General features: G+C 71.5%; 56 protein-coding genes (1 of these 56 only partly in view). 38 read left to right on the top strand and 18 right to left on the bottom strand.

The annotated features are described in order from the left end of the window. The 8 genes from ABZ070_RS06115 to ABZ070_RS06080 all read left to right on the top strand — a co-directional run. Nucleotides 1-664, top strand: partial view of a BTAD domain-containing putative transcriptional regulator gene (locus ABZ070_RS06115; RefSeq protein ID WP_356630439.1) — the 3' portion only. It extends 2,282 nt beyond the left edge of the window; only the last 664 of its 2,946 coding nucleotides appear in the window; the start codon falls outside the window, past its left edge; the stop codon is at nt 662-664. A 301-nt stretch (nt 665-965) separates the two neighbouring features. Further along, nucleotides 966-1,166, top strand: a complete 201-nt coding sequence (locus tag ABZ070_RS06110) for a hypothetical protein (RefSeq protein WP_356630437.1) — start codon at nt 966-968, stop codon at nt 1,164-1,166. Nucleotides 1,167-1,435: 269 nt separating this feature from the next. Further along, complete coding sequence (locus ABZ070_RS06105) at nt 1,436-2,878, top strand: ATP-binding protein (RefSeq protein ID WP_356630435.1); 1,443 nt, start codon at nt 1,436-1,438, stop codon at nt 2,876-2,878. Further along, the gene (locus ABZ070_RS06100; protein WP_356630434.1) at nt 2,875-3,297 is read left to right on the top strand and encodes a roadblock/LC7 domain-containing protein; all 423 of its coding nucleotides are present in this window, start codon (nt 2,875-2,877) and stop codon (nt 3,295-3,297) included. The genes ABZ070_RS06105 and ABZ070_RS06100 overlap by 4 nt, the downstream gene beginning before the upstream one ends. Next, a complete protein-coding gene (locus ABZ070_RS06095; RefSeq protein WP_356630432.1) occupies nt 3,294-3,653 on the top strand; it encodes a DUF742 domain-containing protein in 360 nt (119 codons plus the stop codon). The genes ABZ070_RS06100 and ABZ070_RS06095 overlap by 4 nt, the downstream gene beginning before the upstream one ends. A 61-nt stretch (nt 3,654-3,714) precedes the next feature. Next, nucleotides 3,715-4,338: an ATP/GTP-binding protein gene (locus tag ABZ070_RS06090; RefSeq protein WP_356630430.1), complete on the top strand. Its 624-nt coding sequence runs from the start codon at nt 3,715-3,717 to the stop codon at nt 4,336-4,338. Beyond that, on the top strand, nt 4,335-5,576 hold the full coding sequence (locus ABZ070_RS06085; protein WP_356630428.1) for a cytochrome P450: 1,242 nt from the start codon (nt 4,335-4,337) through the stop codon (nt 5,574-5,576). Before ABZ070_RS06090 ends, ABZ070_RS06085 begins: the two co-directional genes overlap by 4 nt. Next, entirely contained in the window at nt 5,573-6,805 is a 1,233-nt protein-coding gene (locus ABZ070_RS06080) for a cytochrome P450 (RefSeq protein ID WP_356630426.1), read from the top strand. The genes ABZ070_RS06085 and ABZ070_RS06080 overlap by 4 nt, the downstream gene beginning before the upstream one ends. Nucleotides 6,806-6,864: 59 nt before the next feature. Here ABZ070_RS06080 and ABZ070_RS06075 read toward each other — a convergent pair whose 3' ends face one another. Continuing rightward, a complete protein-coding gene (locus ABZ070_RS06075; RefSeq protein WP_356630424.1) occupies nt 6,865-8,433 on the bottom strand; it encodes a FadD3 family acyl-CoA ligase in 1,569 nt (522 codons plus the stop codon). Between the two features lie 61 nt (nt 8,434-8,494). Here ABZ070_RS06075 and ABZ070_RS06070 point away from each other — a divergent pair, with 61 nt between their 5' ends. From ABZ070_RS06070 to ABZ070_RS06060, 3 genes are read left to right on the top strand one after another with little or no spacing between them, the layout of a single operon-like run. After that, nucleotides 8,495-9,643, top strand: coding sequence for a lipid-transfer protein (locus ABZ070_RS06070; protein WP_356630422.1), 1,149 nt, complete (start codon nt 8,495-8,497; stop codon nt 9,641-9,643). Between the two features lie 8 nt (nt 9,644-9,651). Continuing rightward, the gene (locus ABZ070_RS06065) at nt 9,652-10,107 is read left to right on the top strand and encodes an OB-fold domain-containing protein (RefSeq protein ID WP_356630420.1); all 456 of its coding nucleotides are present in this window, start codon (nt 9,652-9,654) and stop codon (nt 10,105-10,107) included. Further along, nucleotides 10,104-10,880, top strand: a complete 777-nt coding sequence (locus ABZ070_RS06060) for an enoyl-CoA hydratase/isomerase family protein (protein ID WP_356630418.1) — start codon at nt 10,104-10,106, stop codon at nt 10,878-10,880. Before ABZ070_RS06065 ends, ABZ070_RS06060 begins: the two co-directional genes overlap by 4 nt. A 36-nt stretch (nt 10,881-10,916) precedes the next feature. Here the strand turns inward: ABZ070_RS06060 and ABZ070_RS06055 are convergent, their stop codons facing one another. Continuing rightward, nucleotides 10,917-11,402: a hypothetical protein gene (locus ABZ070_RS06055; protein ID WP_356630416.1), complete on the bottom strand. Its 486-nt coding sequence runs from the start codon at nt 11,400-11,402 to the stop codon at nt 10,917-10,919. Between the two features lie 181 nt (nt 11,403-11,583). After that, a complete protein-coding gene (locus ABZ070_RS06050; protein WP_356630414.1) occupies nt 11,584-12,231 on the bottom strand; it encodes a TetR family transcriptional regulator in 648 nt (215 codons plus the stop codon). Between the two features lie 283 nt (nt 12,232-12,514). Here ABZ070_RS06050 and ABZ070_RS06045 point away from each other — a divergent pair, with 283 nt between their 5' ends. The 3 genes from ABZ070_RS06045 (at nt 12,515) to ABZ070_RS06035 (ending at nt 16,766) form a co-directional block, all read left to right on the top strand. Next, the gene (locus ABZ070_RS06045) at nt 12,515-13,327 is read left to right on the top strand and encodes a VOC family protein (RefSeq protein ID WP_356630412.1); all 813 of its coding nucleotides are present in this window, start codon (nt 12,515-12,517) and stop codon (nt 13,325-13,327) included. Nucleotides 13,328-13,510: 183 nt separating this feature from the next. Then, a complete protein-coding gene (locus tag ABZ070_RS06040) occupies nt 13,511-15,931 on the top strand; it encodes a PQQ-binding-like beta-propeller repeat protein (RefSeq protein WP_356630410.1) in 2,421 nt (806 codons plus the stop codon). Between the two features lie 145 nt (nt 15,932-16,076). Continuing rightward, complete coding sequence (locus tag ABZ070_RS06035; RefSeq protein ID WP_356630408.1) at nt 16,077-16,766, top strand: hypothetical protein; 690 nt, start codon at nt 16,077-16,079, stop codon at nt 16,764-16,766. Here ABZ070_RS06035 and ABZ070_RS06030 read toward each other — a convergent pair. Both ABZ070_RS06030 and ABZ070_RS06025 read right to left on the bottom strand, forming a co-directional pair. Next, nucleotides 16,753-17,262, bottom strand: a complete 510-nt coding sequence (locus ABZ070_RS06030) for a nitroreductase/quinone reductase family protein (RefSeq protein ID WP_356630406.1) — start codon at nt 17,260-17,262, stop codon at nt 16,753-16,755. The genes ABZ070_RS06035 and ABZ070_RS06030 overlap by 14 nt on opposite strands. Beyond that, a complete protein-coding gene (locus tag ABZ070_RS06025; RefSeq protein WP_356630404.1) occupies nt 17,262-18,437 on the bottom strand; it encodes an acyl-CoA dehydrogenase family protein in 1,176 nt (391 codons plus the stop codon). Before ABZ070_RS06025 ends, ABZ070_RS06030 begins: the two co-directional genes overlap by 1 nt. A 127-nt stretch (nt 18,438-18,564) precedes the next feature. Here ABZ070_RS06025 and ABZ070_RS06020 point away from each other — a divergent pair, with 127 nt between their 5' ends. Together ABZ070_RS06020 and ABZ070_RS06015 are read left to right on the top strand one after the other, a co-directional pair. Next, nucleotides 18,565-19,734 carry an acetyl-CoA acetyltransferase gene (locus ABZ070_RS06020; RefSeq protein WP_356630402.1) on the top strand — a complete coding sequence of 390 codons (1,170 nt, stop codon included), beginning with the start codon at nt 18,565-18,567 and terminating at the stop codon, nt 19,732-19,734. A gap of 63 nt (nt 19,735-19,797) precedes the next feature. Next, on the top strand, nt 19,798-20,481 hold the full coding sequence (locus tag ABZ070_RS06015) for a pyridoxal 5'-phosphate synthase (RefSeq protein ID WP_356630400.1): 684 nt from the start codon (nt 19,798-19,800) through the stop codon (nt 20,479-20,481). Here ABZ070_RS06015 and ABZ070_RS06010 read toward each other — a convergent pair. Further along, on the bottom strand, nt 20,427-20,885 hold the full coding sequence (locus tag ABZ070_RS06010) for a Zn-ribbon domain-containing OB-fold protein (RefSeq protein WP_356630462.1): 459 nt from the start codon (nt 20,883-20,885) through the stop codon (nt 20,427-20,429). The two genes, ABZ070_RS06015 and ABZ070_RS06010, sit on opposite strands and share 55 nt — an antisense overlap. A gap of 38 nt (nt 20,886-20,923) precedes the next feature. Further along, nucleotides 20,924-21,376, bottom strand: coding sequence for a DoxX family protein (locus tag ABZ070_RS06005; RefSeq protein WP_356630398.1), 453 nt, complete (start codon nt 21,374-21,376; stop codon nt 20,924-20,926). Between the two features lie 169 nt (nt 21,377-21,545). Here ABZ070_RS06005 and ABZ070_RS06000 point away from each other — a divergent pair, with 169 nt between their 5' ends. After that, on the top strand, nt 21,546-22,703 hold the full coding sequence (locus ABZ070_RS06000; protein WP_356630396.1) for an NAD(P)/FAD-dependent oxidoreductase: 1,158 nt from the start codon (nt 21,546-21,548) through the stop codon (nt 22,701-22,703). A 107-nt stretch (nt 22,704-22,810) separates the two neighbouring features. Here ABZ070_RS06000 and ABZ070_RS05995 read toward each other — a convergent pair whose 3' ends face one another. Continuing rightward, nucleotides 22,811-23,806, bottom strand: a complete 996-nt coding sequence (locus ABZ070_RS05995) for a helix-turn-helix transcriptional regulator (RefSeq protein WP_356630394.1) — start codon at nt 23,804-23,806, stop codon at nt 22,811-22,813. Between the two features lie 342 nt (nt 23,807-24,148). Between ABZ070_RS05995 and ABZ070_RS05990 the strand changes: the two genes are divergently transcribed. The 16 genes from ABZ070_RS05990 (at nt 24,149) to ABZ070_RS05915 (ending at nt 40,038) form a co-directional block, all read left to right on the top strand. After that, nucleotides 24,149-24,352, top strand: coding sequence for a hypothetical protein (locus ABZ070_RS05990; RefSeq protein WP_356630392.1), 204 nt, complete (start codon nt 24,149-24,151; stop codon nt 24,350-24,352). A gap of 53 nt (nt 24,353-24,405) precedes the next feature. Further along, nucleotides 24,406-25,296, top strand: a complete 891-nt coding sequence (locus ABZ070_RS05985) for a LysR family transcriptional regulator (protein ID WP_356630390.1) — start codon at nt 24,406-24,408, stop codon at nt 25,294-25,296. Between the two features lie 164 nt (nt 25,297-25,460). Next, nucleotides 25,461-25,925 carry a cobalamin-dependent protein gene (locus tag ABZ070_RS05980; protein ID WP_356630388.1) on the top strand — a complete coding sequence of 155 codons (465 nt, stop codon included), beginning with the start codon at nt 25,461-25,463 and terminating at the stop codon, nt 25,923-25,925. Next, on the top strand, nt 25,922-27,280 hold the full coding sequence (locus ABZ070_RS05975) for a methylaspartate mutase (protein ID WP_356630386.1): 1,359 nt from the start codon (nt 25,922-25,924) through the stop codon (nt 27,278-27,280). The genes ABZ070_RS05980 and ABZ070_RS05975 overlap by 4 nt, the downstream gene beginning before the upstream one ends. Continuing rightward, nucleotides 27,277-28,266 carry a transporter substrate-binding domain-containing protein gene (locus tag ABZ070_RS05970; RefSeq protein WP_356630384.1) on the top strand — a complete coding sequence of 330 codons (990 nt, stop codon included), beginning with the start codon at nt 27,277-27,279 and terminating at the stop codon, nt 28,264-28,266. Before ABZ070_RS05975 ends, ABZ070_RS05970 begins: the two co-directional genes overlap by 4 nt. Nucleotides 28,267-28,318: 52 nt before the next feature. Then, nucleotides 28,319-29,368, top strand: a complete 1,050-nt coding sequence (locus tag ABZ070_RS05965; protein WP_356630382.1) for a DMT family transporter — start codon at nt 28,319-28,321, stop codon at nt 29,366-29,368. After that, the gene (locus tag ABZ070_RS05960) at nt 29,365-30,408 is read left to right on the top strand and encodes an aspartate-semialdehyde dehydrogenase (RefSeq protein WP_356630380.1); all 1,044 of its coding nucleotides are present in this window, start codon (nt 29,365-29,367) and stop codon (nt 30,406-30,408) included. Before ABZ070_RS05965 ends, ABZ070_RS05960 begins: the two co-directional genes overlap by 4 nt. Then, complete coding sequence (locus ABZ070_RS05955; RefSeq protein WP_356630378.1) at nt 30,405-31,505, top strand: aspartate kinase; 1,101 nt, start codon at nt 30,405-30,407, stop codon at nt 31,503-31,505. The genes ABZ070_RS05960 and ABZ070_RS05955 overlap by 4 nt, the downstream gene beginning before the upstream one ends. 6 nt (nt 31,506-31,511) lie before the next feature. Beyond that, the gene (locus tag ABZ070_RS05950) at nt 31,512-32,564 is read left to right on the top strand and encodes a TauD/TfdA family dioxygenase (RefSeq protein WP_356630376.1); all 1,053 of its coding nucleotides are present in this window, start codon (nt 31,512-31,514) and stop codon (nt 32,562-32,564) included. A 214-nt stretch (nt 32,565-32,778) separates the two neighbouring features. Then, complete coding sequence (locus ABZ070_RS05945; RefSeq protein ID WP_356630374.1) at nt 32,779-35,007, top strand: acetate--CoA ligase family protein; 2,229 nt, start codon at nt 32,779-32,781, stop codon at nt 35,005-35,007. Nucleotides 35,008-35,075: 68 nt separating this feature from the next. Continuing rightward, complete coding sequence (locus ABZ070_RS05940) at nt 35,076-35,792, top strand: enoyl-CoA hydratase-related protein (RefSeq protein WP_356630460.1); 717 nt, start codon at nt 35,076-35,078, stop codon at nt 35,790-35,792. A gap of 220 nt (nt 35,793-36,012) precedes the next feature. Beyond that, nucleotides 36,013-36,537 carry a hypothetical protein gene (locus ABZ070_RS05935; RefSeq protein WP_356630372.1) on the top strand — a complete coding sequence of 175 codons (525 nt, stop codon included), beginning with the start codon at nt 36,013-36,015 and terminating at the stop codon, nt 36,535-36,537. Between the two features lie 81 nt (nt 36,538-36,618). Continuing rightward, on the top strand, nt 36,619-37,464 hold the full coding sequence (locus tag ABZ070_RS05930) for a DUF4097 family beta strand repeat-containing protein (RefSeq protein ID WP_356630370.1): 846 nt from the start codon (nt 36,619-36,621) through the stop codon (nt 37,462-37,464). A gap of 81 nt (nt 37,465-37,545) precedes the next feature. Next, the gene (locus ABZ070_RS05925; RefSeq protein ID WP_356630458.1) at nt 37,546-38,541 is read left to right on the top strand and encodes an ATP-binding cassette domain-containing protein; all 996 of its coding nucleotides are present in this window, start codon (nt 37,546-37,548) and stop codon (nt 38,539-38,541) included. Continuing rightward, nucleotides 38,538-39,320 (top strand): ABC transporter permease, encoded by a 783-nt coding sequence (locus ABZ070_RS05920; RefSeq protein WP_356630368.1) that lies wholly within the window; start codon nt 38,538-38,540, stop codon nt 39,318-39,320. Before ABZ070_RS05925 ends, ABZ070_RS05920 begins: the two co-directional genes overlap by 4 nt. A 112-nt stretch (nt 39,321-39,432) precedes the next feature. Next, the gene (locus ABZ070_RS05915) at nt 39,433-40,038 is read left to right on the top strand and encodes a flavin reductase family protein (protein ID WP_356630366.1); all 606 of its coding nucleotides are present in this window, start codon (nt 39,433-39,435) and stop codon (nt 40,036-40,038) included. A gap of 19 nt (nt 40,039-40,057) precedes the next feature. On the opposite strand, the gene ABZ070_RS05910 is transcribed toward ABZ070_RS05915, so the two are convergent. Then, on the bottom strand, nt 40,058-41,365 hold the full coding sequence (locus ABZ070_RS05910) for an MFS transporter (protein WP_356630364.1): 1,308 nt from the start codon (nt 41,363-41,365) through the stop codon (nt 40,058-40,060). Between the two features lie 72 nt (nt 41,366-41,437). On the opposite strand from ABZ070_RS05910, the gene ABZ070_RS05905 reads away from it, so the two are divergent. Further along, on the top strand, nt 41,438-42,430 hold the full coding sequence (locus tag ABZ070_RS05905) for a helix-turn-helix domain-containing protein (protein WP_356630362.1): 993 nt from the start codon (nt 41,438-41,440) through the stop codon (nt 42,428-42,430). Here ABZ070_RS05905 and ABZ070_RS05900 read toward each other — a convergent pair. Further along, nucleotides 42,385-42,846 (bottom strand): GNAT family N-acetyltransferase, encoded by a 462-nt coding sequence (locus ABZ070_RS05900; protein WP_356630360.1) that lies wholly within the window; start codon nt 42,844-42,846, stop codon nt 42,385-42,387. The two genes, ABZ070_RS05905 and ABZ070_RS05900, sit on opposite strands and share 46 nt — an antisense overlap. A 241-nt stretch (nt 42,847-43,087) precedes the next feature. Here ABZ070_RS05900 and ABZ070_RS05895 point away from each other — a divergent pair, with 241 nt between their 5' ends. Then, nucleotides 43,088-45,103, top strand: coding sequence for a glycosyltransferase (locus tag ABZ070_RS05895; RefSeq protein WP_356630358.1), 2,016 nt, complete (start codon nt 43,088-43,090; stop codon nt 45,101-45,103). Nucleotides 45,104-45,178: 75 nt separating this feature from the next. Here ABZ070_RS05895 and ABZ070_RS05890 read toward each other — a convergent pair whose 3' ends face one another. Both ABZ070_RS05890 and ABZ070_RS05885 read right to left on the bottom strand, forming a co-directional pair. Further along, entirely contained in the window at nt 45,179-46,228 is a 1,050-nt protein-coding gene (locus tag ABZ070_RS05890; protein WP_356630356.1) for a Zn-dependent alcohol dehydrogenase, read from the bottom strand. Between the two features lie 79 nt (nt 46,229-46,307). Beyond that, the gene (locus ABZ070_RS05885; RefSeq protein ID WP_356630354.1) at nt 46,308-47,219 is read right to left on the bottom strand and encodes an SDR family oxidoreductase; all 912 of its coding nucleotides are present in this window, start codon (nt 47,217-47,219) and stop codon (nt 46,308-46,310) included. Between the two features lie 83 nt (nt 47,220-47,302). Here ABZ070_RS05885 and ABZ070_RS05880 point away from each other — a divergent pair, with 83 nt between their 5' ends. Continuing rightward, nucleotides 47,303-48,229, top strand: a complete 927-nt coding sequence (locus ABZ070_RS05880) for a cyclase family protein (protein ID WP_356630352.1) — start codon at nt 47,303-47,305, stop codon at nt 48,227-48,229. Between the two features lie 66 nt (nt 48,230-48,295). Here ABZ070_RS05880 and ABZ070_RS05875 read toward each other — a convergent pair whose 3' ends face one another. From ABZ070_RS05875 to ABZ070_RS05860, 4 genes are all read right to left on the bottom strand, one after another. Beyond that, nucleotides 48,296-48,796 carry an ATP-binding protein gene (locus tag ABZ070_RS05875; protein WP_356630350.1) on the bottom strand — a complete coding sequence of 167 codons (501 nt, stop codon included), beginning with the start codon at nt 48,794-48,796 and terminating at the stop codon, nt 48,296-48,298. 404 nt (nt 48,797-49,200) lie between these two features. After that, complete coding sequence (locus ABZ070_RS05870) at nt 49,201-50,136, bottom strand: acyl-CoA dehydrogenase family protein (RefSeq protein ID WP_356630348.1); 936 nt, start codon at nt 50,134-50,136, stop codon at nt 49,201-49,203. Next, nucleotides 50,136-51,272 (bottom strand): acyl-CoA dehydrogenase family protein, encoded by a 1,137-nt coding sequence (locus tag ABZ070_RS05865; protein ID WP_356630346.1) that lies wholly within the window; start codon nt 51,270-51,272, stop codon nt 50,136-50,138. The genes ABZ070_RS05870 and ABZ070_RS05865 overlap by 1 nt, the downstream gene beginning before the upstream one ends. Then, nucleotides 51,272-52,498, bottom strand: a complete 1,227-nt coding sequence (locus ABZ070_RS05860) for an amidohydrolase family protein (RefSeq protein ID WP_356630344.1) — start codon at nt 52,496-52,498, stop codon at nt 51,272-51,274. Before ABZ070_RS05860 ends, ABZ070_RS05865 begins: the two co-directional genes overlap by 1 nt. Before the next feature lie 126 nt (nt 52,499-52,624). Between ABZ070_RS05860 and ABZ070_RS05855 the strand changes: the two genes are divergently transcribed. Beyond that, entirely contained in the window at nt 52,625-54,121 is a 1,497-nt protein-coding gene (locus ABZ070_RS05855; RefSeq protein WP_356630342.1) for an AMP-binding protein, read from the top strand. A 55-nt stretch (nt 54,122-54,176) separates the two neighbouring features. On the opposite strand, the gene ABZ070_RS05850 is transcribed toward ABZ070_RS05855, so the two are convergent. Next, nucleotides 54,177-54,695, bottom strand: a complete 519-nt coding sequence (locus tag ABZ070_RS05850; RefSeq protein WP_356630340.1) for an EF-hand domain-containing protein — start codon at nt 54,693-54,695, stop codon at nt 54,177-54,179. A gap of 170 nt (nt 54,696-54,865) precedes the next feature. After that, the gene (locus ABZ070_RS05845) at nt 54,866-55,240 is read right to left on the bottom strand and encodes an STAS domain-containing protein (RefSeq protein WP_356630456.1); all 375 of its coding nucleotides are present in this window, start codon (nt 55,238-55,240) and stop codon (nt 54,866-54,868) included. Between the two features lie 285 nt (nt 55,241-55,525). On the opposite strand from ABZ070_RS05845, the gene ABZ070_RS05840 reads away from it, so the two are divergent. Next, nucleotides 55,526-56,043, top strand: a 518-nt coding sequence (locus ABZ070_RS05840; RefSeq protein ID WP_356630338.1) for a sigma-70 family RNA polymerase sigma factor, incomplete at its 3' end; no start/stop codon positions are given.

Raw genomic sequence — 56,043 nt, 5'->3', positions numbered from 1 at the left:
GACCGCCGGCGATCCGCTGACGGGCTGCTGGGCGTCGAACCATCGGGGGGTCATCGCGATCTACCAGAACCGGCAGGCGGACGGCGAGCGGCACCTGGAGCGGGCCATCGCGGACTTCCGGGCCGGCGAGAACGCGCCCGGCGAGGCGGCCGCCCTGTGCAACCTCTCCCGCATCCATCTCGCCATGGGCCGTACGGACAGCGCGGTGGCACTGGCCCAGGAGGGCATCGACATATACGACCGCATGGGCCACGCGCTGCGCGGCGCCAATGCCCGGTACGCCCTCGGCATGGCGCTCACCCGGAGCGGCCAGCTCACGGAGGCGAACGCGCGGCTGCACGAGGCGCTGGACATCTTCCGTGACAGCCGCCAGCGGCTGTGGGAGGGGATGACTCTGTTCCGTCTCGCGGAGGCCGACCTCACCGGCCGCAGGCCCGCGCAGGCGGCGTCCAACGCGGAGATGGCGCTGACCGTGCTCCGCGGGATCGGCGGCGAGTGGCGCCGGGGCAATGTGCTGACGGTGCTCGGCAAGGCACTGCGCGGCCTCGGGCAGACCGGCAGGGCCGAGGTGTGCTGGCGCGAGGCGCTCGGCATCTACGACGAGCTGGGCTCGCCGGAGGGCACCGAGGTACGCGCGCTGCTCGCGCCCGCCGCGGCGGCGTAGGCGCGGGGCCGAGGGGCTCGGAGCGGGCGGGACGTTGTCGCCCGGAGGGAAGGGCTGTGACGGGTCGTAGGCCCGCCGGCCGGGGCGTTCATCGTTCGTTTATCGCCGCCGTGCATTGTCGTTCCTGTCAGCCCCTCGCGTCGGGGGGAAGACGGGGGAAACGACGGGGGCGAACGGGGGACACGCGGCCATACCGCTAGGGTGAGCCGCCCTGGAGGACCCGTCCGGCAGCCATCGGGGGAGCAGCCGGGCGGGTCCGTCCCACCAGCAGAAGAAAACCCGAACGGGAGGGAAGCTCATCATGGCTGACGCGAAGAAGCAGGACCCGATCCTCAAGCCGCAGGACACGCACGCGACGTCCGAGCCGGTGACCACTCAGGACACCCACGCCACGGGCGGCGACATCCGCACCCTGGACACGCACGCGACCGGTGGCGAGATGCGCCCCATGGACACGCATGCGACGTCCGAGCCGCTGAAGCCGGTGAAGCCGACCGACTGACCCGGGCGAACGACGTCTCACGACGGGGAACGGCCGCGGCGGCGCGGAGGGGGAGCCGCCGCGGCCGCGGCATGCCCAGCCCGTGTAAGTACCGTCCCAGCAACAGCACCTGATGCCTACTCAGGCAGTTCGTAAATAATTGGTCACCGATCGGACAAAACCAAAAGGACCTTGGCGGGAAACCGAGCGCAACCGCTCGGCGGCAGTGTGTACTTGGCGGAGTCCGCCCTCACGGCCCCCCCACACCCTGCCCTCCCGAGGTCTAATCGATGATCGAGATACCGGACCTGGCCGCCGGCGGCCTGGCCGCCGGGACGTTGTCGGCGCTCGTACTGGGAGGCGGGCTCATCCGCTCCCGCCGGGAAAGGACCCGGCAGCGCCAGGAGATCGCCCAACTCCGGTCGCACCTCGAGGCCGCCCGGTACGAAGTCGACCGTGCCGCCCAGGCGTTCGCCGCGGAGGTCGCCCATCTCGCCGACCGGCGCATGCCCGCCGAGGCCACCCGCGCGGCCCACCCGCACGTCCAGGTCCCCGGCCCTCTGCAACCCGCGGTGACCGGAAGCGAACTCGGCAAGGGCATGGACCAGGTCCTTCAAGCCCTGCTCACCGCCATGGCCCAGGAGCGCAAACGCGTCGACGCCGCCGCCCGGGCGGGCATGCGCGGCGCCACCCGCGAGATCCAGGCCGGTCTCTACCGGCTCCAGGACGTGCTCCGCGGACTCCAGCAGCGATATGACGACCCGGAGTTGGCTCAGACGCTTTTCGCCCTCGACCACGAGAACGAGCAGTCGCTGCGCCGCGCCCAGGTCGCGGCCGTCGTGTGCGGGGCATGGGTGGGGCTCGCCCGCGAGGAGTCGCACCTCGTCGACGCCGTGACCGGTGGCCAGGCGCGGCTCGTCGGCTACCACCGCGTCCGGGTGCACAACCACCTGGAGCCGGGCACCGCGCTCGTCTCGCACGCCGTCGAGCCCGTCGCCATCATCGTGGCCGAACTCCTCGACAACGCGCTGCGGCACTCCGCCCCCGACACCACCGTCGCGGTCCACCTCGAACGCGCCCACCACGGCGTCTCCGTGACCGTCGACGACGCTGGAGTCGGCATGGCGAGCGACGAACGGGACGCCGCGCAGCGGCTGGTCGCCGGAAGCGACCCGATCCTGCTGTCCGACCTGGGCGACCCGCCCCGGATGGGCCTGGCGGCGATCGGCCGGCTCACCCGGCAGTTCGACCTGTCCGTGGATCTCTCCACTCCGTCGCCCTACGGCGGTGTACGGGCCGTACTGCTCGTCACGAACCATCTGCTGAGCCATATCGACCCGGCCCTGCACCCGCCGGCCGCGGGCGCCGCCCGCTCCACCCGGCAGACGGCGGAGCCCGAGCTCGCGCCCGAGCAGGCGCAGCCGGTACGGCGGCCCGAGCGCGCCGCCGTGCCCGCGACGGCGGCACCACCCCCCGCGCCTCCCACGCCCACTCCCGCCCACGCCCACAGCGACGAGCCCGTCCACGCCCCGGTGCCCGACCCCGCGCCGGACGGCGAGCAGTTGCCGCAGCGCCGCCGCCGGGCCCGCGCGGATCCCACGCCCGCCGCCGGCCCGTCCCCGGCCGCGCCGGCCCGTACGCCCGAGGAGACCGCCGCAGCCCTGGGCGCCCTGCAGTCCGCAACAGCCGCGGCGCGCAACACCGCCGAAACCGAAGGGACCGACCCCCGATGACCAGCCGCGACCCCGCTGAAACGGCCTGGGTGCTCGACCCGATCCTCGAGATCCCGCACGTCCGGGCCGCCGCCCTGCTGACCAGGGACGGACTTCTCTCCGGCTACTCCGCCGCGCTGTCCCAGGAGTCGGCGGAGCGTGTCGCCGCGATCATCAGCACCGTCCAAGGTGCCTGCCGTACGGCCGCCGCCGCGTTCGCCGACGAGAGCGCCGCCCATCTGCGCCAGGTCGTCATCGAGTCCGACCACGGCTACATCCTGGTCGCCCCCACCGACCACGGCACCTGTGTGGCGGCGTACGGCGACCCGGAGGTGCGGCTCGACCTGCTCGGCCACCGGGTCCACTCCCAGGTGGCGAGGCTCGGCGAGAAGGCCATGGCCGCGGCGCCCCGCGGCGCCGACGGCGGCACACCGGCATGACCGGCCGCCGGAGCGGCCGCCCCCTGGTCCCCGCCTACCTCGCCACGGGCGGGGTGGCGCGGCCCAGTCGCAACAGCCTGGAACGCCTGTCGGTGCTGACCGGCACCGGCGGCCCCGCCCCCGCCGAACTCCCCGCCGCCCAGCACGCCGTGCTGGAGGCGCTGGACGGCGGATCGCTGACCGTGGTGGAGACGGCGGCGCTGCTGGAGCTGCCGGTCTCCGCGGCGCGTGTTCTCGCCGCCTCCCTGATCGACCAGGGGCTGGTGAGCGCACGCCCGCCGGTCCCGACCGCCGCCCTGCCCGACCGTGACCTGTTGAAGAGAGTGGCCGATGGCCTCCGCGCCCTCAAGCTCTAGCCCGCCCACATGCGCGGGCCCGCCCGCAGGCTTCAGCCCGCCCGCGGACACCGGCCCGGCCTTGGCCCCGGCCCCGGTCTCCGCACGGCCCTCCCGCGACGGCGGACTCCATCTGCCGGACTCCGCACGCCGGCTCGTCAAGATCCTGGTCGCGGGCCCGTTCGGCGTCGGCAAGACGACGTTGATCGACTCCGTCTCCGAGATCCGGCCGCTGCACACCGAGGAGCATCTGACCGAGGCGTCGGCGACGGTCGACGACCTCGCCGGGGTGCGCGACAAGACGACCACCACCGTCGCCGTCGACTTCGGACGGATCTCACTGGGCGGCGGGATCGTCCTGTATCTGTTCGGCACCCCTGGCCAGGAGCGGTTCCGCTCGCTGTGGAACGACATCGCGTACGGCGCCCTCGGCGCGCTCGTCCTCGTCGACACCCGCCGCATCGACGACTCCTTCGACGTCCTCGGCATGGTCGAGGAGTCGGGCCTGCCGTACGCCGTCGCGCTCAACACCTTCCCCGACTCGAAGAGTTACGGCGAGGAGCAGCTGAGGCGCGCCTTGGACCTCGAGCCGGACACCCCGCTCGTGATGTGCGACGCCCGGGACACGAACTCCTCCGTCGACGCGCTGCTCGCCCTCGTCCAGCACCTCATCCACCTCGACAGCCAGCAGACGGAGGCCCGGTGACCGCCGCCTATCCCGCCCGCGCCGACGCCTTCTCGCTCTCCGCGCCCGTACGGCTGTGGGAGGAGGGCTTCGCGACCGACCCGCACCGCTACTACGAGGCGCTGCGGGCCCAGGGCCCCGTCGGCTGGGCGGAGCTCGCCCCCGGGGTCCCGGCGTACGTCGTCACCGACCGCCGCGCCGCCCTCGACCTGCTGCACGACACGGTGACCTGGTCGCACGACCCGCGGCCGTGGGAGGCCACGGTCGCGGAGGACTCCCCGGTGCTCGGCATGATGCGCTGGCGGCCCAACACCCTCTTCGCCGACGGCGACGCGCACGTCCGCTACCGGCGCACCCTCGTCGACGCCTTCGATCTGGTCGAGCCGCACGATCTGCGCGAGCGCGTGCACCACGCGGTGGACGTACTCGTCGGCCGGTTCGGCCCGGCCGGGCAGGCCGACCTGGTGGCCGGCTTCGCCCGCCCGCTGATGGCGCTCGTCTTCAACAACCTCTTCGGCCTGCCCGACAGCGAGTCCGGCCGCCTGGACGCCGCCCTCGGCGCGATGATGGAGGGCGGTGACCGGGCGGCGGAGGGGGAGGCCGAGTACGGCAAGTACGTACTGGAGCTGATCGCCGCCAAGTCGGCGCAGCGCGGCCCCGACGTCACGAGTTGGCTGCTGGACCATCCGCTGGCGCTCACGCCGGAGGAAGTGACCTGGCAGGTCTTCCTCACCCTCGGCGCCGACCACGAGCCGAGCGCCAACCTCGTCTCCAACGCCCTCTCGCGCATCCTCGGCAACCCCGCCTACTACTCCACCCTCACCAGCGGCTCCCGTCCGGTGATGGACGCCGTCCTCGAGGTGCTGCGCTACGAGACGCCGCTGGCGAACTACGGCATCCACTTCGCCCGCGAGTCCGTGTCGTTCCACGGCGTGTGGGTGCAGGCCGGCGTCCCGGTCGTGGTGTCCTACGGCGCGCTGGGCCACTTCTCCGAGCAGGCCTTCGCCGGGACGCACCACCGGCACGACGCGTCGCACCTGTCGTTCTCGGCCGGTGAGCACGCGTGCCCGGTCAAGCAGCCCGCCGTGCTGATCGCCACCGAGGCGATCGAACGGCTCACCCAGTGGCTTCCCGACCTGCAGCCGGTGGTGCCGCGCGAGCGGCTCACCTGGCGGCCCGGACCGTTCCACCGATCGCTGACGGCACTGCCCGTCAGATTCACTCCCCGTAGCCCCGACCAGGCAGGAGACCGTTCATGACCGTGTCCACCCGAGTGGCCATCGATCCGTTCGGCGCCGACATCATCGCCGAGAGCGCCCGTCTGCGCTCGCTCGGACCGGTGGTGCCCGTCGAGCTGCCCGGCGGCATACCCGCCTGGGCACCCACCGGTTACGACACCCTCAAGGCACTCATCCTGAACCCCGAGGTCAGCAAGGACCCGCGCCGGCACTGGTCGCTGTTCCCGAAGATCGGCGAGCACCCGGAGTGGAGCTGGATCATGGGCTGGGTCGGCGTGATCAACATGCTCTCCACCTACGGCAGCGACCACACCCGGCTCCGCAAACTCGTCGCGCCCAGCTTCACCGCCCGCCGCACCGAGGCGATGCGCGACCGGGTCGAGGCCATCACCGCGGAGCTGTTGGACCAGCTGGACGCCGCCGGCGCCGACGGCTCCGTCGTGGATGTGAAGGCCGCGTACGCGCACCCGCTGCCCATGCAGATGATCTGCGAGCTGTTCGGCGTGCCCGGCCATCTGCGCGAGGACACCGGCCGGCTCATCGCCGCCCTCATGGACACCTCCGACCCGAGCCCGGAGCAGGCCACCTGGGTCCAGGAGCAGATCGGCACGGTCCTCGGCTCGCTCATCGCCCACAAGGTCGAGAACCCGGGCGACGACATGGCCACCGAGCTGATCAAGGTCCGTGACGAGGACGGCGACCGGCTCAGCGACGAGGAGCTCCTCTACACCCTGCTGCTCGTCATCGGCGCGGGCTTCGAGACGACGGTCAACCTCATCGGCAACGCCGTCGTGGCGCTGCTCGAGCACCCCGAGCAGCTCGCCGCCGTACGGGCCGGCGACATCAGCTGGGAGCAGGTCGTCGAGGAGGTGCTGCGGGTCCGCCCGTCCATCGCCAGCCTGCCCCTGCGGTTCGCGGTCACCGACATCACGATCGACGGCGTCACCATTCCGGCGGGCGACGCGATCCTGACGACGTACGCGGCGGCCGGCAACGACCCGTCCCGTTACGGGGAGGAAGCGGCGGCCTTCGACGCCACGCGAGCGGCCGACGACCACCTGTCGTTCGGGATCGGCGTGCACCGCTGCATCGGGGCGCCGCTGGCCCGCATGGAGGCGATGACCGCGCTGCCCGCGCTCTTCGAGCGGTACCCGGACCTCGCGCCCGCGTTCAAGCCGGACGAGCTGAAGCAGGTCCCGTCGTTCATCGCGTACGGCTGGCAGCAGATCCCGGTCCGCCTCCGCGGCTGACCCGCCCCGACCGGCACCGCCACCGGCCCGGCCCCCCGCGCGGCGGGCCGGTGGTGTGCTCAGCGGCCCGGGCCGGACCGCAGCTCCGTCTTGAGGACCTTCCCGCTCGCGTTGCGGGGCAGGCTGTCCACGAACTCGACCTGCCGGGGCACCTTGTAGTTCGCCATCTCCCGCCGCGACCAGGCGATCAGGTCGTCGGCCGTGAGCGTCGAGCCGGGGCGGCGGACCGCGTACACCTTTCCCACCTCGCCGAGCCGCGCGTCCGGTACGCCGATGACGGCGACGTCCGCGACGTCCGGGTGCAGGCCGAGCAGCTGCTCGATCTCGGCGGGGTACGCGTTGAAGCCGCCGACGATGAACATGTCCTTGATCCGGTCGGTGATCCGCAGGTTCCCGCTCGCGTCGAGGACGCCGACGTCTCCGGTGCGCAGCCAGCCCTCGGGTGTGATGGCCTCGGTCGTGGCGTCGGGGTCCTCGAAGTAGCCGCGCATGACGTTGTGTCCGCGGACCAGGACTTCGCCAGGCTCGCCCTGCGCGGGCGCGTGGACGCGGACCTCGGTGCCGGGGATCGCGCGGCCCGAGGTGGCGGCGATGGTGGCGGGGTCGTCGCCGCGGCGGCACATGGTGACGATGCCGCTCGCCTCGGAGAGGCCGTACGCCGTCAGGACGGTGGCGATCCGCAGTTCGCCGCGCAGCCGCTCCACCAGCCGGAGCGGGACGACGGCCGCGCCGGTGACGACAAGACGCAGGGCGCTCAGGTCGTGGCGGTCACGGGCCGGGTGGTCGAGCAGCGCCTGGTGCAGGGTCGGCGGGCCCGGCAGGACGGAGATGCGCTCGGCGGCGATGTTGGCGAGGACGGTGTCGACGTTGAAGACGGACTGCGGGATCATCGTCGCGCCGCGCGTGAGGCAGGCGATGATGCCGGCCTTGTAGCCGAAGGTGTGGAAGAACGGGTTCACGATCAAGTAGCGGTCGCCCTCGCGCAGTCCGGCCAGCTCGCTCCACAGGTCGTAGCAGCGCAGGGTCTGGGCGTGGGTGATGACGGCGCCCTTGGGGCGGCCGGTGGTGCCCGAGGTGAACATGATGTCGGAGGGGTCGTCGGCCGTGACGGTGCCCGCCCGCTCGCGCACCCGGGCGGCGCCGACGCCGTCGCCGCCCGCCAGGAAGTCCTTCCAGGTGCGGTAGTCCTCCGGGGCGCTGTCGGCGAGGACCACGACCTGTTCCAGGTCGGGAAGCTCGACGTCCGAGCGGCGCAGGGAGGCGACGTAGGAGGTGCCGAGGAAGGTGCCGGTGATGAAGAGGAGCCTGGCGCGCGAGCGCCGCAGCACATAGGCGGCCTCCGAGCCCTTGAAGCGCGTGTTGAGCGGTACGAGCACGCCGCCCGCGCTCACGGCGCCGAGGGCGCAGACGATCCACTCGAGTGTGTTGGGCGCCCAGATCGCGACCCGGTCGCCCTTGCGGAGGCCGGAGGCGATGCAGGCCGCGGCGGCACGCTCGACGCGTTCCCCGAGCTCCTCGTACGAGACACGGGTGCGGCCGTCGACGACGGCCTCCCGCTCGCCGTGGCGCCGTGCCGCACTGCGCACCAGCTCCGGTATGGAGCCCCACTCCAGGTCGCCCCGTCGCATCGCAAGCCTCCGTCACGTCGCAGTAGCTGACGGTACGTCAGATTAGCTGTACGCTCCCCGCATGGCGACCCTCAAGGACCGAGCAGCGATAGCCGGAATCGGCCAGACAGCCTTCGCCAAGCACCTGCCGGAGTCGGAGAAGACGCTGGCCTGCCGCGCGATCCTCGCCGCGCTCGACGACGCCGGCATCCCGCCGGCGGAGGTCGACGGCTTCGCCTCCTACACGATGGAGGAGACCGACGAGGTCGAGATCGCCAAGGCGATCGGCGCCGGCGACGTCACCTTCTTCTCCAAGGTCGGCTACGGGGGCGGCGGCTCCTGCGCCACCGTCGCGCATCTCGCCGCTGCCGTCGCCACCGGCCAGGCGAGCGTCGGCGTCACCTGGCGCTCACGTAAACGGGGCTCCGGCCCGCGCCCATGGACCAACACCGCGGTGCAGCTGCCCACCCCCGCCCAGTGGACCCGCCCCTTCGGGCTGCTGCGGCCCGCCGACGAGATCGGCATGCTGGCCCGCCGCTACATGCACGAGTACGGCGCCACCCGCGACCACCTCTTCAACGTCGCCCTCGCCTGCCGCAACCGCGCCAACCAGAACCCGGCGGCGATGATGTACGAACGGCCGCTGACCCGCGAGATGTACATGACCGCGCGCTGGATCAGCGAGCCGCTCTGCCTCTTCGACAACTGCCTGGAGACGGACGGCGCCCTCGCCTGTGTGATCGTCGGCGCCGACCGCGCCCGCGACTGCCGGCAGAAGCCGGTGTACGTCCACTCGGTCGCCCAGGCACTGCCCGCCCAGCACCACGGAATGGTCAACTACTGGAACGACGACCCGCTCACCGGGCCCGCCTGGACAGCGGCCCGACAGCTGTGGAAACAGGCGGACTTCGGGCCGCAGGACGTCGACGTGGCACAGATATACGACGCGTTCACACCGCTGATCCCGCTGTCGCTGGAGGGCTACGGCTTCTGCGGTCGGGGCGAGGGGGCCGCCTTCACCGAGGGCGGGGCCCTGGAGATCGGCGGCCGGCTGCCCCTGAACACCGGCGGGGGCGGCCTCAGCGAGGCGTACGTCCACGGATTCAACCTGATCAACGAGGGCGTGAAGCAGCTGCGCGGCACGTCCACCGCCCAGGTCCCGGACGCGGGGACATGTCTGGTGACGGCCGGTGAGGGCGTTCCGACCTCGGCCGTGCTTCTGAGGAGTTGAGACGACGGATGACGAACTCCGCCGGCGGACATCTGATGCCTGTCCTCGACGACGACGGCGCCCCCTTCTGGGCGTACGCCGCCCGCGGCGAGCTGCGCGTCCAGGCCTGCGCCGCGCCGGCCTGCGGCGAGCTGCGCTTCCCGCCCCGGCCCTGCTGCCCGCACTGCGGGTCCTTCGACAGCACATGGCGGCTGATGGGCGGCCGGGGCCGTATCTGGTCGTTCGTGCTCCCCCACCCGCCGCTGCTTCCCGCATACGCCGCCGAAGCCCCCTACAACGCGGTCGTCGTCGAGCTGCTGGACGCCCCTCGCATCCGGCTCGCCGGCAATGTGGTGGCCTCCCCCGACGCGCCGCTGAACTCCGTCCCCCCGGCCCGGCTGCGCATCGGCGCGGGCGTGAAGGTCGCGTTCACCACCGCCCGTGACGGAATCGTCCTGCCGCGCTGGCTGCTGGAGCGGCCATGAGCCTGCGGGTGGAGACGGACAAGGACACCGGCGTCGCCCTGGTCACCCTCGACCGGCCCGCGAAGCACAACGCGATCGACCTGGAAACCGCAGCTGAACTCTCCGCAGCCTGGCGCGCGTTCCGTCGCGACGACACCGTGCGGGCGGCGGTGGTGACCGGCGCCGGCACCCGCGCGTTCTGCACGGGCATCGACCGGGCCGCCGAGGTGCCGCAGCCATCGTCCCCGTACTCGATCGACGATCCGCTGCTCACGATCGGCCCCAAGGCGAACGACCTGTGGAAGCCGGTGGTCGCGGCGGTGGAGGGGATGGCCTGCGGCGGGGCCTTCTACCTGCTCGGGGAAGCCGAGTTCGTGATCGCCTCGCACGAGGCGACGTTCTTCGACCCGCACACGACATACGGGATGGTCAGCGCCTACGAGTCCGTCTTCATGGCCCAGCGCATGCCGCCCGGCGAGGCGGCCAGAACGGCGCTGATGGGCACGGCGGAGCGGATGTCGGCCCGCCGGGCGTACGAGATCGGCCTGGTCTGTGAGCTGACGGAGCCGGGCGACGCGGCGCAGGCGGCGCTGCGAGCGGCAGCGGTGATGGCGTCGTACCCGACGGACGCCGTCCAGGGGACGGTACGGGCCCTGTGGTCGGCCACCGAGGGGGCACGGAACCGGGCGCTCGCCCATGCCCCGCACCTGGTGGCGCTCGGCAACCTGCCGCCGGGGCAGCAGGCCGAGCTGTTCACGAGCGGTCGGGGCAGGGGCGGCTTCCGGCTGCGCTAGGCCCTGTCCGGGGCAGGACCTGGCAGCCGTGCCGGGTCAGCTGCGGGAGGCCCGGGAGACCTCACACTTGGTGTACTCGGTGCCGTCGCCGGTGCCGGTGTAGGGGGTGCTGAGCACCGCGGTCTCGGAGGCGCCGGCGGCAACGGCGATCGCGGTCTTGTTGGCGGTGGCCGGAGCGGCGGTGCTGCCGAGGTCGCCGGTGAACTTCATGGTGACGTCGTAGTCGTAGTCCAGCGAGTCACTGTTGCTGATGGTGATCTTCGCGGTGAGGTTCTTGCCGGCGTCGTCGAGCTTGCACTCGTCGATGGTCACGTCGCGCGCGGCCTTGTTGGCACTGGAGCCGCCGGGCAGCGAGCCACCGGTGCTGCTGGAGCTGTCGTTGTCGCGGCTTCCGCTGCCGCCACTGCTGCTCGAGGAGCTGCTGGAGTTGTCGCAGCCGCCGCCGCTGGAGCCACGGGCCCCGGTCAGTGCGACGAGCGCGATCCCGAAGACGGCAATGGCGCGGACATGACGGATCTTCACGTTTCAACCCCCGTTGAAAGTGGTGGTGGATGGGCTCACTTGACGAGCGCACGACACCCTAGCAGCGCCCCGCGACCACTCCGGCCCGAGAACGCCGACGGCGGCCACCCAGGGAGGGTGACCGCCGTCGGCATGACAGGACTCGCACATACGGCACGGAGGACAGGACTCCGTGCCGGAACTACTTCGTCGGCTTCTTTCCGGTGATGCCCAGATGCACCAACAGCGCCAGGTTGGGCTTCAGTTCGGCCTGCTTCACACCCCAGGTGGTGAACCCCTTCTGATGGGAGGCGACCGCCGCCAGCATGGCCACCAGCGAGCCGGCCATCGCCGCCGCACTGATGTCCTTGTCCACCTTGCCCTTGCTCTGAAGCTCCTTCACCGCGTCGGTGAGGGAGTTGGTGACCGAGTTGAGGATCTTCATGCGGATCTTGTAGAACCGCTTGTCGCCCTCGGCGGCGCCGAGATCGACCACACGCAGGAGCGCGTCGTTGCGACGCCAGAAGTCGAGAAAACCCTCGACCAGTTCCTCCGAGGTCTGCCAGCCGGCCTTTCCGGTCCAGGAGCGGCCGGAGACCAGTTCGGTCAACTCCGCGCCCTCCTTGGCCATTTCCTCCGCGATCTCGAGGACGGCGCCCTCGACGTCCGGGAAGTACTGGTAGAACGTCGCGGGTGAAGTCCCCGCCTTCCGGGCCACGTCGATGACTTTGACGTCCCGGTACGGCGAGGAGCTGAGCATCTCGCTGAGGCAGTCGAGCAGCTTCTGCCGCGTCGCCTGACCGCGTCGTCCGGCCACCCGGCCGTCGACGGTGCGCACTTGTCCTGTCATGCCGTCAGCTTACCGAGGGGTGATCGGCGCGCGATTCGGCCGAGTGCAAATGGGGTGCCGGGGACACGCGCCGATAGTGTTATCAACAGCCTGTGGACAACTTCCGTGGACAACTCAACAAAATCGGCTCCGGCGCAGCGGTACGAGCACCCCGGGCGATCACGACAAAACACCGGAAGCAGCCGATTTCCGCACAAACGTTCGATTCGATTCCGAGCGCACGGCGTGATGCCCCATTAGCTTGAGGGTGACGGGCACCACACGCGCGAAGGGAACCGGGTCCATGGCCTCATTCACAGAGGGCACGCCGTGCTGGGTGGACGCATCGCTCCCCGATGTGGAGGCGGGCAAGCGCTTCTACGGCGAGCTCTTCGGATGGACCTTCACCGAACGGGGCGGCAGCCAGGTCCCCGGCGGCGTCCGCGCCCGCCCCGCCGACGCCTACAGCGACGGACGGCTCGTCGCAGCCCTCACACCCAAGCGGGACGGCCGCATGCCCACCGTCTGGGGCGTCTACTTCGCCGCCGACAACGCCGCGGGCATGGGCCGGCGGATCGCCGAGAACGGCGGCCAGGTGATCAGTGCCCCGCTGCCCGTGGACGACGACGGGATCGCCGCGGTCGCCGCCGACCCCGGAGGCGCGGTGTTCGGCCTGTGGCAGCCGGGCAAGCGGTCCGGCTTCGAGAAACAGGGCGTACCGAACTCGTTCTGCTGGGCCGAGGTGTACACCCGCGACGCCGAGCGCGCCGACGTCTTCTACGAGTCCGTGTTCGGCCTCCAGGGCACGGACCTGACCGGCGACATGGCCGGCTTCCGCATGTGGTCGCCCGCCGGTACGGAACCGGGCGAGAGCACCGCCGTCGCCGGGCGCAGCCTGATCACCGACGAGTTCCCGCCCGAGATGCCGGGCCACTTCCTCGTCTACTTCTGCGTCGCCGACTGCGACAGGACGGCCGGGACCGTCACCGCGCTCGGCGGCCGGGTCCGTACGTCGCCCTTCGACACCCCGTACGGGCGGATCGCCGTGCTCACCGACAACCAGGGCGCCACCTTCGCGGTCCTGGCGGAACCCGAGTCGGCGGCGGACGAGGCCTGACGCCGTCGCCGTGCCCGAAACGCGGTGAGACACCCCGATCCGCCCCCGGGTTCGCAACCGTCGCCCCGGACAGGAAGAATCAGGGTGCTCACCGCAGAGGGGCTCGATGGTGAGACCCTGCACGGGGCTGTATGTGACGGGCTCCAATCCGTGGGAGCCCGTACGGGGAGGTGGCACGCAAGTATGGAGCAGCTGACGCAGCACGACCCGAGACGGATCGGTCCGTTCGAGGTGCTGGGCCGGCTCGGCGCCGGTGGCATGGGACTGGTCTATCTCGCCCGGTCGGCGTCCGGACGACGGGTCGCGATCAAGACCGTTCGCACCGAGCTCGCCGAGGACCAGCTGTTCCGCGTCCGTTTCACCCGCGAGGTGGAGGCGGCACGCGCGGTCAGCGGCTTCTACACCGCGGCCGTGGTGGACGCCGACCCGCGGGCCGCCGTCCCGTGGCTGGCCACCGCCTACGTTCCCGCCCCCTCCCTGGAGGAGATCGTGAACGAGTGCGGGCCGCTGCCCGCCCAGGCGGTGCGATGGCTGGCGGCGGGCATCGCCGAGGCGCTGCAGTCCATCCACGGCGCCGGACTCGTCCACCGCGACCTCAAGCCGTCCAACGTCCTGGTCGTCGAGGACGGTCCGCGGGTCATCGACTTCGGCATCGCGTCCGGTGTCTCGAACACCCGCCTGACCATGACCAACGTCGCCGTAGGCACCCCCGCGTACATGTCGCCCGAGCAGGCCCGCGACTCCCGCAGTGTGACCGGCGCGAGCGACGTCTTCTCGCTGGGCTCGACCCTGGTCTTCGCGGCGACCGGCCATGCGCCGTTCCACGGCGCGAACCCGGTCGAGACGGTCTTCATGCTGCTGCGTGAGGGCCCCGACCTCGAGGGCCTCCCGGACGAGCTCCGGCCGCTGATCGACTCCTGCATGCAGATGGAGGCCACGCTGCGGCCCACCCCGGAGGATCTGCAGGCCCAGCTCGCCCCGCATCTCTTCTCCTCCGGCGGCGACGACAGCGGCACCGCTTCCGCATGGCTGCCCGCGCGGTCCACCGCCATGATCGAGGCCCGTCGCGGCGGTGGCCGCGTACAGCCCGCGGCCCAGCGGCCCGATCCTTCGCGCATCCCCGCGCCGCCCGCCCCGCAGACGCCTCCGCGGCCCCCCACCGCCCCGCCGGCCCCCGACCGGGAGCCGGTGCACCACGGCGGCGGCGACCCGCGCACGGGCCAGGCCGCGCCCGCGCACTCGCTCGGCGGCCCCGTGCGGCTGCCCGGCTCCAACGTGCCCATCGGCCCCGGCCCCCGGGTCGCCGACGCGAGCCGTGCCGCGGTCGTGGAAGCCGGTCCCGCCACCGGCTGGGTACGCCCGCCCGCCGGGGTGACCGGCGGGCTGAACGGGGCGGACGCCCCGGGCGGCGCCGTCGCCGCGCCGCCCGCCCCGGTTCCGCAGCCCTCGCAGGCGCCCGACGCGGGCCCCGGCCACTGGCGGCCCTGGCGTTTCCGCATGTCGAACGACGTCTGGGGCACTCCGGTCGTCGACGGCGATCTGCTGTACGTCACCTCGTTCGAGGTGCATGCCCTGGACGTGGGCACGGGCCGCCGTCAGTTCAAGACCCGCGACGTGGCCTGGGCGATGGCCGTCTCCGGGGGCCGGATCCACGGCTCCGACGGACCGACGCTGTACGCGCTCGACGCCGCCACCGGCAGCGAACGCTGGCGCCTGCAGACCGACGCCTGGGTCTACTCCCTCAAGGTCGACCGCGGCACGGTCCTCACCGGCACCCGCGGCGGCGGGGTCCAGGCCTGGGAGGCGTCCAACGGCGAGAAGCTGTGGGAGCTCACCGGCGCCCAGACCGACTTCGAGACCCCCGAGGCCGGCCCCGCGATCTTCGGCGACACCGTGTACGTGTGGCAGAACGCCCGACTGCGCGCCCTGGAGGCGCGCACCGGCGACGAGCGATGGTCGTACCCCGTCGGCGACGCGGCATCGTGCGGGAACGTACCCGTACGGGTGCAGCCGGCGCCCGACGGATACGTGTACCTGTCCGCAGGCACGCGCGTCCTGGCCGTCGACATCGCGTCCGGTCTGGTGCGCTGGCACTTCGAGGCGCCCGCGGTCTTCCTTTCGCCCCCCGCCTTCGCGCCCGGCCCCGCGGTCACCGGAGGCGGCGTGTACCTCGCCGACTACCTCGGCACCGTGTACGCGCTGGACGCCACCACCGGGAAGGACCGCTGGCGCATCGCCACCGAGTCGCGCCAGTCCAGCGAGCCCGTCCTGATCGCGGCCGGCAACGTCCACGTCGGCAGCGGCAGCGCGCTCTACACCCTCGACGCCGTCACCGGCACCCCGATGTGGCGGTTCGCCGCGGGCGGCGAGGTCGTGGGCACCCCGGTCGTCGCGGACGGCCGGGTCCACTTCGGCTCCGCGGACCACGTCCTCTACACGCTGGACGCGAGCGGCGGCCAGCTGCGCTGGAAGCTGGCGACCGGCGGCGAGATCACGGGGTCGCCGGTGGTGCGCAACGGTGTCGTGTACGCGTGCAGCAAGGACCGGTGCGTGTACGCACTGGACGCGGTGAAGGGGACGGCGACGGGGCGGTCTTCCCGCTGACGCGGGGCTCCGGTGCCCGCGCACGCCGCACAGGCGTGGCTCGCTGTGCGAAAGCCGGTCCCCGCCCGGGTTCGGCCGTCGGTGACGGGGTACTCGGCCGCGGCGCAGCGTCGTGGGACGAGAGCGCCGGCAGAAGGAGGCCGGGATGATTCGCAATGTCATCGGCTCGATCCTCGCTCTCATCGGAGCGGCGGTCGTCGTATGGAGCCCCTTCCGTGGCTGGTACGACGGCCGTCCTGGACGCGACTACCGTGTGCAGGACCTCTTCAACGGCATCACCCCGAACAGCGGGGCACTGATCACCTCCATGCTGCTCCCCCTCGCGTTCGCCGCACTGCTGACACTGGTCGGGGTGGTCCTGCGGTCAAGGCTGCTGGTGGCGCTGTCCGGTGTGATCGTGCTCGGGTTCACGGCCTTGTGGATGGTCCGCCAGGGCCAGGACGCCGGCAGCCTCACGGTCGGCGCTGACGGGAACGGCCTCGGCCCCGGCACGGCCGTCGCGCTGGGCGGCGGGTTGCTGCTGCTGTTGGCCGCGGCGGTGATGACCGGTCGCCGGGAGCTGCGGCGCAGGCGGGAGGAGCCGTACGACGAGGAACCGCCCGGTCATGTGCCGGCGGACGACTGGGGCCCGTACGGGCCGGACCCGAACGGCCCTCCGCCCCCGCAGTACGGCGGCCAGTACGGTGACCGGTACGGCGGTGACCAGTACGGCGGTGACCAGTACGGCGGTGACCAGTACGGCGGTCGGCCGCACCAAGACGACCACGGGCCGCAGGACGACCACGGGCCGCGGGACGACGCTCCCGGGCGGCACATGCGGTTCAGGCGTCGCTGACCTCGCGCCGGGTGAGGCGGAAGACGCGGATCTCACGGGGTACGCGGGCCTGGTAGGCCGCGTACGGCGGCCAGAAACGCAGGGCCGATTCCCAGGCCGTCGCACGGAGTTCACCGGTGAGGAGCGTGGCCCGCACGGGGATCGTCTCGCCGTGCAGGCTCACCTCCGCGTCGGGGTGGGCGAGCAGGTTCGTCGTCCATGCCGGGTGCGCCGGACGGCCGAAGTTGGAGCCGACGAGGAGCCAGGTGCCCGCCTCCTGCGAGGCCTTCACCGACGCCTTCTCCGGTACGCAGGCCAGTGGGGTGCGCCTCGGCAGGCCCGTCCTCGCGCCGCGGACGGTGAGGACGAGCCCCGGCAGCATCCGCGCACTGGGCAGCACCTTTCCCCCGGTCAGGCGGTGGACCGCACGGTCCACCGCCGGGATGACGTGCGGTGCGGCCTTCGCGAAGGCGCGGGTGGCGGAGATCTTCTGGACCAGTCGGAGGGCGGCGGACATCAGGCGGCCGTCCCTGCCGGTGCGAAGAGTCCGGACCGCTCGGCGGCGGCGGCGCGCAACCGGTGTGCGGGGCCGAGGAGCAGCTCGTCGGCAGCGGCCCGTTTGAAGTACCGGTGCGCCTCGTCCTCCTCGGCGGATCCGGTACCGGCGTGCAGTTGGACCGCCTCTCCGGCGACCGAGCGCAGCGCCTCCAGTCCCTGGGCGAGCGCGAGGGGTCCCGCGCCGGGGTCCACTGCCGCGTAGTACACCGCGGAACGGGCCGCCTGGACGTGCACGTACAGGTCGGCCAGCCGGTGTCCGACGGCCCGGACGGAGTCGGTCGGGCTGCCGGACCGCTCGCGCGCCCGGACGTGCTCCACCGTTGTCCCCAGCGTGTGTCCGGCCGCGCCCGCCGCCTCCGCCGCGAGCAGTGCGGCGGCTCCCGTGCCGGCGGCGGCCAGGGCGGTGAGGACGCCGCCCCCGTCGTCGTCGGCGCCCAGCAGCCGGGCGGGGCAGTCCCGGAGCTGGAGCACGGCCTGGGGGCGGGTCTCGTCGAGCGTCGTCAGCCGGGTGCGGGTCAGACCGGCCGCGTCGGCGTCGATGAGGAAGAGCAGGGCGCGGCTGCGGGGGAAGCCACCCGTGTGTGCCGCGACGAGCAGCAGCCGGGCACTGTGGCCGTCGAGGACCTGCCCGGCCTCGCCGTACAGGGTCCAGCCGGTACCGGAGCGCCGCGCCTGGATGCCGCCCGCCCGGCCGCCCCCGGCCCAGTCTCCGGCGGTGTTGTCGCCGGTCAGCGCAAGTGCTTGCGGGAGGCTGCCCGGCACGGCCAGTGCGCAGGTCAAAGAGGCGTCCGCGATGCGCGGCAGGAGTTCCGAGCGCTGCTCAGGGGTACCGAGCGCGGTGATCAGGGGGGCGGCGAGGCCTGCCGTGGAGAGCAGTGGGGACGGCAGCAGGACGCGGCCCGTCTCCTCGAAGGCGAGAGCCAGTTCGGTGAGGGTGCGGTCCTTCCCGCCGTACTGGGCGGGCAGCGCGAGACCGGGCAGGCCGAGCTGCCCGGCGAGCGCCGCCCACAGGTCGGTGTCGTACCCGGTGGGTGTGCGGGCGGCTGCGGTCGTGTCCCGTCCGCGGTGTTCGGACAGGATGTCGCGCAGGGTGCGGCGGATCTTGTCCTGGTCGGCGGTGAAGACGGCGTCCATCCGCGGCTCCTTCCGATGGCCCAGACCCTGAACTGACGGGCCGTCATATTAGATGCGGGCGCGTCGGATGCACAGACGCGGGACGGACTCCTCCTGCCGCAACCGAACCTGATGTACCGTCAGATCCATGCCCTCCACACCGCGCAAGGTCGCCGTCGTCGGCATATCCCTCTCCGACTGCGGCCGCGTCGACGGCCCCACCTCCTACGCCCTGCACGCCCAGGCGGCCCGCCGGGCCCTCGCCGACAGCGGCCTCGACCGCAGTGTCGTCGACGGCTTCGGTTCAGCCGGTCTCGGCACGCTCGCGCCGATCGAGGTGGCCGAGTACCTGGGCCTGCGGCCCACCTGGGTGGACTCCACCGCCGTCGGCGGGGCGACCTGGGAGGTCATGGCGGCCCACGCGGCCGACGCGATCGCGGCCGGTCACGCCCGTGCGGTACTGCTGGTCTACGGGTCGACCGCCCGCGCCGACATACGGGCCGGCCGGCGCACCTCCAACCTCTCCTTCGGCAGCCGCGGCCCGCTCCAGTTCGAAGTTCCCTACGGGCACACGCTCGTCGCCAAGTACGCGATGGCCGCGCGCCGCCATATGCACGAGTACGGCACGACCCTGGAGCAGCTCGCCGAGGTGGCGGTCCAGGCGCGGGCGAACGCCGCCGCCAATCCGGACGCCATGTTCCGCGACCCGATCACCGTCGACGACGTGCTGGACGGGCCGTTGATCGCCGACCCGTTCACCAAGCTGCACTGCTGCATCCGCAGCGACGGCGGCTGCGCGGTACTGCTGGCGTCCGAGGAGTGCGTACCGGACACGGCGAAGGCCCCGGTGTGGATCCTCGGCACCGGCGAACACGTCTCGCACACCACCATGTCGGAGTGGGCCGACTTCACCCTCTCGCCGGCGGCGGTGAGCGGCCGGCTCGCCTTCGAGCGGGCCGGGGTCCGGCCGCACGAGATCGACATCGCGGAGATCTACGACGCCTTCACCTACATGACGCTGGTGACTCTGGAGAATCTCGGGTTCTGCGCCAAGGGCGAGGGCGGTGCGTTCGTCGAGAAGGGCCGACTGCTTCGGGACGGCGGACTGCCGGTGAACACCGACGGCGGCGGCCTGTCCGCCTGCCATCCCGGGATGCGCGGACTTTTCCTGCTGGTGGAGGCCGTGCGTCAGCTGCGGGGCGAGGCGGGCGGACACCAGGTGCGACGGGCCGACGGCAGGCTGCCGGAGCTGGCGGTCGCGTCGGGGACGGGCGGATGGTTCTGCTCGTCGGGCACGGTGGTGCTGGGGCGGGGCTGAAACCCACGAGCCGGCGCCGGGGCGGGGCCGAGACCCCCTCCGACGGGATGTTGAATTGCGGTCATGGACCACGACGAGCAGGAACCGCAGGCCGCCTTCCGCGCTCTGCTGCACGCACAGCGGGTCTGGGACGTCTCCCTGCCCGCCTTCGATCCGGCCGCCGCGCCCGGCGAGCCGCTGCCACTGTTCCACCGGTGGTTCGGGGAGGCCGTGGCGGCCGGGCAGACCGAGCCGCACACGATGACGCTGGCGACGGTGGACGGCCGGGGCCGCCCGGACGCGCGGGTGCTGATGCTCCACGACGCGGACGCACGCGGCTGGCACTTCGCCTCCCACGCCACCAGCGCGAAGGGCCGCCAGCTGGCCGCGCACCCGGAGGCGGCGCTGGTCTTCTACTGGGCCTCGCAGGGCCGCCAGGTTCGGCTGAGGGGCCCCGTCTCCTCCGCCTCCGCCGCGGAGAGCCTGGCCGATCTGCACGCCCGCTCGACGGGTGCCCTGGCGGCGGCGCTGACCGGTCGGCAGAGCGAAGTGCTGGCGTCCGAAGCCGAGTTGGCCCGGGCCTCGCAGGCCGCATGGGAGCAGGCGCAGGCGGAGCCTGACGCGCCGGTGGCGACATGGACGCGGTACGTGCTCGCGCCGCGCGAGGTGGAGTTCTTCCAGGGCGACGAGCGCCGCCGACACCTTCGGCTGCGCTACCGCCGGGAGGCTCCCGGCGACGCCTGGGAGCGCGAACTGCTCTGGCCCTGAGCGGGCTGCGAGGGGCGGAACACGGGGACCGTGACACCGTCGCCCTGCGCCCGGAACGCGACCTCGAGCTCCATGCCGACGGCCAGCCGGTCCGGCGCGCACTCCACCACCTCGCTCATCATCCGTACGCCCTCCGCCAGCTCGACGAGCGCCGCGGTGTAGGGGACGCGTCCGGCGAAGGGGGGCAGGTCGTTGCGGTGGACGACGGACCAGGTGTAGAGCGTCGCCCGCCCGCTCGCCCGTTCCCAGTGGACGTCTTCGCTCCAGCAGTGCGGGCAGAACTCGCGCGGATAGTGGTGCGGGCGCCGGCAGGCGGCGCAGCGGCGGACGAGGAGTTCCCCGGCGGCGGCCGCCTCCCAGTAGGGGCGGGTGAAGTCGTCGATGTCGGGAGTCGCCGGGGTCACGGCCGTGCGGCCGGCGGCAGCGTCAACGCCCGGGCCGGTCACAGGAAGAGCCCCGTCATGCGGTCGAGGGACCATGTCTGCCAGGACATGGCGAACAGGGCGACCAGCGATATCAGGGCCATCATGGCGTTCTGCCCCTGCTCCGCCCAGTCGTGGATCATGAGGATCAGATAGAGCAGGTTGAGCAGCAGCCCGCCGACGAGGGCCACCGGCGTGAGGAAGCCGGTGATCAGGCCGAGGCCGAGGGCGAGTTCGGCATGGACGACGATGTAGGCCATGACCTTGGGGCGAGGCGCGACGACCTTCTCGAAGCCGGCCCGTACTGCGGGCCACCGGTGCTCGCGCGCGATGCCGGCCGCCCAGGCGATGCCGGCACCCCGCTCGAACCAGGCCTTCCTGTCCTTGTGGCGCCAGCTCTCCAGCCACCACAGGCCGAGGCCGATACGCAGGACGGCGAGCCACTCGGCACCGCTGAGCCAGACGGTCCGCATCCGACACCCCTCTCCACACGGGTCCAGGCGAAGCAAGCGAACTGACGGTACGTCAGTTCCAGCGGGGAAGGGAGACTCGCGCAAGGAATGCCCGACCGTGACCGATTCGCAATCGAACTCCGCCTTGACCGAGACCCATCCGGCAATCGCTCGATTACGCTCAGCGTTCATGGCCGACACCAAGAACAGGGTCGGGCGCATCGACCTCACGAACGACAGACCCGTCTACATCGTCGGCGGCGGTCCCGCCGGTCTCGCGGCGGCGGCCGCGCTGCGGCAGCGGGGCGTACGGGCCGTGGTGCTCGAGAAGTCCGAGACGGTCGGCGCGTCCTGGCGCCGGCACTACGACAGGCTGCACCTGCACACCACCCGCAGGCTCTCCGCGCTCCCCGGCCTGCCGATGCCGCGCTCGTTCGGGCGCTGGGTCTCGCGCGACGACGTGATCCGCTACCTGGACAAGTACGCCGACTTCCACGAGCTGGAGATCGTCACCGGCGTCGAGGTGTCCCGTATCGAACCGGCCGGGAGCGACTGGCTGCTGCACGCCACCGGCGGCCGTGAACTGACCGGCCGGGCGGTCGTCGTGGCCACCGGCCACAACCACACGCCGCGGCTGCCCGACTGGCCGGGCGCCGACGCGTACCCGGGCGAGCTGCTGCACGCCGGCGACTACCGCAACCCGGCGCCCTACGCCGGCAAGGACGTGCTCGTCGTCGGCGTGGGGAACACGGGCGCCGAGATCGCCGTCGACCTGGTCGAAGGCGGGGCCGCGCGGGTACGCCTGGCCGTGCGTACCGCCCCGCACATCGTGCGCCGCTCGACAGCGGGCTGGCCCGCCCAGCGCACCGGCATCGTCGTCCGCCGGCTTCCGGTGCGGCTCGTCGACAAGGCGGGCGAGGCCATGAGCAGGATCGCCGTGCCGGACCTCACCGAGCACGGGCTGCCGCGTCCCGACACGGGGCTGTACTCCCGCGTCAAGGAGGGCGCGATACCGGTGCAGGACGTGGGCCTGATCGACGCGGTGCGCAGCGGCAGGGTCGAGCCCGTCGCCGCACTCGAGTCGTTCGAGGGAGACAAGGTTCAACTGGCGGACGGCAGCCGGATCTCCGTGGACGTCGTGATCGCCGCGACCGGCTACCGGCGCGCGCTGGAGGGCCTGGTCGGGCACCTCGGCGTACTCGACGAGCGCGGCCGGCCGGTCGTCCACGGGGCGCGGACGCCCCAGCAGGCGCCGGGGCTGTACTTCACCGGGTTCACCAACCCGATCAGCGGCATGTTCCGCGAGATGGCGATCGACGCCCGCAAGATCGCGAAGAAGCTGGCGTAGATTCCGAGGGCCGGATGCCGTCGGGAGCGGACCGCCCGCCGTGCGCCGATCGTCGGCGAATGGCGCAAGGCAGGCGGTTCACTTCACGGCACCTTGCCGGCGCCCGGTCAGGGCTCCTTCGACAGCCAGCCGTGCTGGACCGCCCTGACCCCTGCCTCGAAGCGGCTGCGCGCTCCGAGACGTTCCATCAGTTCGGTGGCGATGCGGCGCGCGGTGCGGTGGGACACCCCGAGCCGCTTGGCTATCGCCTCGTCGGTGTGCCCCTGGGCGAGCAGCCGCAGCGCGGTGGACTCCTGCCCGGTCAGGCCGTTCGCGTCCCGCCGGCGCGCGGTGCCCAGCGGCTGCGCCGCCTCCCATGTGGTGTCGAACAGGGCGCACAGCGCGTTGAGCGTGCCCTGGCCCGTGAGAATCACGGCCCCCGCGCTGGTGTCCTCGCAGTCGATGGGCAGGATCGCGAGCGAACGGTCCGCGATCAGCATGCGCGTCGGCAGCAGCGGAACGGTACGGACCTGGCCGCCCATCTCGGTGAGCCAGTCGGCGTGCGCCACCGTCGGCGGGCTGTTGCGCACACTGTCGAGGTAGATCGTGCGCATCCGCACACCACGCTGAAGCAGCTGCTGGTTCAGCGGTCTGGCCGCCCTCAGGTTCTCCGCGGTCTGCGCGCCGTCCGGGGAGAAGGACATCACCTCCTGCCGTATGTCGCGCTGCAGCTGCGCCAGCCGCTCGCGTATCGCGTCGATGCCGACCACCTGCTCGACGCCGGAGTCCGGCGTCCCCGGCTGCAGGCCGGCGTACTCGGAGATCAGCCGGGCCGCCGCGGCGCGGGATTCCTCGATCCGCTGCTGGTGAGCGGCGAGTTCCGCGGACTGACGGGCGAGCAGGGCCTCGAGTCCGAGGTCCGGTGACACCGCCCGCAGCCGGTCGGGATGTTCGTAGGACATGTTCACCAGGTTGAGGGCGGCGAGCACCTTCTGCGCCGACCTCACCCCGTCCTCCGCCAGGTCGAGTCTCGCCCCCAGCTCCCCCGGGTCGTCCTGCGGATACCTCAGCATCGCCCGGTAGACGGACTCCGTCGTGCGATCCAGCCCGAGTGTCTCGAGCATGCGTCCCCCTTCTGCCGCATGTTCCAGCCGGCCGGTACCACTGCCCGACCGACTCGGAATGAGTCACTCAAGTGGTCCTCGACCAGCTCGATCTCAAACATCGAGACCCTAGATAGCCACAGGCTGGTGAACAAGAGGATTCCAGGTCACAACACCCGTGCCACACCGATCAGATGGAGCCGGGGCGGGCGGTGGACATGTTGGGTCAGGGCCCATTCGGGCCACCCCGATTCCCTTCTCCCGGGCCGTCACGGAGGGGAAGCTGGTGATCACCGGCGGGGCAGCGCCCCAAGGGCGAACCGCCGCAAACCATCCCGCATGTCACCGACCCGAGGAACAGTCATGCCTTCGAAGCGTCCCGTCCGTACCGCCGCGATCGCCGCCCTCGCGCTCGGCACGGTCCTCGCCGTGCCCGCCGCGGCCGTCGCCGGACCCGGACAGCACGCCTTTGTCAACGCCTCCTCGAGCGCCGCTCCGGCGGTCGCCGGGGGAGCCCCGACCACCACTCCGGCCGAGGGCGAGGACGACTGGGGCTGGCAGCGCTGAATCCCCGAGCCGCACACACCGCTCATCGCCGAATCTCCTCACCTGGAGGCCCAGTGGACATCCGACAACTGACGACCTTCCACAAAGTCGCCACGCTGCTCAGCTTCACGCGCGCCGCGACGGAGCTCAACTACGCCCAGTCCAGCGTGACGGCGCAGATCAAGAGCCTCGAGACCTCCCTGGGCGCCGAACTCTTCGAGCGGCTGTCCGGCAAGATCCAGCTCACCCAGGCCGGCCGGCGGCTGCTGCCGTACGCGGAGCAGATGCTCACGCTCGCCGGCGAGGCCCGCGGGGCGGCCTCCGGCGCGGGCGGCCCCGCCGGACTGCTGACCATCGGCACCATGGAGAGCATCACCTCCTACCGGATGCCTCCGGTGCTGGAGTTCTTCCACCACCGCTATCCACAGCTGCAGTTGGTGCTGCGGCCCAGCCTGTGCGCGGAGACGCTGCACTCGCTGCGCCAGGGCACGTTCGACATGGGCTTCCTGATGGAGGCGGAGACGCAGCACTCCGGTGTGGAGAGCGAGGTGCTGGGCGCCGAACCGCTGGTCGTGGTGGCGGCTCCCGAACACCCGCTGGCCGCCGAGGAGAAGGTGACGCTCGAGCAGCTGCGCGAGGTACAGGTGCTGGCTCCCGAGGCCGGCTGCGCGTACCGGGAGCTGTTCGAGGCGGAGCTGAACGACGGGACGGGCGAGCCGGTGCCGTTCCTCGAGTTCGGCAACATCGAGTCCATCAAGCGCGGTCTGACGGCGGGCCTCGGGGTGGCGCTGCTGCCCACGATGACGGTCGCCGACGACATCGAGGCCGGGTCGCTCACGGTGCTCGCCTGGGAGCCGCCGTTCGAGGTGTTCACGCAGCTGGCGTGGCGGCGGGGCCGGCATCTGTCGCGTGAGATGCGGCTGTTCATCGACCGCACGGTCGAGTTCATGTCCGGCGACTACTGACGGACCCGGCCGGCGGCCGGGCACCCGGCCCCGGCCCGACCGTGCCCCCTGATCGGACTTCGCGATTTCCGGTATCGAAGAGTCCGCTCGGAGACAGCTGGACGGGATTGTCAAGACACCGGAATCATATCTTTCGTCATTCCCTTCACGTTGCGGAGCTCAGAATGCCCAATATTGTGCGCCCGGCGAAAAAATTCCTGGTGTCGAGCGTATCTTCCGACGCCCATATGTGGAACCTGGTCTTTCTTCAGTTGCTGCTCGAGGAGCACGGCGGCGAGGTCTCGAATCTCGGCGCCTGCGTGCCCGATCAGGTCATCATCGAGGAGTGCCGGAAACTACGGCCGGACGTTCTGGTGCTGAGCACCGTCAACGGTCACGGCCACCTGGACGGTCTGCGGCTGATAGGCAAGATACGCAGTGAGCCGGATCTCGCGGACCTGCGGGTCGTCATCGGCGGCAAGCTCGGGGTGCGTGGCGCCGAGAACGTGCAGTTCATCGAGGCGCTTTCGGCCGGTGGTTTCGACGCCGTATTCGAATCCGAAGGCGGCCTGGAGAATTTCAACGAATTCCTCCGTGGACTGGGCCCGTCACGCCGGGGCGCCCTCGAGATGGCGCAGGCCGCCGCATGAGCAGCGCCCTCGCCACCGTTTCGCATTCCATGTCCGGCAATGTGGCGTCCGCGGCCGCGGATTCCACGGCCACCGCTGTGCGGTCGCCGCGCCGCAGCCGTTTCTCGTCGTTCGTCCACGGGGCGAAGGAAGCCGGCCGGCTTGTCGTGCAGCCGCGTATGGGGTTCGCCGAGATACCCGTCATGCGCGAGGGGCTGCGCGGGGTCCGTGCGGCCCGGGCCACGGCCGTCGGCACGATCACCCTGGACAGCTACACCCGAGTCAACGACCACGATTCCGCCCGCTCCGCCCTGCGCACCGGAGCCGAGCTGAACGGCTTCCCGCTGGTGGCCCATGGCGCCGACGCCACCCGGGAGATGCTGTCCGGCCTCGCGGGCGACGACTTCCCCATCCAGGTACGGCACGGTTCCGCCCTGCCCTACCCGCTGTTCGAGGCGATGGTGGAGACGGGCATCGACGCCACCGAGGGCGGTCCGGTCTCCTACTGCCTTCCCTACAGCAGGGCCCCGCTGTCCGAGGCCGTGGATGCCTGGTCCCGCTGCTGCGACCTGCTCGCCGCTCAGGACGAGCAGATGCATCTGGAGAGCTTCGGCGGCTGCATGCTGGGCCAGCTGTGCCCGCCGAGCCTGCTGGTGGCGCTCAGCATCCTGGAGGGGCTGTTCTTCCAGGAGCACGGCCTCACCAGCATCTCGCTGAGCTACGCGCAGCAGACACACCCCGGTCAGGACCTGGAGGCGATCGCCGCGCTGCGCAGGCTCGCCGGCGAGCGGCTGGCCGCCACCGACTGGCACGTCGTCCTCTACACGTACATGGGCGTCTATCCCCGTACGCCCGTCGGTTCCTTCCGGATCCTGGAGGACAGCGCGCGACTCGCGGTGCGCAGCGGCGCGGAGCGGCTGATCGTGAAGACGCCGGCGGAGGCACACCGGATCCCGACGGTCGCCGAGAACGTCGACGCGCTGGAGTTCGCCGCGGCGATCGCCGCCGACGAGCGGGCTTCCGGCGCCCCTGAACTGCCCACGCGGACCGGCCTGTACGAGGAGGCGCTGCACCTCGTCGACAGCACCCTGGAGCTGGGCGGCACGGTCGGCCAGGCCCTGGTACGGGCCTTCGCCCGGGGCCATCTCGACGTCCCGTTCTGCCTGCACCGCGACAACGCCAACAAGTCCCGTGCGTACGTCGACCCGCGCGGGCTGCTGCGCTGGTCCGACCCGGGGGCGATGTCGATCCCCGCGCACACCGGGGGTGAGCGTTCGGCGCTCACCGCGCAGGGCCTGATCGACATGCTCGGCTACAACGAGCGCCGTTTCGACCGTGAGCAGTTGACCCGAACCCCGTTCCGGAGCCTGTCATGAGCGCTGTCACCATTGCCCCCGCCGTGAACGAAGCCGCGCCTGGCACCTCGGCGGGCAGGACCCTGGAAGCGGTGCGCCGACGGGGTGTGCTGCGTGCCGCCGTGAGCCGCGGCATCCGCGGCCTGTCCCTCCAGGGCCCGGACGGCTGGACGGGGCTGGACACCGACGTGGCGCGCGCCGTCGCGGCCGCCGCGCTCGGCGACGCCGAGGCGGTGCAATGGCTGCCGTCCGCGCCGGCCGACCGGCTGGAGGCGCTGTCGGCGGGCGACGCGGAGCTGACGGTCTGCAACCTGACCTGGACAGTGCGCCGGGAGGCGCAGTGGCCGGTCCTGTTCGCGGGGGTCACCTGCTACGACGGGGAGGGGTTCCTCGTCCGCACCGACAGCGGCATCGACGATCCGGCTCAGCTGGCCGGGCGGCGCGTCGCCGTGCAGGACGGCACCACAAGCGCCGCGAACCTGGCCGCCTGGTACGGGCGCCGCGGCCTCGCCGTGGAACCGGTCGCCTTTCCGACACCGGCGGACACCCTGGCCGGCTACGCCTCCGGCGAGTGCGCGGCCTATGTGCTGGACCGGGTGGCCCTCGCCGGTGAGCGTGCCGCTCTCCCGGACCCGCAGGCGCACCGCATCCTCGACACGGCGATCTCCCGCGAGCCGATGGCCGCCGCCGTGCGCGACGACGACGCCGACTGGTACCGGCTGTGCCGCTGGGTGCTGCAGCTGCTGACGGCGGCCGAGCACCACGTCGACGAGGCGGGCGAAGGGCGGCGCGAGGAAGCGCTGGCGCAGGCCGCGTCCCTGGCCGGCCCGCACGGGCCCGCCGTGGGCCTCGACGAGGGCTGGGCGGCCCGGGTCCTGGCCGCGGTCGGCACGTACGCCGACATCTACGAGCGCAACCTCGGGGCCGCTTCCGGCCTCGGCGTGCCGCGCGGCCTGAACGAACTGTGGACCAGGGGCGGGCTGTACTACCCCGTCCCCCTGCAGTGAACGGCCGGGGCCCCACCGCGGCGCCCCCCACCCCATCCCTGGAGGGACTCTCATGAGTACAGAAACCCGCCCCGCAAGCACGGAGACGAAGGGAGCGATCGAGCTCACCGCAGCCATGGTGCTCTCCGGCACCCTCGGCATCTTCGTGGTGGAGTCCGGCGCGTCCCCGTTCAACGTCGTCTTCTTCCGCTGTGTGTTCGGCGCCGTCGCGCTGGGTCTCTACTGCCTGGTGCGCGGCCTGTTCAAGAACCACAACCTGACCCCGAAGAAGGTCGGCCTGGCCGCGCTCGGCGGCGTCTTCATCGTCTTCAACTGGGCGTTCCTCTTCGAGTCGTACGAGTCGACGTCGATCTCCGTGGCGACCGTCGTCTACCACACGCAGCCGTTCTACGTGGTGCTGCTCGGCGCCCTGCTCTTCCGTGACAAGCTCACGCGCACCAAGTTCGCCTGGCTGGGCGTCGCGTTCGTCGGTCTGATCCTGGTCGCCGGCGTCTCCGTCTCCGACTTCCAGGGCGGCGGCGACAAGACCTACCTGACCGGCCTGGGCTTCGCGCTGCTCGCGGCGCTCTTCTACGCGCTGTCCACCGTCATCACCAAGCGCGTCACCGGTGTGAAGCCGCACCTCGTCGCGCTGATCCAGGTGGTGCTGGGCATCCCGCTGCTGCTTCCCTTCGCCACCTTCGCCGACATGAGCGGCCTGGGCGCGGACTGGGGCTGGCTGGTCGGACTCGGCCTGATCCACACCTGCCTGATGTACGTCCTGATGTACTCGGCGTACCAGAAGCTGCCCACTGCCAAGATCGCGGTACTGGCCTTCGTCTACCCGGCCGTGGCCATGCTGTGCGACTGGGCCGTCTACGGGCACAGCGTCAGCCTGCTCCAGGCACTCGGCATCCCGCTGATCATCGGCGCGAGCCTCGGCATCAACCTGGGCTGGACGTTCGGCCGCCGTCCCGCCGCGGAGCCGCCCGCCGCCTCCCCCGCGCCCGCGTCCGTCCCCACCGGACCCGCGAATTCCACCGCACCCGCAACCACTCCTCGCCCCGAGACCGCCGACGCGCGCGCCGAGGGCGAGAAGATCACGATCGGAGACTCCCGATGACACGTGTCACCGACGCATCCGCCCCGCGCATCGCCATCGTCGGAGCCACCGGCGCCGTCGGCTCGACGCTGATCGAGCTGATCGAGGAACGGGGCCTGCGCTACCGGTCCATGGAGCTGGTGGCCTCCTCGAGGTCGGCGGGCAGGGTGCTCACCGTCGAGGACCGCGAGTACACGGTGCAGGCCGTCGAGGAGTTCGACTTCTCGAGCGTGGACGTCGCCTTCTTCTCCGCCGGCACGTCCGTCAGCGAGAAGTGGGTGCCGGTCGCCACCGCCGCGGGGGCCCTCGTCATCGACAACACGATCGCCTTCCGGATGGACCCGGACACCCCGCTCGTCGTGCCGCAGGTCAACGCGCACGAGCTGGACCGGCGCCCCAGGAGCGGTGTCATCGCCAACCCCAACTGCTCCACGATCCCGCTGGTGCGGCTGCTGCAGTGCGTCGAGACGCGCTGGGGCATCCGGCACGCCGTGGTCTCCACCTACCAGGCGGCCTCCGGCCTCGGATACTCCGGGGTCGAGGAGCTCCAGGAAGCCAGCCGCGCCTCGCTGCAGGGGCCGGACACCGACTTCGAACCTCAGGAGTTCACCCCGAACCTGGCGTTCAACGTCATCCCGAAGATCGACCGCTTCCTCGACTCCGGCTTCACGCTGGAGGAGCAGAAGATGCTCGTCGAGTCCCGCAAGATCCTCGGCATGCCGCACCTGGACGTCACCACCACCTGTGTCCGAGTCCCGGTCGCCAACTGCCACTCCGAGTCCGTCTACGTCGAGTGCCAGGAGCCGGTCGACCGCACCGAGCTGGTCGGCGTGCTCGCCGGCCTGCCCGAGGTGACCGTCCACGACCAGGAGGTCCGCACCGCGTTCCCGACGCCGACCACGGTCGGCGACCCCGACCATGTGCACGTCGGCCGGGTCCGTATCACCCAGAACAACCCGCGTGCCTTCTGGCTGTGGCTCGTCGCCGACAACCTTCGTATCGGCGCCGCTCTCAACGCCATCCAGATCGCCGAGGAGCTCGTCGAGCGGGGCACGCTGTGACCGCACCCGCCGTCCTGAAGTTCGGCGGATCCAGCTTCCGCACGCTGGCCGCCTACGGCGACCTCGCCGAGGCGCTGGAGCGCCGCTTCCACGACGACGGCACGAAGCTCGTCGTCGTGGTCAGCGGCCAGCCGGGCGAGACCGAGCAGTTCCGGGAGCGGCTCAGCCAGGTCAACCCCCACCCCGAGGACGAGACCGTCGCGGGTCTGCTCACCCTCGCCGACACCATCGGCGCCCAGCTGCTGGCCACGGCCGTGCACCGGCGCGGGCTGCGCTCCACGGTGCTGGCCGGCCACCAGCTGGGACTCGTCACCAACTCGTCGTTCATGTGGGCGCGGTTGGAGCGCACCGACCCCGCTCCGCTGCGTGCCGCCCTGCGGGACAACGACGTGGTCGTGGTGCCGGGCGGCCAGGCCGCCGACGAACTGGGCCGTCCCACCTGGCTCGGCAAGAACTCCTCCGACCTGTCGGCCGTGGCCGTGGCCGCGGCGGTCGGCGCCTCACGGTGCGAGATCCACTCAGACGTGGACGGCATCTACAGCACCGACCCGCACCTGGTCAGCGGCACACGCCTGCTGAAGGAGGTCTCGTACAACACGGCGGCGCTGATGTCGCTGTACGGGGCGAAGGTGCTGCACCGCAGGGCCGTACGGCTCGCGCAGAAGCACCGGGTCGAGATCGCCTGCCGGCTCAACCGCGCACCGTTCCCGGTGGGCTCCGTCATCGGCACGGCGGGCTCGTCCGTCGCCGCGGTGGTGCTCAACCAGCGGTCCGTGGCACTGCGTTACGACACGGACGAACTCGCGGACCGCGCGTTCCAGGCCTTCCACGGCGCCAACATCGACACGATCCGGCTCACCTCGGGCCCGCTGGTGGCCGTCGTCGGCGGCTTCGTCGACCTGGCGGAGTTCCAGCGCCGGCAGGGACTGGTGCCCGGCGACTTCGCGGGTGTGCCGGTGACCGCCGTACGCGGCAGCAAGGTCGCCACCCACCTCGCGGCCGGTGAGGACGACGCCCTGCATCTCGCCCAGCGTCTGCACGACCAACTGAACGACCCGACCGCGCCGTTCCCCGTATCCGAGCTCCAAGGAGTGTGATCCGCCATGACCGCCACCGTTGACCGACCGCTCGGCGCCGGTTCCGGCACACCGGCATCGGAGCGTCCCCCGACCCTGGGCACCGTCACGCTGCCCGACGAGGTCCGGGACGCCATCGGCGCCGAACTCGCCGCGATGCCCGACCCCAACACGGACATCGACTGGGCCATGGCCCGCTACCACCAGATCTTCGCGTCCCTGCCGACGCCGCTGCTCCAGCAGGTCCTGGACTTCGGCCGGCACATCGACACCCCCGGTGTGACGCTCGTCGACAACCTGCCGGTGGACGCGGGCCTGCCGGCCACGCCGTCCGACGGCGGCCCGAGCCGCGACAAGGCGAGCTTCGTCGCGGAGGGGGTGCTGCTGGGGCTGAGCGGCCTGCTCGGCGAACCGCTCGGTGTACTGACCGAGAAGGCGGGGCAGCTCGTCCACGACGTCATCCCGGTCGAAGGCGGCTCGAAGACCCAGACCAACCAGGGCTCGGAAGTCTTCCTGAACTTCCACAGCGACATCATGCACGACGTGATCGGCCGCTATGACGTCGCCAACCCCGACTTCCTGGTGCTCAGCTGCCTGCGCTCCGACCACGAGGGCATCGCCGCGACGCACTACGCGGACGCCCGCGACATCTCCGCGGCGCTCGACCCGCAGGTGCTGGAGACGCTCCACAGCCCGCTGTTCCGGCTGAACGCGCCCGGCAGCTACACCAGGAACATGGCCGGCGACGCGGAGGTGCTCTCCGACCCGGTCCCGCTGATCAGCGGCAGCTCGGAATGCCCGGAGATCGCGATCTCCGCGAACGGGGTCCGGGCGCTGACCGGCGGGGCACAGGCCGCGCTGGACCAGTTGCAGGGCGTCTGCCGCTCGGTCGCGCACAAGGTGCTGCTGCGGCCGGGCCAGGCACTGCTGATCAACAACCGCAAGGGTGTGCACGCGAGGTCGTCGTTCACGGCCCGCTACGACGGCCAGGACCGCTGGCTGCAGCGCACGTACGTGCGGCGGAGCCTGTGGAACATCCGCTACCGGGTGACGTCGGAGAACCGTCGCGTGCACTTCTGACGGACGGGGTGTGGACCGTGGCCCGCGGCCGACGCAGAGCCTGCTGCTCTGCGCGGCCGCGGCGGCGTTTCCGTGAGGAGCGGCGTGGGTGGCGGTCTTTGTGGGCACAACGGTTCCTGACGCGTAGTCAGTTCGCTAACCTGACAGAGCGTCAGTTAACTGGCCGAGGCGACTCCGGCGCGCCCCGGCCATCGAGCGGGAGCGGAGACCAGCGATGCTCGGATCAACTCACGGCACCCTCACCTCCGGCTTGCGCGCGCGTGTCGTCGCCTGTGGCGACGGACCCAGAAACGCCGTGCACGAGGCCGCCCGGCCGGCCGCGTCCGCCGGTGACCTCGACGTCAGCGGCCGCCCCCTGTACGCACCGGTGCCGGACCTCGACCGGTTCTTCCGCCCCTCCTCCGTGGCCGTCGTCGGGGCGTCGGACGCCGAGGGCAGGCCCAACACGGGCATCACCCGTCAACTCGTCGACTGGGCCGCGCGGGTCGGCGCCCGCCTGCACCCCGTGCATCCCACCCGTACGTCCGTGTTCGGCATCGACTGCTTCCCCTCGGTGCGCGCGCTGCCGGAAACGGTCGACCTCGCCGTACTGCTGATCAGCGATCCGCTGCCGGTGATCGAGGAACTCGCCGAGGTCAAGGCGAAGTTCGCCGTGGCCTTCGCCTCCGGATACGCGGAGACCGGGCAGGAGGGCGCCGCCGCCCAGGCGCGGCTCGCCGCCGCCGTGGAGCGCTCCGGCATCCGGCTCCTCGGGCCCAACACCAACCTCAACGCCTTCGAGGAGTTCCGCGACGACCTCGAGGGCCCGGCGATCGCGCTCATCACCCAGTCCGGCCACCAGGGGCGGCCCGTCTTCACCCTTCAGGAACTGGGCATACGGCTCTCCCACTGGGCGCCCACCGGCAACGAGGCCGACCTGGAGACCGCCGACTTCATCTCGTACTTCGCCGAACGCCCGGAGGTCGGCGCCATCGCGTGTTACGTGGAGGGCCTCAAGGACGGGCGTTCGTTCCTGCTGGCCGCGGACCGGGCGGCCCGGCGCGGGGTGCCGGTCGTCGCCGTCAAGGTCGGCCGCACCGACACCGGAGCACGGACGGCCGCCTCGCACACGGGCAAGCTCACCGGCGCGGACACGGTGGTGGACGCGGCGATGCGGCAGTACGGCGTGATCCGCGTCGACGGCCTCGACGAACTCCAGGACACCGCCGCGCTGCTGGCGCGCGCCCGCAGGCCGGTGTCCGACGGCGTCGCCGTCTACTCCATCTCCGGCGGCACCGGCGCACACTTCGCGGACCTGGCCACAGCGGCGGGGCTGCGCCTTCCGCGGCTGAGCGACGCCCGGCAGGCGGAACTGCACCAGTGGATACCGTCATACCTCAACGTCTCGAACCCGATCGACAACGGTGGCCACCCGGTCGGCGACTGGCGCGGCCGCAGGATCATCGACTCGATACTCGCCGATCCGGACGTCGGCGTGCTGATCTGCCCCATCACCGGCCCGTTCCCGCCGATGAGCGACCGGCTCGCCCAGGACCTGGTGGACGCCGCCGAGGCCACCGACAAGCTGGTGTGCGTGGTGTGGGGGTCGCCGGTCGGCACCGAGGCCGCGTACCGCGACACACTGCTCGGCTCCTCGCGCGTGGCCACCTTCCGCACCTTCGGCAACTGTGTCACGGCCGTGCGCGCCCACCTGTCCCACCACCGGTTCACGGCCCACTACCGCTCCCCCTTCGACGAGGCCCCGCGCACCTGCTCCCCGTCCTTCCGCAAGGCGCAGGCGCTGCTGCGGCCGGGGCAGCTGAGCGAGCACGCGGCGAAGAGCCTGCTGCGCGCGTACGGGATCCGGGTGCCGCGCGAGCAGTTGGTGACCAGCGCGGCCGCGGCGGTACGGGCGGCGGCCCTGGTGGGCTACCCCGTCGTCATGAAGGCCTCAGCGCCGCAGCTCGCGCACAAGACGGAGCTGGGCCTGGTGAAGATCGGCCTCACCTCCGCCAGCCAGGTGCGGGACGCGTACCGCGAGCTCACGGACATCGCCCGCTACGAGGGCGTCGACCTCGACGGCGTCCTGGTCTGCCAGATGGTGGAGCGGGGCGTCGAGATGGTCGTCGGCGTCACCCAGGACGAGCTGTTCGGCCCGACCGTGACGGTGGGGCTGGGCGGCGTCCTGGTGGAGGTACTGCATGACACCGCCGTTCGCGTGCCGCCCTTCGGCGAGGACCAGGCCAGGGCCATGCTCACCGAACTGCGCGGCCACGCCCTGCTGGAGGGCGTGCGGGGCGGCCCGCCGGTGGACGTGGACGCGCTCGTGGAGGTGGTCCTGCGGGTCCAGCGGATGGCTCTGGAACTGGGCGACCAGCTGTCGGAGCTGGACGTCAACCCGTTGATGGTGCTGCCCCGCGGGCAGGGCGCGGTGGCGCTGGACGCGCTGGCGGTGTGCCGGTGAGCGGCGACGACGTCCTGTCCGCCGTGGCCGAGGGCGTCTCCTGGATCACCCTCAACCGCCCGGAGGCGATGAACGCGGTCACCTGGGACCAGCGGGAGCGGATCATCGCGCTGCTCGCCGAGGCCTCCTCGGACCCTGCGGTCCGGGCGGTCGTCATCACCGCGACCGGCAGGGGATTCTGCGCGGGCGCCGATCTGCGGGGCGCGCCGCCCCGCGAACACGTCGCCGGCGACATCGCCCGTACCATCCGGCTCGGCGCTCAGCGCCTGATCGGTGCCGTACTGGACTGCGAGAAGCCGGTGATCGCAGCGGTCAACGGCACCGCGGCGGGCATCGGCGCGCATCTGGCCTTCGCCTGCGACCTGGTCCTGGCGGCGGAGGAGGCGCGCTTCATCGAGGTGTTCGTCCGCCGAGGTCTCGTACCGGACGGCGGCGGGGCGTACCTGCTGCCCCGGCTGGTCGGCCCGCAGCGCACGAAGGAACTGATGTTCTTCGGCGACGCCCTCTCCGCGCAGGACGCGGCCCGACTCGGCCTCGTGAACCGGGTGGTCGCCCCGGACGAGCTGGAGAAGACGGCCCGCGCGTGGTCCGCCCGCCTCGCGACGGGCCCGACCCGCGCGATCGCCCTGACGAAGCAGCTGGTGAACGCATCCCTGGACGCCGACCGCGCCTCCGCGTTCGCGGCTGAGGCGACGGCCCAGGAACTCAACATGACGACACGGGACGCGCACGAGGGCGTACGGAGCTTCGTGGAACGCCGGACACCGGAGTTCGAGGGCCGCTAGGGCTGCCGGCCCGCGGGGCCGTTGACATCGCTGGCACCACTCATGGCACCACACGGCGCCACCAGAGGCGTCAGAGCGGCCATAAGTTCGCGTGGCACCGCACTGACGCACTTCAATGCCAGCACGTTTTCGCAGGTCAGAGCCGCCCGGTCGGCCACCTGCACCACCACACCCCCTCTCGGGGTTGCACGTGGCGCCATAGTGATGCCACTATGGCGTCATGGACCTCACGCCGTATGTCGACACCCTCCGCCGCGAACTCGCGGTGGCCGCCGAAGCCGGCGGCGAAGAAGCCCGCGAGCTGGCCGAGCGGCTCACCGCGCCCCTGGAGTCGGCGACCCGTCTGACGATGCTCAATGTGCTGTCCGCCGCGATGGACGAGATCACCCGTGAACTCGCCCCGGGCTCGGTCGACGTACGGCTGCGCGGGCTCGACCCCGACTTCGTGGTGACACGGCCGGCGGGCGACGAGGCCTACGAGGACAGGAGCGGCCCCGCCGAGCCGCTCCAGGCGCCGGCCCCGGCCGACGGCGACGACGGCGGCACCGCCCGCGTCAATCTGCGGCTGCCGGCCCACCTCAAGGCGCGCGCCGAGGAGGCCGCGAGCCGCGAGGGTCTGTCGGTCAACGCATGGCTGGTACGAGCCGTGTCGGCCGCGGTCGACGGCGGCGCCCCGGCGCGCACGACGGAGAAGTCCCGCACCACCCGCACCGTCGGACAGAGCTTCACGGGCTGGGTGCGCTAGCTGCGCCCCGCCCCGCCTCACTTCACCCACACCACGTCCCACCAGCAGGGACGCCACGAAGACCAAGAGGACGGGACAGTCATGCCTTCTTTCGACACCCCTGCAGCGATCTCGGCCACGGCCCATGTTGAAGCCGGATCCATCCGATTCGTCGCCGCCGACCGGCTGGACACCCTCGTCGAGGTGCGGCCCCGCGACCCGAAGAAGGACCAGGACGTGCGGGCGGCCGAGCAGACCGAGGTCACGTACTCGAGCGGCCTGTTGACCATCAGGACGCCCAAGCAGCGCTACTTCGTCGGGCGCACCGGCACCGTCGACGTGACGGTCGAACTGCCCACGGGCTCGCAGATGGAGACGACCGGCGCCTGGGCCCAGGTGTACGGCGAGGGCCGGTTCGGCGAGGTCCGCGTGAAGACCTCGTCGGGCGACGTCCACCTCGACACCACCGGGCCGCTGCACCTGACCGCGTCCCACGGCAACATCACCGTGGACCGTGTCGAGGGCCACGCCGAGATCACCACCAGCTCCGGCAGCCTGCGCGTCGGCACCGTCGACGGTCTGGCCGTCCTGAAGAACTCGCACGGCACCACGATCGTCGGCGACGCTCTCGGCGATCTTCGCGTGAGCGGCGCCAACGGCGACATCATCGTCGAGCGCGCCGAGGGATCGGTCGCCGCCACCACCGCCCACGGCACCCTGCGCGTCGGCGACGTCGCCCGCGGCACCGTCCAGTTGGAGACCTCCTACGGCGCCATCGAGGTCGGCGTCCGCAAGGGCACCTCCGCCTGGCTCGACGTCAGCTCGGGCGCCGGCCAGGTGCGCAACGCGCTCACCGCGTCCGAGAGCCCGGACGAGTCCGAGGACTCCGTCGAGATCAAGGCCCGTACCCGCTACGGCAACATCGACATCCGCCGCGCCCGGGCCTGACCTGCCCGACCTCGTTCACAAGCAAGGCCACTTCACCGCTCACCACGCCTTCGAATGGGGGGCTCCATGCCTTCTTCTGTCATGCCCATGCCCAGGCAGGGCGGCCAGCAGCCGCCCGCCGCCGTCTCCGCCGCCGATCTGCGCAAGTCGTACGGCGACAAGACCGTCCTCGACGGCATCGACCTCCGGATCCCGTCCGGCACCGTGTTCGCGCTGCTCGGGCCGAACGGCGCCGGCAAGACCACCACCGTGCAGATCCTGTCCACGCTCATCGCCGCCGACGGCGGCCAGGCCCAGGTCGCGGGCCACGACGTCGCCACGTCACCGGCCGGCGTGCGGGCCGCGATCGGCGTCACCGGGCAGTTCTCCGCGCTCGACGACCTGCTCACCGCCGAGGAGAACCTGCTCCTCATGGCCGACCTGCTGCGCCTCGGCAAGCGCGAAGGACGCAAGCGGGCCAAGGAGTTGCTGGAGCGGTTCGACATAGCGGACGTCGCGCACAAGCGCGCCGCCTTCTTCTCCGGCGGCATGCGGCGCAGGCTCGACCTCGCCATGACGCTGGTCGGCGACCCGCAGGTGATCTTCCTCGACGAGCCGACGACCGGCCTCGACCCGCGCAGCCGCCGCACGATGTGGGAGACCGTGCGTTCGCTCGTCGCCGGCGGCGTCACCGTCTTCCTCACCACGCAGTACCTGGAGGAGGCCGACCAGCTGGCGGACCGCATCGCGGTGCTCGACGGCGGCCGGATCGTCGCCGAAGGAACCGCCGACGAGCTCAAGGCGCAGATCCCCGGCAGCCATGTCCGACTGCGGTTCACCGAACCCGACGAGTACGAGCGCGCGGCCGACGCCTTCCCCGGCGCGGCCCGCGACGACGAGGAGCTCGCCCTGCGCATCGCGGGCGACGGCGGGCTCGACGCGCTGCGCACCCTGCTCGACCGGCTCGGCGCCGCCGGCATCCGCGCCGCCGACTTCTCCGTGCACACCCCCGACCTCGACGACGTGTTCCTCGCCCTGACCGGCGACGGCACCCCCGGCACCGGATCCGCCCTCCACGTCAAGGAGACCCTGCGATGAGCACCCTCACCTACGCCGTGCACGACTCGATGACGATGCTGCGGCGCAACATCAAGCACGCGCTGCGCTACCCGGCCGTGTCACTGGGCCCTGCCATGACGCCCATCCTGATGCTGTTGCTGTTCGTGTACGCCTTCGGGGACTCGATCGGCGCCGGGATGGGCGGTGGCCGGGAGGCGTATCTGGAGTACCTGACGCCCGGCGTCATCATCATGGGGGTGGCGGCCGGGTCGATGTCGACCTCGATCGCGGTCTGCACCGACATGACCGAGGGCATCATCAACCGCTTCCGCACCATGAACATCACGCGCACGTCGTTCATGACGGGGCATGTGCTCGGCAGCGTCCTCACCACGATGGTGAGCCTCGTCCTCGTGGTGGGCGTCGCCCTCGCCCTCGGTTTCCGTTCAGGGGCGAGCCCACTGGAGTGGCTCGCCGCCGCCGGCCTTCTCACGACCGTCGCGTTCGCCGTCACCTGGCTGTCGTGCGCGCTCGGCCTGATCTCCAAGACCGTCGAGTCCGCGAGCAACAAGCCGCTGCTGGTCCAGTTCCTGCCGTTCCTTGGCTCGGCGTTCGTGCCGGCCGACTCGATGTCCCCGGGCCTGCGCTGGTTCGCCGAGTACCAGCCGTTCACACCGATGACCGAGACACTGCGCGGCCTGCTCTCCGGAACGGAGATCGGCAACAGCGGCTGGATCTCGCTGGCATGGTGCGCCGGCATCGCCCTGGTCGGCTACGTCTGGTCGCGCTCGCTCTTCAACAACAGCACCAAGCGCTGAGCACCGGAACGCCAAGGGCGGGGTGCCCACTTCCCGGCAGGGAGTGAGCACCCCGCCTCACCCGTCCCCCGGGGTTCCCATCTGACGACCCGTCAGGTTCAATGGAGATGTGATGGGACACGCAGGAATGGCCGCCGCCGCCGTCCGCTACCTCCGCTCGGTCGGGGCACCCACCGGCGTCGGGGTGTACGACGCCCCTGCGGCGCCCGCCCTGCGGGCCGTCGGGGAGGACGAACGGCTGCCGGTCGCCGCCCGGGAGTTCCGCCGGGTGCTCGGCCACTTCGCGACCGGGGTCACCGTGGTGACCGCTCTCGACGCGGAAGGGCCCGCCGGGTTCGCGTGTCAGTCGTTCTCTTCACTCTCGCTCGACCCGCCGCTCGTCGTGTTCATGGTCGGGCGCACGTCCACCACCTGGCCGCGCATCGCCCGCGCCGGCACCTTCTGCGTCAACGTGCTGGCGGCCGGCCAGGGCGATCTGTGCCGGGGCTTCGCGGTCAGCGGGGCGGACAAGTTCGCGGGGGTGGCCTACCGGCCGGCGCCGGTCACCGGGTCGCCGCGGCTGGAGGGCGTGACCGCCTGGATCGACTGCACGATCCAGGCCGTGCACACCGGCGGCGACCATCTCGTCGTGGTCGGCAGGGTCGAGGCACTGGACGCCGACGAGGACGCCGCGCCGCTGCTGTTCCACCGCGGCCGGTTCGGGCGGCTCGGTCACTGAGCGGCCGGGGCGGGGCGGATCACGGCGTGGCGGGGTCCAGCACCGGGAGCGGCTTGCGCCGGATCACCAGCGCCATCAGGGCCGCCGCGGCGCACAGGGCACCGGAGGCGTACCAGACGACGTCGTACTCGCCGAAGACATCGCGCGCCACACCACCCGCGAAGGCCACCACCGCCGCGCCGACCTGGTGCGAGGCGAGGACCCAGCCGAAGACGATCGCACTGTCGTCGCCGTAGTGCTCGCGGCACAGGGCGATGGTGGGCGGGACGGTCGCGACCCAGTCCAGGCCGTAGAACACGATGAAGAACAGCACCGGCGGTCGGACGGTCGCCTCGAGCAGCATCGGCAGGAAGAGCAGGCTGATGCCACGCAGCGCGTAGTAGACGGCGAGCAGCCGCCGCGCCTCGAAGCGGTCCGTCAACCACCCGGAGGCGATCGTGCCGACGACGTCGAAGACGCCGATCACGGCGAGCAGCGAGGCGGCCGCGGTGATGGGCATGCCGTGGTCGTGGGCCGCCGGGACGAAGTGGGTCTTGACCAGGCCGTTCGTCGAGGCCCCGCAGATCGCGAACGTGCCGGCGAGCAGCCAGAACGGGCCCGTGCGGGCGGCTCGGAAGAGCACCGTGACCGCGCGCCGCGCCGCGCCGGGTACCGGGGCGGGCTTGGGCGTGAAGCCCTCGGCACCGTAGGCCGCGAGGCCCACGTCCGCCGGGTGGTCGCGCAGCAGCAGCCACACGAACGGGACGACGGCCAGCGCCGAGAGCGCGACGGTGATCGCGGCGGGCCGCCAGCCGTGGTGCTCGACCAGCCAGGACAGCAGCGGCAGGAAGACCAGCTGGCCGGACGCCCCGGCGGCAGTGAGGATGCCGGTGACCAGGCCGCGGCGCCGCACGAACCAGCGGTTCGTCACGGTCGCCGCGAAGGCGAGCGCCATGGAGCCCGAGCCGAGGCCGACGAGCACGCCCCAGTAGAGGATGAGCTGCCAGGGCGCGGTCATCCACACGGTCAGCACCGACCCGGCCGCGATGACGCCGAGAGCGACGGCCACGACCTTGCGGATGCCGAACCGGTCCATCAGGGCGGCGGCGAACGGCGCGGTGAGCCCGTAGAGCGCCAGGTTGACCGAGACGGCGAAGCCGATCATGCCGCGCGACCACTTGAACTCCGAGTGCAGCGGCCCGATCAGCAGACCGGGCAGGGACGCGAAGGCCGCGGCGCCGATGATCGTCACGAAGGTGACGGCGGCGACGAACCAGGCTCGGTGGACACGGGGCGGACGGCGCAGAGCATTGCTCCGAGCAGCGGAGAGATCGGTTGTCTGGGTCACGTCACCCAGCTTCCTTTTTCGTTATCGTCCGCAACGAGTGGCCCGAGGGACAGCATTCGATAGGATCGGGCCATGGATGAGGTGACACCGCACCGTGTGGTCGTCCTGGCGCTGACCGGGCTGCTCCCCTTCGAGCTCGGCATCCCGCACCGGATCTTCGGCCGCGCCAAGGATGCGGCGGGACGCCGGCTGTACGAGATCCTCACCTGCGGGATCAGGCCGGGGCCGGTCATGACGGACGCCGACTTCGCCGTGACCGTCGAACACGGCCCCGAGGCGCTCGCCACCGCCGACACCGTCGTCGTGCCCGCCTCCTACGAGCTCGGGCCCGTGTTCGAAGAGGGCCGGCTCCCGGACGAGCTCGCCGCGGCCCTCGCGCACGTCCGGCCCGGCACCCGCATGGTGTCCATCTGCACCGGCGGATACGTGCTCGCCGCCGCCGGATACCTGGACGGCCGCCCCGCGACCACCCACTGGTCCACGGCCGAGCACTTCCAGCGGCTCTTCCCGTCCGTCAAGGTCGACGCGGACGTCCTGTTCATCGACGACGGCGACGTGCTCACCTCCGCCGGGGTCGCCGCCGGCATCGACCTGTGCCTGCACATCGTGCGCCGCGACCACGGCACGGCCGTCGCCAACGACGTCGCGCGCCGCACGGTCGTACCGCCGCACCGGGACGGCGGGCAGGCCCAGTACATCCACCGGCCCGTCCCTGAACCGCAGGTCGCGACGACCGCCACCGCGCGGGCCTGGGCGCTCGGCCGGCTCCACGAGCCGCTGCAGCTGCGGGACATGGCCGACCAGGAGGCGATGTCGGTCCGGACCTTCACCCGGCGTTTCCGCGAGGAGGTCGGCATCAGCCCCGGGCAGTGGCTCAGTCAGCAGCGCGTGGAACGGGCCCGGCATCTCCTGGAATCGACGGATCTGTCGGTGGACCGGGTGGCGCGGGACGCCGGCTTCGGCACGGCCCAGTCCATGCGCCAGCACCTGCAGGCGACGCTCGGTGTGCCGCCCACGGTCTACCGGCGCACCTTCCGTGCGGGAGCCAGCCGCAGGTCGATGTAGGGGACGGTGTCGCCCGGGAGCACATACCGCTCGATCTCCACGAACCCACGGGTCAGCGCGAACCGCAGCCCTTCGACGTTGGTCGCCAGGACGACCGTCTCGATCACCTCCGCGTCGAGCGCCCGCGCCCGGTCCAGCCCTCGCTCCCACAGCTGTGCGCCGAACCCCTGGTTCCGGTGGGCGGGGAGCACCCGGGCGATCACCGTGGCCGTGGACGACTCGTCCGTGGGCGGCCGCACGGTCGAGCAGCCCACAAGTTCGTCGCCGGCGTACGCGACCTCCAGGTGGTGGCGCACGGCACGCTCCCTCACCTCGTCGGGAGACATGGCGGCCGGAGGGACGATCACATTGTGGACGTGCCGCCAGTCCTCGAGAGCGGCGTCACCCTTCACCTGTTCGATGCGCAGGTCGGTCATCGCAGCAGACAACCCTGTGAGCGCGCGGGCCGTCAACTACGGAGCCGGGCCTGCCCGGAAGGTGAACACGCGCCCGCTCCGCACACTGTGGCCAACCCGTGACGTTCACAACGCATTCACAGGCGTGACCATTTGTAGGATTGCCTTGACTTTCACCTGGATACTCAGCGACGGCACCAAACGAGAGGCCCTGGGCCGCGTGCAGCCCTGGAGCTGGGGAGCACGCGAAACGGACTCGATCTTGACCACGCCTGACATCTCCGTGATCATCGGCGCCTACAACGCCATGCCGTATCTGACGAAGACACTCACCTCTGTGGTCGAGCAGTCCATCGGACGCGACCGTATCGAGATCATCACCGTCAACGACGGCTCGACCGACGGGACCGGCGAAGAGCTGGAACGCTTTGCCGCCGAATACCCCGGTTTGTTCCAGGTGTTCCACCAGGAGAACTCCGGCGGCCCCTCCGCCCCCCGCAACAAGGGGCTGGACCACGCGCGCGGCAGGTTCGTCTTCTTCCTCGACGCCGACGACTACCTCGGTGAGGAAGCCCTCGAGCGCATGCTGGCCATGGCGGAGAAGAACAAGACCGACGTCGTGCTCGGCAAGATGGTCGGCGTCAACGGCCGCGGCGCGCCCGCCTCGATGTTCCTGCGCAACCAGCCCCGCACCGACGTCTTCAGCTCCCGTGTCTACTGGGCGCTCAACCCGCTGAAGCTGATCCGGCGCGAGCTGATCGAGAGGCACGAGCTGCGCTTCCCGCTCGGCTACAAGACCTGTGAGGACCAGCTCTTCACGGCCATGCTCTATCTGAAGGCGGACGGCATCTCGGTCGTCGCCGACTACGACTGCCTGTACATCGTCAAGCGCGACGACGGCGGCAACATCACCACCACCACGCATGGCGCCGACAGCCGGATCCGTGTGCTGGAGCTGATGGTCGACCTCATCGAGGAGCACGTGCCGGCCGGGCCCGACCGCGACGGGCTGATGAACCGGCACCTGTCGATCGACATGTTCCACGCCCTGATCCACCTGGCCAGGGAGTCCGACCCGGAGCTGCAGAAGAAGAACTACGAGCAGTTGGCTGCCCTGCTGGAGCGCTCCTACCCCGACTCGCTGAAGGCCAGGGTCAACGCGATCACACGTCTGCGCTGCGAGCTGATTCAGCGCGGGATGCTCCAGGACTCGATCGAGCTGGAAGAGGTCGACCGCGAGCACCGCTCGACCGGCGTGCAGCCCGGCATCCTCGTCGACGGCGACCGTGCCTACACCCTGCTGCCGTTCTTCCGCGACCCCGAGCGCGGTGTCCCCGACGAGATCTACGACGTCACGAAGGCCCTCCCGGACCGGCACCGGCTGGACTCCGTCACCGTGGACGGCAGCGTGCTGAAGATGACCGGTCACGCCTATCTGCGGCGGGTACCACAGGACGGAGCCTCCACCGAGCTGGTGCTGCGGGAGCGCGGCAGCAAGGCGGAGCACCGCTTCCCCACCACGGCCACAGCCACACCCGATCTCGGCGCGGACAAGGAGGACGGCGGGAAGTACCGCTACCCCACAGCCGGCTTCTCGGCCGAAATCGACCTGGCGAAGGCCGTCGACGGCAGCAGGCTCCCCGACGGCCTGTGGGACGTCCTCGTCGCCGTGCGGGTCCAGGACGTGGTCAAGGAGATTCGCTTCGGGCACCGGCGGCTGCCTGCGGTGCAGTCCGCACCGCGGACCTACGTCGTTTCCGACGGCGAGGAGAACTTCGCCGCGGCCCTGTACTACACGCACCCGTACAGCAACCTCACCCTCGACATCGGCGAGAACATGCACAAGATCGCCGACAAGCTGCACGTCGACGGCGCCCGCTGGTCGTCGTCGGTCCCCTCCCGGCTGGAAGTCTCCGGCAGCTGGAAGCTGGCCGCAGTGCCCGTCTCCGCACTCGGCGTGCGGCTGCAGAGCGACGGCGGCAAGGCCGTCACGCTGCCCGTCACCCCGCGCGGCGACAACGGCTTCACGGCGAACGTGCCGGTGTCCGGGCTCGCCCCGGGCACCTGGTCGGTGTCGCTGTGGCTGCCGTCCCAGCGCGGCCGGGCCTGGTCGATGCCCGTTGCGCCACAGCCGGGCCTCAAAAGCACGCGCTGGTACCGCCGAGGGCTGCCCCGGTACGCCGTCCCGGCCAAGCACAGCGAGCTCGTCCTGCGCATCGGCCGCGTGTCGATCGTGAAGGCCGGGGCCAACCGGCTCCGGGCACTCAGGAACGGCTGAGGCCGGCGCCGGCCCGGCCTGCCGACACGCGGCTCCTCCGGGGCCCGGCGCCGAGGCGCACGGGCCAGCCGCCCCTCAGAAGGTGAGCACGCCGCGGGCGACCCGTCCGTGCTCGGCGTCCTCGGCCGCCTTCGCGAAGTCCTCGACGGGGTACGTCGCGGTGACCAGTTCGTCGAGGAGCAGCCGGCCCTGCCGGTACAGCTCGGCGTAGAGGGCGATGTCGTGCTGCGGGCGCGAGGAGCCGTAACGGCAGCCGAGCACCGACTTGTCCAGGAACATCGAGGCGGGCACGAACGACGCCTCCGCCGTCGCCGCCGGCATGCCCAGCAGGACCGCCTGGCCCCGGCGGTCGAGCAGGTCGATCGCCTGCCGTACGAGCGCGGTGCTGCCGACGCACTCGAAGACGTGGTCCGCGCCGGTCGGCAGGATCTGCCGTACGCCCTCGGTGGAGGAGAGGAAGTGCGTCGCGCCGAACTGCCGGGCGGCGGCCTCCTTCGCGGGGTTCGAGTCGACCGCGACGATCGCGCTGGCGCCCGAGATGCGTGCGCCCTGGAGGACGTTGAGGCCGATGCCGCCCGTGCCGATGACGACGACGGTGTCGCCGCGGTCCACCCTGGCGCGGTTCAGTACGGCCCCGACGCCGGTCAGGACCCCGCAGCCGATCAGTGCGGCGGAGGTCAGCGGGATGTCGTCCGGGATCTTCACCGCCTGTACGGCCTTGACGATCGTCCGCTCGGCGAAGGCGGAGTTGGAGGCGAACTGGAACAGGTCAGCGCCGGCGCGGGAGAAGGGGCGGCCGGGGCGGCCGATGGCCCTGCGGCACATGGTGGGGCGGCCCCGGTCGCAGTCGGCGCAGGCACCGCAGTTGGCGAGGGTCGACAGCGAGACATGGTCGCCGGGGGCGACATGACCGACGCCGGGGCCGACCGCCGTGACGACGCCAGCGCCCTCGTGCCCGAGGACGACCGGAACGGGGAAGGGGATCGTCCCGTCGATCACGGACAGGTCGCTGTGGCACAGTCCGGCGGCCGCGACCTCGACCATGACCTCGCCCGGGCCCACGTCCCGTATCTCCAGATCGTCGACGACCCGGACCCGTTCCCCGTCGTACACGACACCCTTCACCGTGGCTCCTTCGGCAGGCCGAGCACCCGCTCGGCGGTGGATGGTCCGGGTGCCGGCCCGTCCAGGGCCCGCGGCCGGATCAGGTATTGGGGCGGTCGCCGCGGGACGCCGCGGCGGACATGGCCTCCAGTTGCGCCAGCAGCGGCATCGGGTCGGTGCCGACGGTGCCGGGGAGGAAGTCGGCTATGCGCTCGGGCGTCCAGGGGCCCTCTCCGTACGCCGCCCGCAGCTCCCTCGGCTGGGCCCACACCGCGATCTTGGGGCCGGCCACCGTGTAGACCTGGCCGGTGATCCTCTCCTCTCGGGCCCTGTCGGAGAGGAGGTAGACGACGAGGGCGGCCACGTCCTCGGGGTCGCCGATCTCCTTGAGCTCCATGGGAACGCCTGCCGACATGCGGGTGCGTGCGACCGGTGCCACCGCGTTCGCCGTGACGCCGTACTTGTGGAGGCCGAGCGCGGCGCTGCGGACGAGCGAGATGATGCCGCCCTTGGCCGCCGAGTAGTTCGCCTGGGACACGCTGCCCTGGTGGTTGCCGCTGGTGAAGCCGATCAGGGTGCCGGAGCGCTGGTTCCGCATCACCGCCGACGCGGCGCGGAAGACGGTGAAGGTGCCTTTGAGGTGGGTGGCGAGGACCGGGTCCCACTCCTGCTCCGACATGTTGAACAGCATCCGTTCGCGCAGGATCCCGGCGACGCACACCACTCCGTCCAGGCGCCCGTACTCGGCGAGCGCCACGTCCACGACCCGCTGCCCGCCCGCCATCGTGGCGATGTCGTCGGCCACGGCGACGGCCTGCCCGCCGGCCGCCTCGATCTCCTTGACGACGGCCTCCGCGATCTGCGACGTGGGCGCGGAGCCCTCGATCGAGACGCCGTAGTCGTTGACGACGACGCGGGCGCCCTCCGCGGCGCAGGCCAGCGCCACGGCCCGTCCGATGCCGCGGCCCGCGCCGGTCACGGCGACGACCTTGCCTGTCAAGAAGTTCCCCACGACCGGCCCCTTCCCGGAGTTTCTGACGGACCGTTAGATTCTAGGGTCAGTCGGATGCATGAGCACAAGCCCCGGGAGGCCCGATGTCACTGCCGGCCGAGTTCCACGACATCGCCAAGCGCGTGAACAACTGGGGGCGCTGGGGGGAGGCCGACGAAGTCGGCACCCTCAACCTGATCACCGGCGAGGTGGTCCGGAACGCCGCCGCCGCGGTCCGCAGCGGCCTGCGGATCCCCCTCGCGCTCCCCCTTCAGCAGGAAGGAGTGCAGACCGGCGCCATCCCGGGCCGGGTGAACCCCCTGCACACGATGGTGCAGATCAACCATGAGCTCTTCGGCCCGGGAACCGTCGCCACCAGCGACGACAGCGTGACGATGGGACTGCAGTCGGCGACCCACTGGGACGCGCTGACCCATGTCTCGCACTCCGGCCGGATCTACAACGGCCGCCCCGCCGACTCCATCACGCCGCACGATCGCGCCCGCTTCAGCGGCATCGACAAGGCCACGCCCGTCGTCTCCCGGGGTGTGCTGCTGGACGTGGCGCGCGCGAAGGGGCGGGACCGGCTGCCCGGCGACCACGCCGTCACTCCGGAGGACCTCGACGAAGCGGCGGAGTACGGCGGCGTCACCGTCCGATCCGGCGACATCGTCCTGGTTCGGACGGGGCAGATGCAGCTCTTCCTCGCCGGCGACCGGCACGGCTACGCGTACCCCTCGCCCGGGCTGTCCGTCCGCACACCCGAGTGGTTCCACGCCCACGATGTCGCCGCCGTGGCGAACGACACGCTCACTTTTGAGATCTTCCCGCCGGAGATCGAGAACCTCTGGCTGCCGGTGCACGCGCTCGATCTGGTGGAAATGGGCATGCTGCAGGGCCAGAACTGGAATCTGGAAAAGTTGTCCACAGCCTGTGCACAGGAACGGCAGTACACGTTCCTGCTGTGTGCCATGCCGGAGCCGTTCGTCGGCGGCACCGGCACACCGGTCGCCCCCGTGGCCGTGCTCTGACCTTCGGCGCTCGGGCCGCCGGACGTACGGGCCGCCGGACGTACGGGCCACGGAGACGCCGCACGCTCAGGCCCCGTGTGCCGCCACCGGTGCGGCGGTCCTGGGCGCGGCGGTCGTCGGCACGGCGGTCATCGGCACGGCGGTCATCGACTGGTTGCTCGAGGGCAGGCACCGGTCCACCTCGCACCAGATGGACTTGCCGGCACCCTCACGCCGCCAGCCCCAGCGGTCCGCCAGGCCGTCGACCAGCTCCAGGCCGCGGCCGTTGGTGTCCTCGCCGTGCGCGTGCCGGGGTCTCGGCGGGCAGGCGCTCACGTCGGCCACCTCGACCCGGACCGTCCCCGACTCCCCGGCGCCCGCGCCGAACAGCATCCGGAGCACGGCCGGACAACCGGTGTGCACCACGGCGTTGGTGACGAGCTCCGAGATCAGCAGGATCAACGTCTCGGCCAGTGGCTCGTCGTCCGCCATGCCGGACTTGTCGAGCCGCGAACGGGCCCATCTACGGGCGCGCCCCACCTCCGACGGGTCGGCCCCGATCTCCAACTGCATCTGAAGCACCTGCACCGCTCACACCACCCGAACCGGCGGACACATAGCCTCGCGCCTCACAGCCATAACGGAATGTGATTCCCTTACAGCACAGCATGGTTGACGTACAGTCACCGCAACAAGCGCTTCGGGCATATTCCAGCGCGAAGGAGTACGCGTGGTGCATACTGTGCGACGCACGTGGCGGAGAGTCGAACACAAGGTCGCAGAACGCATTTGCACAGGCCGAACAGTGCGCATCGACGGGCCCGGGACCGCCGTACCGGCGGCACCGTGAGACCCCGTCATCGCAGCGACTCCCATCTCACGGAGCGTACCCGAGCAGGCCCCCGACTCCGCCCCGTGACGAGTCGTCCGAAGGACACAACCCGGTATCGACGCAGGGTTACGCTCCGGAGTGCCATGGCCTGTCCCGTGGTTCAGGGTCCCACCGGCCTACCGGCCAACGCCTGGGCCTGAATCTCCTCGGCCTGAGCGGTCGCCAGCCACATCTGGGCCCGCAGCAGGGAACGTTTGAGGTGGAGATGGACATCGGCCTCCCAGGTGAAGCCGGTTCCGCCGAACACCTGCAGGCAGTCCCTGGCGCCCCGCACCGCCGCCTCGTCGGCGAGCAGCTTCGCCCCGACGATCTCGGTGAGGTCCTCGCCGACTGCGGCCGCGTAGACGGCCGCACGCGCCACTTCCGTGCGTACGAGCATCTGGGCACACAGGTGCTTGACGGCCTGGAAGGCGCCGATCGGCTGCCCGAACTGCACGCGGTCCTTGGCGTGCCGCACCGCCTCCTCGGTGCTGCGGACGGCGCTGCCGAGCTGCTCCGCGGCGGTGAGCAGCACGGCGGTACCCAGTACCGGGCCGAACGCGGCGGGCCGTGGGGGGTGGTCGAGGCGGTGCAGAGGGGTGAGGGGATCCAAGGACCGCACGGGGGCCGGATCCCCCGCCTCCAGCAGACGCAGCGACCCGTCGGCCGCTAACCCGACGGTCGCGTCGGCGTCCTCTAAATGCTGGATCAGGGAGCCGAGTTGGCCCGCACAGGTGACGACCGTCGCGCCGTCCGCCGCGCCCTCGACGAGGCCCGCCGCCAGATGCGTCGCCACCAGCGGCCCCGGCAGCAGGACCCGGCCCGCCTCCTCGAAGGCCAGCACCGCCTCGGGCATTCCGAGCCCGGCTCCTCCGTCGCGTTCCGGCAGCCGCAGAGCGAAGAGCCCCGCCCTGCCGAGCTCGCGCCACAGCCCCCGGTCGAGCCTGCCTTCCCCGTCCACGGCGGCCCGCAGCACCTCGCGCCCGAAGCGGCCGGTGAGCAACTCCCGAACACCGCTGCGCAGCGCCCGCTGGTCGTCGGTGAGCCGGAAGTCCATCAGCGACGCCCCTTCGGCAGGCCGAGGATGCGCTCGGCGACGATGTTCTGCTGGATCTGCGAGGTGCCGGCGGCGATGGTGTACGACAGGGAAGAGAGCCTTTCCCGCGTCCACGGACGGGCCAGGTCGAGCGCGTCCGGGCCGAGGACCTCCGCCGCCGCGTCGTACAGCTCCTGGCGGGCGTGCGAGTAGCGCAGTTTGAAGACCGACCCGCCGGTGCCGGGCACGCCGCCGGTCGCGGCGGCCTCGCTGACGTTCCACTGGGTGAGCCGCCACAGGGCGGTGAACTCCGCGTTCAGCCGGCCGAGCCTGCGCCGGAGGGCCGCGTCGTCCCAGCGGCCGTTGGCACGGGCCTGTGCGGCCACGTCGACGAGGGTGCGCCGGCAGGCGACGACCTCGCCGACGAACGCGGTGCCCCGTTCGAAGGAGAGCGTGACCATGGTGACGCGCCAGCCGTCGTTCTCGTCCCCCACCCGGTCGGTGACGGGCACGCGCACCTCGTCGAGGAACATCTCCGCGAACTCGGCGGCCCCAGCCAGGGTCCGCAGCGGCCGTACGGTGATGCCCGGGGCGTCCATCGGCATCGCCAGCCAGGTGAGGCCGCGGTGCCGGGAGCCGGCGGGGCCGGTCCGTACGAGCAGCTCGCACCGGTCGGCGACCTCGGCGTGCGACGTCCAGAGCTTGGATCCCGTCACGACGTACGCGTCGCCGTCGCGGACGGCCCTGGTGCGCAGGGAGGCGAGGTCGGAGCCCGCGTCCGGTTCGCTGAAGCCCTGGCACCAGATCTCCTCGCCGCGCAGGATGGGTTCGAGCCAGCGCGCCCGCTGCTCCGGGGTTCCTTCTGCGGCGATTGTCGGGCCGGCGTGCAGCAGCCCGACGAAGTTGGCGCCGACGTAGGGCGCGCCGGCCCGCTCCGTCTCCTCGAGGTAGATCAGCCGGAGGGTCGGCGGAGCGTCCCAGTGCACCTTCGCGTATCCGGCGTCGTACAGCGCCCGCTGCCATGCCGTGTCGTAGGCGCGCCGTCCCGGCCAGTCGTCCGGCGACGGCTGCGGGGGCAGGGTGGGCAGCCGGGCCGCGAGCCATGCGCGCAGCCGGGCGCGGAACTCCTCCTCCTCGGCGGTGTACGCCAGGTCCACTACGAATCCAGGTCCAGGCCGAGCATGCGGATGGCGTTGCCGCGCATCAGCTTGTACACCGTCTCGTCGTCGAGGCCCTGCACATGGTCGAGCGCGACCTGCTTGGTGTGCGGGAAGGTCGAGTCGACATGCGGGTAGTCGGTCTCGAAGGTGGCGTTGTCGCGGCCGACGACGTCGATGGAGGCGACGCCGTGCTTGTCGCGGAAGAAGCAGCAGAAGATCTGCCGGTAGTAGTAGGTGGAGGGCGGTTCGGGGATCAGGTCGCGCACCCCGCCCCAGGCCCGGTGCTCCTCCCACACGTCGTCGGCGCGCTCCAGCGCGTACGGGATCCAGCCCATCTGGCCCTCGCTGTAGGCGAGTTTGAGCCGGGGGAACTTGACGAGGACGCCGCTGAAGAGGAAGTCGGTCATCGAGGCCATGGCGTTGTTGAAGGAGAGCGAGGCCTGCACGGCGGGCGGGGCGTCCGGCGAGGCGGCCGGCATCTGGGAGCTGGACCCGATGTGCATGTTGACGACGGTTTCCGTCTCCTGGCAGACGGCGAAGAACGGGTCCCAGTAGCCGGAGTGGATCGACGGCAGCCCGAGGTAGGTGGGGATCTCGGAGAACGTGACGGCCCGCACCCCTCGTCCCGCGTTCCGGCGGATCTCGGCCACGGCCAGGTTGATGTCCCACAGCGGGATGATGCACAGCGGGACGAGCCGGCCGCCGCTGTCGCCGCACCACTCCTCGACCATCCAGTCGTTGTAGGCGCGCACGCAGGCGAGCGCGACCTCCTTGTCGTGGGCCTCCGCGAAGGTCTGGCCGCAGAAGCGCGGGAAGGTCGGGAAACAGAGGGACGCCTCGACATGGTTGAGGTCCATGTCCTTGAGGCGTTCGACCGGGTCCCAGCAGCCGGGCCGCATTTCGGCGCGGGTGATGCCGTCGAGCGTCATGTCGTCGCGGTCGAAGCCGACGGCGGCGATGTTGCGCTTGTACGGGAACTTGAGGTCCTCGTAGATCCACCAGTCGGTGGGCGGGCCGTCGGGGTCCATCGTGATCCGGTACTTGCCGCCGACGTAGGCGAGCTCGCCGATGCCCGCGGTCAGGGGCTTGGGGCCGCGGTCCCGGTACTTGGCGGGAAGCCAGGTCTCGAAGAGGTGCGCCGGTTCGATGACATGGTCGTCGACGCTGACGATCCGGGGCAGCTCCTTCTCCAACGGGGCCTCTTCCATCGGGGCCTCTTCCATCGAAGCCTCCCTCCGCTTCTGACGGTGCGTCAGTTCCGGATTTCAGGCTAGCCCCGCCCCCCTGGACCGACAAGGCGGCCGGACCTACGATCTGACGAACCGTCAGCTAAGGAGGTGCTTCCGGGCATGAACGAGACCGCACACGCACTGGGCGCCGCGCGCACCCTCTGGGAACTCGTCGACCGCCGCGCCGCCCTCACCCCCCACCGTCCCGTCCTCCTCCAGGAGGGGCGCACCGTCACCTTCGGCGAGCTGCGCGACCGCTCGGAGCGGGCCGCCGCGGGCCTTCACGCCATGGGCGTGCGCCCCGGCACGGTCGTCGCCTGGCAGCTGCCCACCCGGATCGAGACCGTGCTGCTGACCGTGGCCCTCGCCCGGCTCGGTGCCGTGCAGTCGCCGGTGATCCCCTTCTACCGGGACCGCGAGGTCGGCTTCGCGCTGCGCGAGTCCAAGGCCGCGTACTTCGCGGTGCCCGGCGAGTGGCGCGGCTTCGACTTCACCGCCATGGCGGAGCGTCTGGGCGCCCGCGGCGTCTTCGAGGCGTACGGCCCACTGCCCGACGGCGACCCGGCCGGCCTGCCCGCACCGCCCGTCTCCGGCACGGACGTGCGCTGGATCTACTGGACCTCCGGCACCACGTCCGACCCCAAGGGGGTCCTGCACACCGACCGCTCACTGATCGCGGGCGGCTCGTGCCTGGCCCACGCGCTGCACCTGTCGGCGGACGACATCGGTTCGATCGCCTTCCCGTTCGCGCACATCGGCGGACCCGACTATCTCGTGATGCTGCTGCTGTACGGCTTCCCCGCGGTCCTCTTCGAGAAGTTCGCGCTGCCCGAAGCACTCGACGATTACCGCCGGCACGGCGTGACCACCGCCGGCGGGTCCACCGCCTTCTACTCGATGTTCCTCGCCGAGCAGCGCAAACGGCCCGGCCGGAAGCTGATCCCCACCCTGCGGCTGCTCGCGGGCGGCGGCGCGCCCAAACCGCCCGAGCTGTACCACGCCGTCGTCCGCGAGATGGGCTGCGCGCTCACCCACGGATACGGCATGACCGAGGTCCCGATGATCACCATGGGTTCGCCCGACGACTCGCAGGACGACCTCGCACACACCGAGGGAAGACCACCCGCCGGCATGGAGATCCGGATCGTCGACGGCGAGATCCGGCTGCGCGGCGAGGCAGTCTGCAAGGGCTACCTGGATCCGGCGGCGACAGCGGCCGCCTTCGACGGCGACGGCTTCCTGATCACCGGCGACCTCGGGCACCTCACGGAAAGCGGCCACCTCGTGCTCACCGGCCGGGCCAAGGACGTCATCATCCGCAAGGGCGAGAACATCTCCGCCAAGGAGATCGAGGACCTGTTGCACACTTATCCGGGAGTGGGCGAGGCGGCGGTCGTCGGGCTGCCGGACGACGAACGCGGCGAACGGGTCTGCGCGGTCGTCGAACGGGCCCCGGGCGCGGCGGACCCCACCCTCGAGGAACTCACCGCACACCTCCGGGGGGAGGGCCTGTCGGTCCACAAGCTGCCGGAACAGCTCGAGGTCGTGGACGCCCTCCCCCGCAACGAAGCCCTGCGCAAGGTACTGAAGTACAAGCTCAGGGAGCGGTTCGCGTGAGCGTCCCGCGGGCTGCGCGGGTGCGCTCGGGATCTGCGGGAGTGCGGAAGGGCTGCTACTGGGGCTGCTCGGGGGTGACGTAGTACGCGGCGAAGGCCGCCAGTGCCTCCTCCTCGTCGATCCTCCCGTCGCCGTCCGTGTCCAGGGCTGCCCCCGCCCGCGCCGCTACGCCGGCCTCGACGCCGAGAGCACGCAGCACGCGCTCGACGGCCGCCGGGGTCACGCCCCGGCCGTCCTCGTCGGCGACCCTGATCACGGCGTGCAGGAACGGACGGGCGATCTCGCCGAACCGCTTCGGATTGTCGCGCAGTCTCTTCACCGCACTCGTCGCGAACTCCTGACGGGTCACCCGCTGGTCGCCGTCCACGTCGGCGATCCCGGCCATGCCCTGCCAGAAGGCCTCCGCACCGCTGTACAGATCCTGGCCCTTGACGGAGCGGGCGGTGACGGAGAACTCGGCGAGCAGCTTGGCCGCGGCCGAACTGAAGTCCTCGCGGTCGATGTAGCCGTTGCCGTCCTGATCGAAAGCGGCGAAGCGGGAAGCGATCTTCCGCTCGTACTCTGCGCTGTCCATGCGGGGAGCGTAAAGCCCCGGAGGCCGAGGTGGGTACGCACCCGGGGAATTGCATTTGTGCAACACGGGGGCGAAGCGCAGGTGACGGGGGTGCGGCGGGGCGTACGGGGGCGCGCGGTCGAGGCACGGGGGCGCGCCGTTCATGGCGTTTGTCTGCATGCGCGCCGGGCTCACGCGGACAGCGGCTCCGCCCCGTCGTCGGTGGCCGAGCCCGTGTCCGCGTACACCTCGAAAAGACGTCGCACGCCGAGGGCGCCGAGCACTCGGTTGACGTGCGAGCCGTCCTCCGCGCCGCGCGCGGGCAGGATCAGCCGCAGTCTGCCGCGGCACGAGCGCATCAGCCGCCGCGCGGCGACCAGCACGCCGACACCGCTGGAATCGCAGAAGAACACCTCGGAGAGGTCGAGCACCACATCGTGATGACCCTGGGCGACCGCGTCGTGCACCCGCTGGCGGACCACCGGTGAGGACACGAGATCGAGCTCCCCGCACACATGCAGCACGGTCCACGAGCCCTGTCGGGTCTCGGCCACACTGAGCATCACCACGTCTGGACCCCTCCTCATGCCGGCCCGGAAGACCGGAAGCTGTCCTTCCACTGCCGCTGCCCCGCTGTCCGGCACGCAAACGCGACGTTCGTCACGGAGAACCCACGGGGCAGCACCCCCACAACGAGGTTGTGCCCGCTTCCGGGCCCTACCATCCCGGTCCCGCGCAGGGGCGTACTTGCCGCAAAGGGACGTACGTTTTCCGCCCGGCGCACTACATTCGATGGAGCGACAAGCACGAGGGCAGAGGCAGCAGGCACGAGCGCGGAGCTTGGGGGCCGTATGGCGAAGGACGCACCACAGCGCTGGGACCGCAGGATGCAGCAGCGGCTGGCGCGGGGCGAGGCCGCGGCACTCGGTGAGCTCTACGACAGGTTCGCGGCGCTCGTCCACAGCCAGGCCCATCGCGTGCTCGACGACGACGAGGCGGCCGATCAGGTCACCCGCGAGGTCTTCGGCTACATCTGGGAGAACCCGGACGCCTACGACCCCAAGCAGGGCTCCATGCGGTCGTGGGTGGCCAGGCTCACCAACAACCAGGCCGTGCACCGGCTGCGCCAGAGCGAGGCCGCCGCGCTCGCGGAGGGCGGCGAGGGCACGACGGAGGAACTGGAGCAGAAGGTGCGCCGGGCCGCCGTCGCGGCCCGGGCCGACTACATCGTGACGTCCATGCCGGCGCCGCTGCGGGCCGCGCTGGAGCTGGCGTACTTCCAGCGCCGGGACTACCGGCAGACCGCGGCGGACCTCGGTGTCACGGAGGACGAGGCGAGGCGGCGGCTGCGCCTGGGCCTCCAGCTCCT

The sequence above is a fragment of the Streptomyces sp. NPDC006283 genome, from assembly GCF_040613325.1.
Classification (GTDB): Bacteria; Actinomycetota; Actinomycetes; order Streptomycetales; family Streptomycetaceae; genus Streptomyces.
The sequence above is the reverse complement of the archived record's forward strand: the minus strand, read 5'-3'. Positions and strand labels throughout refer to the sequence as shown.

Coding starts and splice junctions, on each gene's coding strand:
- ABZ070_RS06110 (WP_356630437.1), top strand. CDS start 966: ATGGCTGACGCGAAGAAGCAGGACCCGATCCTCAAGCCGCAGGACACG.
- ABZ070_RS06105 (WP_356630435.1), top strand. CDS start 1,436: ATGATCGAGATACCGGACCTGGCCGCCGGCGGCCTGGCCGCCGGGACG.
- ABZ070_RS06100 (WP_356630434.1), top strand. CDS start 2,875: ATGACCAGCCGCGACCCCGCTGAAACGGCCTGGGTGCTCGACCCGATC.
- ABZ070_RS06095 (WP_356630432.1), top strand. CDS start 3,294: ATGACCGGCCGCCGGAGCGGCCGCCCCCTGGTCCCCGCCTACCTCGCC.
- ABZ070_RS06080 (WP_356630426.1), top strand. CDS start 5,573: ATGACCGTGTCCACCCGAGTGGCCATCGATCCGTTCGGCGCCGACATC.
- ABZ070_RS06075 (WP_356630424.1), bottom strand. CDS start 8,433: ATGCGACGGGGCGACCTGGAGTGGGGCTCCATACCGGAGCTGGTGCGC.
- ABZ070_RS06070 (WP_356630422.1), top strand. CDS start 8,495: ATGGCGACCCTCAAGGACCGAGCAGCGATAGCCGGAATCGGCCAGACA.
- ABZ070_RS06065 (WP_356630420.1), top strand. CDS start 9,652: ATGACGAACTCCGCCGGCGGACATCTGATGCCTGTCCTCGACGACGAC.
- ABZ070_RS06060 (WP_356630418.1), top strand. CDS start 10,104: ATGAGCCTGCGGGTGGAGACGGACAAGGACACCGGCGTCGCCCTGGTC.
- ABZ070_RS06050 (WP_356630414.1), bottom strand. CDS start 12,231: ATGACAGGACAAGTGCGCACCGTCGACGGCCGGGTGGCCGGACGACGC.
- ABZ070_RS06045 (WP_356630412.1), top strand. CDS start 12,515: ATGGCCTCATTCACAGAGGGCACGCCGTGCTGGGTGGACGCATCGCTC.
- ABZ070_RS06040 (WP_356630410.1), top strand. CDS start 13,511: ATGGAGCAGCTGACGCAGCACGACCCGAGACGGATCGGTCCGTTCGAG.
- ABZ070_RS06035 (WP_356630408.1), top strand. CDS start 16,077: ATGATTCGCAATGTCATCGGCTCGATCCTCGCTCTCATCGGAGCGGCG.
- ABZ070_RS06030 (WP_356630406.1), bottom strand. CDS start 17,262: ATGTCCGCCGCCCTCCGACTGGTCCAGAAGATCTCCGCCACCCGCGCC.
- ABZ070_RS06025 (WP_356630404.1), bottom strand. CDS start 18,437: ATGGACGCCGTCTTCACCGCCGACCAGGACAAGATCCGCCGCACCCTG.
- ABZ070_RS06020 (WP_356630402.1), top strand. CDS start 18,565: ATGCCCTCCACACCGCGCAAGGTCGCCGTCGTCGGCATATCCCTCTCC.
- ABZ070_RS06015 (WP_356630400.1), top strand. CDS start 19,798: ATGGACCACGACGAGCAGGAACCGCAGGCCGCCTTCCGCGCTCTGCTG.
- ABZ070_RS06005 (WP_356630398.1), bottom strand. CDS start 21,376: ATGCGGACCGTCTGGCTCAGCGGTGCCGAGTGGCTCGCCGTCCTGCGT.
- ABZ070_RS06000 (WP_356630396.1), top strand. CDS start 21,546: ATGGCCGACACCAAGAACAGGGTCGGGCGCATCGACCTCACGAACGAC.
- ABZ070_RS05995 (WP_356630394.1), bottom strand. CDS start 23,806: ATGCTCGAGACACTCGGGCTGGATCGCACGACGGAGTCCGTCTACCGG.
- ABZ070_RS05990 (WP_356630392.1), top strand. CDS start 24,149: ATGCCTTCGAAGCGTCCCGTCCGTACCGCCGCGATCGCCGCCCTCGCG.
- ABZ070_RS05980 (WP_356630388.1), top strand. CDS start 25,461: ATGCCCAATATTGTGCGCCCGGCGAAAAAATTCCTGGTGTCGAGCGTA.
- ABZ070_RS05975 (WP_356630386.1), top strand. CDS start 25,922: ATGAGCAGCGCCCTCGCCACCGTTTCGCATTCCATGTCCGGCAATGTG.
- ABZ070_RS05970 (WP_356630384.1), top strand. CDS start 27,277: ATGAGCGCTGTCACCATTGCCCCCGCCGTGAACGAAGCCGCGCCTGGC.
- ABZ070_RS05965 (WP_356630382.1), top strand. CDS start 28,319: ATGAGTACAGAAACCCGCCCCGCAAGCACGGAGACGAAGGGAGCGATC.
- ABZ070_RS05960 (WP_356630380.1), top strand. CDS start 29,365: ATGACACGTGTCACCGACGCATCCGCCCCGCGCATCGCCATCGTCGGA.
- ABZ070_RS05950 (WP_356630376.1), top strand. CDS start 31,512: ATGACCGCCACCGTTGACCGACCGCTCGGCGCCGGTTCCGGCACACCG.
- ABZ070_RS05945 (WP_356630374.1), top strand. CDS start 32,779: ATGCTCGGATCAACTCACGGCACCCTCACCTCCGGCTTGCGCGCGCGT.
- ABZ070_RS05940 (WP_356630460.1), top strand. CDS start 35,076: ATGAACGCGGTCACCTGGGACCAGCGGGAGCGGATCATCGCGCTGCTC.
- ABZ070_RS05935 (WP_356630372.1), top strand. CDS start 36,013: ATGGACCTCACGCCGTATGTCGACACCCTCCGCCGCGAACTCGCGGTG.
- ABZ070_RS05930 (WP_356630370.1), top strand. CDS start 36,619: ATGCCTTCTTTCGACACCCCTGCAGCGATCTCGGCCACGGCCCATGTT.
- ABZ070_RS05925 (WP_356630458.1), top strand. CDS start 37,546: ATGCCCATGCCCAGGCAGGGCGGCCAGCAGCCGCCCGCCGCCGTCTCC.
- ABZ070_RS05920 (WP_356630368.1), top strand. CDS start 38,538: ATGAGCACCCTCACCTACGCCGTGCACGACTCGATGACGATGCTGCGG.
- ABZ070_RS05915 (WP_356630366.1), top strand. CDS start 39,433: ATGGGACACGCAGGAATGGCCGCCGCCGCCGTCCGCTACCTCCGCTCG.
- ABZ070_RS05905 (WP_356630362.1), top strand. CDS start 41,438: ATGGATGAGGTGACACCGCACCGTGTGGTCGTCCTGGCGCTGACCGGG.
- ABZ070_RS05900 (WP_356630360.1), bottom strand. CDS start 42,846: ATGACCGACCTGCGCATCGAACAGGTGAAGGGTGACGCCGCTCTCGAG.
- ABZ070_RS05880 (WP_356630352.1), top strand. CDS start 47,303: ATGTCACTGCCGGCCGAGTTCCACGACATCGCCAAGCGCGTGAACAAC.
- ABZ070_RS05870 (WP_356630348.1), bottom strand. CDS start 50,136: ATGGACTTCCGGCTCACCGACGACCAGCGGGCGCTGCGCAGCGGTGTT.
- ABZ070_RS05860 (WP_356630344.1), bottom strand. CDS start 52,498: ATGGAAGAGGCCCCGATGGAAGAGGCCCCGTTGGAGAAGGAGCTGCCC.
- ABZ070_RS05855 (WP_356630342.1), top strand. CDS start 52,625: ATGAACGAGACCGCACACGCACTGGGCGCCGCGCGCACCCTCTGGGAA.
- ABZ070_RS05850 (WP_356630340.1), bottom strand. CDS start 54,695: ATGGACAGCGCAGAGTACGAGCGGAAGATCGCTTCCCGCTTCGCCGCT.